The sequence below is a fragment of the Candidatus Zixiibacteriota bacterium genome (assembly GCA_016933955.1).
In the GTDB taxonomy this organism is placed as follows: domain Bacteria; phylum Zixibacteria; class MSB-5A5; order GN15; family PGXB01; genus JAFGTT01.
Window position 1 is genome coordinate 115,343 of sequence record JAFGTT010000019.1, and the last position, 57,671, is coordinate 173,013.

Consider the following 57,671-nt stretch of genomic DNA (forward strand, 5'->3'; position numbering starts at 1 on the left):
ACATGAATCTTAGGATTGTCGAAAAACGCGATGATGGAATTGTGGTACGGGGCGCCAAAGTGATGATTTGTGGAGTAGCCGCCGCCAACGAGATTTTCATTCTGCCCGGTTCGGCGTACCGAGAGGCGGATAAGGATTATGCCATTTCGTTTGTTATCCCTCGGGATATCGAAAATCTGACCATTGTCGAAACCCGTCATCCCAGCGACATGCGGGAATACGAAGAAGGCTTCGATTCACCCGTGAAAGACGGCGGAATTACCCAGGCTTTTCTGCTTTTTGAAGATGTATTTATACCGAAAGATCGGGTATTTATGGCCGGGGAATTCGATTTCACTTTCAGCGCCGTGAAATATTTTATTGCCCCGTACCGAGCCGCTATTGGAGGATGCGTCGCCGGACAGGGAGATATTAAAATCGGCGCGGCTATTCTTACCGCTCGGGCCAACGGTTTGAATTCCAAGGTCTTTAGCGATAAGATCACCCAGATGCATATCAATAATGAGACAACTTTCGGGATGGGAATTGCCGCTGCGGCCATGGGAACGAAACATCCTTCGGGAGCCTGGATTTGTGATCCTCTACTCGCCAATGTCAATAAGGTCCATGTGGCCACACTTCCTTATGATACGTCACGATTGGCACAGGATATTGCCGGAGGTATTGGTGAAACCGGATGCCTGCCGTCGTATAAGGATTTCAATTCAGCCCGGTACGGTGAATTGATTAAAAAATATTTGAAAGCCAAATCGACCGCCGAAACCCGCACCAGGGCGGCCCGATTGGTGGAATGGACCACAATTGGAGCCGGCGTTCCGGGGTGCATGCATGGAGGGGGATCGCCCGATGGGGCTAAATTGTTTATCCGGTCCCTTGGTGATCTCGAGAAAAAAGTCGATCTGGCCCGCCGCCTGGCGGGAATCGACGAGGAATTGCGGGATCCCGAGAAGAAAAAATAGCCACCCGGCAAATAGCTGCTTGACGCTATTATTATTAGGGTGGCACCATGACAGGCGCCGCCCTTTTAATTTAGATTATAATGGTCCATTATAGTCAATATCTATCAAAAAATAATTTATTTATCCTTGACAGGATTAACAATATTCGGTATTTTAAAATAGCTCTGATGGGACGGGAATTTAGATTTTCAAAGTTTGCTGGCTATCTTAATTAGATTTAACAAATAATTCTCTATTGCTATTGCCGACAAGTTTTGTTTTTCGGCACTGAGGAATTAAAGTATAAATATCCGCCTGTTATCTGTTACATATCTGGTACGACTGTATTGATACCTGCCACGTAAGTTTCGGGGTGGGGATGGAGATTTATAGTGGGTCATTCGGTCAGACAGCCATATATCAGACAGCCATATAATGGTATTCGATCAGACAACCACGGGATTAGCAATCAGAAAAGTCATTACGATAAGGCCTTGAACTGCGCAGAGGATTTCGCCTATGCCGGGTTATCAGCGATACTACTTATAATCGCGGGTCTTTTTCAGAGCTGTCAATATATCGAATTCGCGGCCTTAGTTCCGTTTATATATCGGCTTTATCGACTTTCAGGCAAATCTACGTGGCGACTCGGTCTTCTATTCGGAGCAGCCTATTATGGCGTTCTCTCGATTGATTCCTTTTTTATGGCACCTTTGGCGGCTTCAGGCAAATTCGTCGGGGCCGTGGTTTTATTCACGGTTTTCACGGGTAGTTTAGGGTGGTTTCGTAAACGTTTCGGATTCAATCCTGTTTTTATTGCGCTTTTCTGGACCGGGCTTGAATACGGTCTGATCAAGTTGGGTTTATCACAGGGAATCTTCGGTCAGTCTGGTTTATCCCTGCCGTTTTTTGGCGCCCTTTCGACGATATTCGGTTTTATAATTATTTCATTTGTCATTATCCTGATAAATTCACTCCTTGTTCTCGCCATAGATAAGGTCGTAAAACTCGTATCGGCTTCTGACTCAAACATCCCTCTGGGAGAAAAGGGATGGAGCCTTGGGTTTCTGTGTGAGGCGGGGGCTGATAATAATTTCCTTATTCCGGAATCCCGCGGCCCTCCGCTCCTGAACGGAATCTGAATATTTTATCGGACAGAGATCCTTTTAAACCTGTCCTGACATGAAAATCATTTTGTTTGTGAGGGAGAATTAGATGAATTCTTTTAAGTTTATCGTGATGGCGGTTGTCTTACTGCTGGCGCTTCCGGTTTTGTCGCTGGCCGACAGCAAAGATGAATTTACGATGTATTATTCCCCAACTAACCCCGGCGATACTGAATTGACAGATCCACTCTGGACTGAATATACCGGACAATTGATAACGGTCGACGCGGATGATAGCATCTGGATCGGCGTTGATAATATTCATATTGTCAACCAAATCAAACGTCTGGAATTAACGCTAACCGGAACCAATCTGGCCGATTTAACCCAGGAGAAGGTAATGGGTTATCTTACCGGGGGCGATACCACCCGCGCCTGGTTGGTTACCAGTGTTGCCATCGGCGCAAACAGTATAAAATACGTCTTTGGCTTTGATCCTCAGCCGGATTGGGAAGTTATTAAATTTGTAAATGAAGGAACCGGGGAAGTTCAAATAAGTGAGATGGTAATGTATTCGACCTGCCGCCAGGTCCCGACCCTTACTCAATGGGGAATCGCGGTTTTGGTCGTGATGCTGATTCTGGCGACATACATTGTCTACCGTCGCAAGACAGCCATAGTATAAGACAAAGGCGACGATAAAAATCGCCGCCCTTGCCCGTCGGACGCCGGATTATTAATCCGGCGTCTATTTTTTTGCCAGATTATCGGCCAGTTTTTTATCCAGATTATTTTTATTGGTTGCCAGGCTAACCAGCCAGACGGCCAAAAGCGACATAATGAAAGCCGGGGCCAACTCGTAAACCAGGCCTGTCAACTGCGGTGTGAAATGCCAGATTATGACGGTTATGGTGCCTACCAGCATTCCCGCCAGGACTCCCTCGCGGGTGGTTTTCCGCCACCACAGAGTCAACAGCAGGGGCGGTCCGAAAGCCGATCCGAGTCCGGACCAGGCAAAACTGACCATTTTGAATACCAGCTCGGATGAGAAATAGGCAATAAGAAAGGCGGCCACACCGACACAGAAGGTTATTAATCTGGAAACCGTAACAAGTTTTTCTTCGGTTGCTTTTTTATCGATAAAATTGTGATAAATATCCTCGGCCACAGCCGAGGTGGCTACCAGGAGCTGGCTGTCCGCAGTTGACATCATGGCCGCGATGGCGCCGGAAATGAGAAGTCCGGCAACCCACCCGGGAAGAAGCTGGGTGGCCATCATCGGCATAACCTTCTCCTGATCGGCAATGCCGCCGGCGTTGAAATGAACCACCGCAAACAGGCCGATAAACATGGCTCCCCAGAAAGCCAGAACCGCCCAGCTGATTCCGATTACCGCCCCCTGGCGGAGTTTCTCCGGATCTTTGATAGCCATAAAGCGGGCCAGCAGGTGAGGTTGGCCCATATAGCCCAAGCCCCAGGCCAGGCCGGAAATGATCGATAAAGCCGCCCAGAGGCCGGTATTACCGCCCAGCAGGGTTAGATGATCAACATGGGTTGAGGCTATGAAAACGGTGATTTTTTCCCATCCGCCGAGTTCAATAAGAGCGACTACCGGTAGCAAAACCAGGGTGAACAACATCAGTATCGATTGAAAAAAATCGGTCCAGGCAACCGCCCAAAAGCCCCCCATGATAGTGTAAAAAAGAATCATTATAGCCCCGATTATCATCCCCCAGGTATGGGGAATTCCGAAGGTGGCGTTAAGGACTTTGCCGGCCCCGTCGAACTGGGCACAGACATAAAATGTGAAGAAGAAAACGATTATCAGGGTTCCCAGGGTTCTGACCGTCCTGGTGGTATCATTGAATTTATTTTCGAAGTATTCCGGGATGGTCAGTGCGAAATTGGCTTCCGATTCGATTCGCAAACGGCGGGAGATGAACATCCATGAAAAAAGTATCCCCGAGGTACATCCGATGACCACCCATAATTCCGACAATCCGGAGGCGAAAACGACACCCGGGAGACCCAGCAGTAGCCAGGCGGATTCTCCCGAGGCGCGCTCGGAGAAGGTAATCACCCAGACTCCCAGCCGGCGTCCCGCCAGGACATAGTCGGCAATAGACTTGTTGAATCTAAAAGTCAAAAAACCGATAATAAGCAGGGTAACCAGATAGAGAATGAAGCCGATCAGAATGGCATTCATCGATCTATCCTCCTTCGGCCGGTAATAATATAGAAGATAATTCCGATTGCCACCAGTACCACCGGGGGGACAAAGACCCAGAAATATGTCCAGAATTCCATTATTACTCTGACTCCATTAAATCATAAAAACCCGATTAAAAGGTATCGGGGAATAGTCATTTAAAACTCGGATTATTTTATTTTTCAAAAAAATATAATCCCAAACTTTCAAAAAGACCAGAAAAAGTGATCCGGTCAAGCCGATTTTTATTTCATATCGACAAATAGCCTGTTCACCTGCCTTCAGAATCGTGATGTTCGAATTTTATGCAAGATTTTTAAATTTCGGCCGATAAAATCAGCAGGGGGTAGAAATGCGAACGGGAATTATGCTAAGGCCGCAACTTACTGTTGGTAAGTTAAAAGGCAACCTGATCCTAGTTGCTCTGATTATTCTTCTAACCGCCATGGTTACCGCCGGCGGTATTTTTTTTCTCCTGAGATTCTACATATCGGATCCAATCACCGTCATTATTCTCTCCGAGCTGGGCGGACTGGTCCTGGCCCTTTTACCAGCGTATCTTTTTAATCGTCATTTTAATCGTCCCCGGACCGGTCTTTCGGAAAAAATCCGGAAAATCGGGGAGGGGCGGTTCGAAGAGCCGATTGATCTGGATCGGGAGGAAATTTTCAGCGATATTGCCGAATCGGTAAATTTCGCCAATCGTAATTTGATGGACAAATTCCAGTCGATTGTCAAAAATACCAATCGCCTGGCGGCTGTCGAGGAAGAGCTTTCATCAAGATTCAGGCCGCGAAACTCAACCGATGATTACACCAAGAATCTTGTGTATCAGCTGAAAATCTGCACCAGCCGTTTGAGAAACGATTTGAGCGATTTATCTATCGGTAAGAGCAACGGGATTGACATTTAGGTTTAACCTGTAAAGGTATGACTTAATCATCGATATCTTTGTAAAGCAGGGTTCCATTATCTCCGCAGATATAAATCCTGTTATCCGCCCGGCTGATCTTCCGGAGATCGGAAGCGGTTCCGCTGGCTTCCGGTATCCAATTATGACCGCCATCATCGGTGAACAAAATTTCACCCTTGGGGCCGATAGCATAGGCCCTCAACGAATCCAGCATCAATACATCGAATAGTGACATTGCCGTAGGAATAATATTAAGTGCGGTCCATTTTTTGCCGCCATCATCGGTTACAGCCAGAAATCCGCCCATTCCCAGGGCGATTCCGTTATTGCCATAAATGGCGATTCCGCGCGGAGCAGTTCGGGTCGGAATTCTAATTTCGGTCCAGTGCTGACCTCTGTCCGGTGACATGAAAATTCGGTTATTTTCACTAAAAAATATTCTGCCATCGGGAGTGGTGACAATATCGAGAAAATTCAGGCCTTTCAACCCGAGATCATGCCATGTTATCCCGCCATCCTCGGTTTTGAAAGCGATTCCCTGGTTGCCTTTATCGGTAACGGTGTAATTACCGATGGCCAGGCCGATCCGATCATTCAGAAAAGCAATATCATTCAACAGAATGTTGCCGTTCAGGGTATCCTGTGACCAGGTTTGTCCGGAATCGGTGGTTTTATGAAGAATACCCCCGGAGCCGATCGCAAAACCGTCCCGGCCATTATCGAGGAAAAAAACATTTTTAAGCAGACATCCGGTTTCGGTTAAGGTGAAGCGCCACCCCGTGCTGTCGGCCATAGCCGAAACGATCAGGCCGTTTTCCGTTACCAGGTAGCCATCCCGATTGGATCTGAAAAACATCCCGTTGAAGTCTTTGCGAATTTTGTTATTTATGCGATACCAGTCTGAAGAATACAATGGCGGAATCGTAATTATAAATAACAGAAGAAGGATAATAACTGTTCTCATTTATGAAGCCTTAACAAATGGTCGTTATTAGTTATTGAAAAGAGCTATGTTTTATAATATTTTATACTCTTATAAAAGCGATTTTATCGGGAAAAGTCAAATTGAATGACAACAGCAGTATAGTCGAATTGGTTGATGTCTCGCTGGCCAATCCGGGCGGTCGGGAAATCTTCTCCGAGATGAATTTCACTCTGACGGCGGGCGAGACGGCCGTGATTGTCGGTCAAACTGGATCAGGGAAGACTTCGCTGGTGGAAATGCTGATCGGGTATAAGCGGCCGGATTCCGGGATAGTCAGAGTATTCGGGAGGAATATCAATTTATCGAGTGAAGGGCAGATTGGTTTGATCAGGAAAAAGATAGGGGGTGTGGGGGGGATTTTCCGGACTGTGGATCATCTTTCGGTCTATGAGAATTGTCTTTTGCCGCTGCTTCTGAATGGTGAAAAAACCTCGGTTTCCAGGCCAAAAGTCATGCAAATTCTAACCCAGTTCAATCTCCTGAATAAAAAGGGCGAAAATGCGGGAAACCTGTCGCGGGGCGAAAGAGTCCTGCTTATGCTGGGGCGGGCGCTGGCGGCTAATCAGCCACTGTTGCTGATCGATGAACCTCTGGCCGGATTGGTCGAATCGACATCATCAATGGTTCTTAAGCGTATCCAGAGACTGGCCGTTTCGGGGCACAGCCTGATTATTCTGACCACGGGACAAACCGGGCTGGCGATTTCGGGAAGCAGGGAATATCACATAAGTGATGGGAAATTAAAATGAGCCGCCTTTTTTACGTGATAAAGAAAGCTATCACCAATATCGTCAGGCGGCCATTATCGGCGTTCACCTCGCTTCTCTCTCTTCTGTTATTATTTTTGATGCTGGATATGGTCTGGATTTCGGCTCTTTCGGTTAATAATTACCTGGGTCAGCTCGAGGAAAAAATCGATATGGAAATCTTCCTCGATGACGCCTTGCCGGATTCGGCTGCCGTCTATGTGCTGGATGCCATTCGTAATACCGATGGGGTGGCGGCGCTGGAATATGTTACCAAGGAAAACGCGCGGGACAGACTGCTGGCGATGATGGGGACGGATCTACTGGATGGACTCGGCGAAAATCCTTTGCCGCGTTCAGTTAACCTGACGTTTGATCATGCCCATCTCAACAGTAATTATCTGGAACAACTCGAGATCAACTTTAGAAGACTTCAGGGAGTAGCCGAGATTTTTTACCCGAGGGTCTGGCTGGAGAAAATCGAATATACCGCCGGCCTGACATTCAGAGTTTCGATTTTTCTGAGTATCGCCATATCCCTGGCGGTGGTTCTTAATCTGCTTCATTCGATCCGCCTGTCGGTTCGAACGCGTCAGCAGGAACTGCATCAAATGGGTTTTCTCGGTGCCGGGCGGTTTTTTATGTCTTTTCCTTACCTTGCTGAGGGTACTTTTTATGCCCTGGTGGCGGCGGCGGCCGGATGGCTGGCGATTTTTTATGGGAAAGCATACCTGACCTTTCAAAGTTTTGAAATTCTCCTGCCGGCCCGTGATGAAATACTTTTATTTTGCCTGGTAGCGGCATTTATCGGAACAGTGTGCGGTTATCTGGGACTGAGACGGGCTTTATGAAGTATGGTGGGGAAAAAATCATCCTTCTTTTTTTGGCGATTCTGCCGGTAATCATATCTGGTTATGGCCAGCCCGCTCGGGCCGATGACATTCTCAATCAAAAGCAGGAACTGGAAAAAATAAAAGATGAAATAGACAATACCCGCAAAAATCTCGATTCGCTCCGGAATGTCGAAAAAAACGTTCTGAAGGAAATCTCCGAAGCCGAGCAACGAGCCTCGATGAACAAAACGGTCATACAGCGACTGAATAATCAGCTGGCTTCCCTGAGAAAGGATATCGATCATTCCAAAGAGCAACTTCAATCCTCGGAAGAACATTACAGAAACTCACGCGGGCGTTATATTTATAATCTGAAGTACTATTATCTGGGGGTGAGGTTGCCTGAAGGCGGTCCCGGCCATAAGATTGACGATGAGAAAAAGGCCTTCGAAAAAAGGCTGTACCTTCAATCGCTGGCGGCATACGATAAGAATGAAATGACCCGGGCCTCGAAGTATTTGACTGAGGCGGAGAATTCCTATGCCGATCTGGTCGATCGGGAGAAATCGGTGGATAATGTCCGGGCTCAAAAACGCAGTGAGTACACCATCATTACCTCTCAAAAGGACAAAAAAGAGCGAACCCTGACTAATATCCGCCGTAAGAAAGAGGATGAAGCTGATCGGCTGGTTACTCTCTCCGAAGCGGCCCGGCAGATGGAGGAACTGATTGAACATTTGGAGTTGGCCCGGATGGAGCGGGAAAAGTCGAGCCGTCCGATGCAATTTGAATATAAAACCGGCAATTTTGATTCATACAAGGGTTCTCTGATGGCTCCGGTCAAGGGAACGGTGGTCGGGAGTTTCGGCTGGAAAACCGACAAGATTACCAATTTGAAATCATATTCGCCCGGGATCGAAATCAAGGGCAAAAAAGGAGCTCCGGTACTGGCCGCCGCCAGGGGCGTAGTGGCCTATATCGGAAGCCTGAGAGGTTATGGCAATTTCGTGATTGTAGAACATGAGGACGGCTATTACACCACCTATTCCGGACTGGAGCAGTTGACGGTGGTGGCCAATCAGATTGTCGGTCGGGACGAACGGTTGGGGATAGCTTCCGATGGGACAGTGAAATTCGAATTACGGCAGGGGCGAACACCTCTTGATCCCGTGGAGTGGATTAGACTTGACTCCTTTAAATGATCTTTACGGACAGGATGTCTTCAAGAAAATAATCCGGAATTCCTTCAATCGGGACCGGATCGCGTCGACCTATCTTTTTTACGGCGATGAGGGGGTCGGTAAATGGGCCGGAGGAATTGCTCTGGCCGCCCTGCTCAATTGCGAGAAACCAGTTGTGGATGAAACAGGGAACGTTTTTGATGCCTGTGGTGAATGTCGCAATTGCCGCCAGATATCGGGTTATAATTTTGCGGAAATGTATTTCGCGGTTCCACTACCGCCGCATCGCAATGCCGCCGAGGAAGTCGATTTGACCCTGGAATACCTGAAATTGAAAAAAAAAGAACCCTATCATATTGTATCATCCACCCGGCAGTTGACCATACCCATCAGTATGGCCCGCGAAATCAAACGCCGGACTGCGATCATGCCACCCCGGGGCGTGAAACGGGTCATCATTTTCGACCAGATGGAAAAAATGCTGGCGGCCTCGGCCGATTCGCTTTTGAAGCTGATTGAGGAACCTCCTCCGGAAACGGTTATAATTTTGACCGCCCGGGATCCGGAACATTTGCTTCCGACTATCCAGTCGCGGGCTCAGAAAATACGGTTCAAACCAATTGGAGTTGAGGAAATATCGGATTATTTGAAAGCCGGATATGATCTGCCGGATGAAAAAGCCGGCTTTTATGCCCGGCTGGCCAGGGGTTCGATCGGAAGAGCGATAACCTCGATAGAAAATGAAAATGAATCATCTCTTCGGCAAACCGCCTTTCTGGTATTTAAAGGATTGTTTACCCGGGATAATCCATCATCGGCGGCGATTGCCTGTGAATTTATCAACCCCAATGACCGGGGCGAGACCGAACGGGTTCTGACCTGGTGGCAGTCATTTTTAAGCGATATAATCCGTCTTAAGTTTGGCCGGGATTCATCCGCAATTGTGAATAATGATTATGGCCCGGAACTGGGGAAAATGGGCGATCGGGTTACTCAAGGAGATGGTTTCAGCCGTATGTTAAATGATATAAAGGAAACAACGCTTTCGTTAAGGCGGAATGTGCATATCAAGCCGGCGGTGGTAAAGCTGGTTTTTAATTTGCGCCGATATCTTGATCAATCGGCTTGACAGTTTCGCCCGATTGCTTAATTTAGATATTTTGAGGTAACCATATGTCGGATTTATACCTTGTCGAATTCAAAGGGAATCGCAGGGAATTTTATAATAATACCTATTATCATTCACTTCGATTGAACGAACCGGTAATTGTTGAAGCGGAGCGGGGTGAAGACGCCGGGATATTGAGAAAGAAGATCGAGGCCGAGGTCAAATTACCCGATGAGGAAAAACCGCGCTCGATTTTAAGACCGGCCAGCGAGGAAGACAGACGCAAAATTGCGGAGAATCGTACCGATGAACAGGATGCCTGGGATAAGGCCCAGAAACTTATAGAGAAACATAAGCTGGAAATGAAGCTGATCGATATTGAATACCAGTATGACCGTAATAAATTGACCTTTTTCTTTACGGCTGAACACCGGGTGGATTTCCGTGCCCTGGTTCGGGATCTGGCGGCAGTTTATCGGACCAGGATCGAGTTGCGGCAGATCGGTGTCCGCGATGAGGCCAAACGTGTGGGGGGGCTGGGAATTTGCGGCTTGCAACTGTGTTGTTCATCATTTTTACGAAAGTTTGACCCCATTTCAACTCAGGATGCGCGGATTCAGGGTTTATCGCTCAATCCTTCAAAGATATCGGGCAATTGCGGCCGTCTTCTGTGCTGTCTCAAGTATGAGACGGATTTTTATACTTACGTAAGGGAGAATTATCCCGAGATCGGCGATAAGTTTGTAACCGCGCGCGGGGAAGGAGTGGTGGACAGGATTAATGTGTTTGACGATTATATGATAATAAAATTCGAGGATGGTGAGGAAGAGACTGTTCACGGACTGGCGCTGCGAAAACAACGCCGGCTGAAGGAATCGCAATTCAGTCAATGGCTTGAAATTCTGGAAAAGAGCAACAAAAAATAGTCGGAGGAAAACAGTGCCGAAACCGTTTTATATTACAACCCCCATTTACTATGTCAATGATCGTCCGCATATCGGACATTCATATACAACCATCGCCGCCGACCTGCTGACCCGTTTTCAGCGTCTTAAAGGTCGCGAGGCCTTTTTTCTGACAGGTACCGATGAGCATGGTAATAAAGTTGCCGAAGCCGCGGCCGCCAGTGGATTGGCGCCCCAGGAATTCTGTGACCGGGTGGTTCGTCAATATGAAAAAGCCTGGAAAGCTCTTTCGATCGAATATGACGATTTTATCAGAACCACTCAGGATCGGCATATCAGGGCCCTTGAAAAAATCATGATGGTTCTTAAGAATGCCCGAACACCATCGGGAGAAGATGTAATATATTCCGGGACCTATGAAGGCCTTTACTGCATCGGTTGCGAAAAATTCTTGACCGATAAAGAACTGGTCAATGGATTATGTCCCGACCATAAGAAAGCACCGACAACGCTCAAGGAAAAAAACTACTTTTTCCGTCTCAGCGCCTATCTGGATAAACTCTGGGAAATCATTGAAAAGAATGAAATGCTGATTCTCCCCGAGGAACGCCGCCGCGAGGTCCTAGGGCTGTTCAAACAGGGCCTGGCCGATTTTTCCATCTCCCGCGAAAAAGTTACCTGGGGTATTCCGTTACCTTTCGATAAAAGCCAGCATGCCTATGTCTGGATCGATGCCCTTTTCAATTATATCACCGGGATCGGTTACGGAGCCGATGAAAAGAAATTCCGGAAATGGTGGTATGATTCGGAGTCAATTCACCTGATGGCTAAGGATATCCTTAAATTTCACTGCATCTTCTGGCCGGCCATGCTGATGGCGGCCGGATTGCCATTGCCCAAAAAGATTTTTCTGCATGGCTTTTTTACCGTGGACGGTGAAAAAATGTCCAAGTCGCTTGGTAATCAGATCGACCCGATTGAGATGGTGGAGCAGTTCGGAGCGGATGCCACGCGATACCTGTTGTTGACGCAATATCCTTTCGGGGCCGATGGTGATATTCAGCAGTCGCGATTTATCACCAAGTACAACAGCGATCTGGCCAATGATCTGGGGAATCTGGTATCCCGAGTGGCCAAAATGATCCTGGCCAATTTCGACGGCAAGTTACCGGGACCGAGCGATAAACTGGAGGGAGCCCGAGAATTGATCGAACAGGCGGAGTTACTCTCGGAAGCAGTCAATGATCATCTTCATAATTTTCGTATCGGTTCGGCCATCGACAATACCATGAACCTGATTCGCCAGACCAATCGGTTTTTTGATACCAATGCCCCTTGGAAGCTGGTCAAAGATAATAAAATGAAAGAAGCCGGGGGGGTTCTTTATACCTGCAGCGAAATTCTCCGGATTGTCTCGATTCTTATTTATCCGATCATGCCGGGTAAAGCGCTGGAGATTTTGTCGATCTTCGGGCTGGATGAAAAAGAATTGAACATGGATACCGCCAGAACCTTTTTCAATCTGAAACCGGGGGAGCCGGTCATATTCAAAGATGCCATATTCCCCAGGCTGAAAGACAAAAAGCAAGAAAAAGCGGATACCCAGGCGGTTGGCAGTAGTGATGGTCTGATCGATATATCCGAATTCGGGCAATTGCAACTGGTCGTGGCCGAGGTGCTCCGGGCCGAAGCAGTCGAGGGGGCCGATAAGCTTTTAAAACTTCAGATAAATGTCGGATCGGATACCCGGCAGATAGTGGCCGGGATAGCCCAATTTTACAAACCGGAACAGATGGTCGGGAAAAAGATTGTGGTGATCAAAAATTTGAAACCGGCCAAAATCCGTGGTGTGGAATCTTACGGTATGCTGCTGGCGGCCAAAAAGGGTAAAGACCTGTTTCTGGTTATCCCGGAGGGTGATCTCCCGGCCGGAGCGACAATCAGCTGATGATTGATTCTCACTGTCATCTCGATTTCAAGGAATTCAACGGGCGGCAGGAGCAGATTATTAAGGATGCTCTCACTGCAGGAGTCCATACCCTGATCAATATTGGGGCGGATCTTGATACTTCGAGAAATTCGGTCGATCTGGCTAATAAATATGAATGTGTCTATGCCGCGGTTGGAGTACATCCCCATGATGCCCGAAAATATAATGGGCAAACGGATATCGAGTTGATACAGCTGTCGGAGAATAAGAGAGTGGTGGCAATCGGGGAGATAGGTTTGGATTTTTATCGCGATCTTTCGCCCCGAGACCAGCAAAAAAGGATTTTTCGCCGTCAGCTCGATATCGCCATCGACAGAAAACTCCCGGTGGTAATACATTCTCGTGATTCGTTTCGCGAAACGGTGGATATTATAAAGGAGTACACCGGACGATTGATCGGCGCTGTTTTTCATTGTTTTCCTGGTACGGTTCGTGATGCCAGGGAAGTTATTGATCTCGGTTGTAATATCGGGATCGGCGGGGTGGTGACATATCCGGGATCAAAAATGGCCCAGGTGGCGGCCGAAATTCCACTGGAATCAATGCTACTGGAAACCGATTGTCCTTATCTTACGCCGATTCCGTACCGGGGTAAAACCAATCAGCCGGCCTATCTCAGTTACATAAGGGATGAAATCGCGGAGGTTCGTGGAATCAGTCCGCAGGAAGTGGACAAAATCACCGACCGCAACAGCCGGAAGTTTTATCGTCTGGTGGAAGTTTTTGGGGGGTGAAATAATTTGCCCGGGCAGAAACCTCAAAAAAAATTCTCGCAGAATTTTTTGGCCGATAAAAAGATCGCAGACCGGATTGTGGCCCTTCTCGATACCACGCCTGACGATGTCATTTTTGAGATCGGCAGTGGCCGGGGAACTCTGACCAAACTTATCGCTGAATCCGGGGCCAGGGTTTTCTCTTTCGAACTGGATCGCAGGCTGATCGATGATCTGAATAAAAAATTCGACAACTGCGAGAATGTCAGAATTGTCAACGGAGATTTTCTCCGGGTCGAGCCCGGGGATTACTACTCAGGTAAATTTAAACTGATCGGCAATATTCCCTACGATATCACTTCGCCGCTGATAGACTGGATTATCAGGTTTCGAGAAAGAATCGTCCGGGCGGTGATTACTACCCAAAAAGAACTGGGGGATAGAATCAGTTCTCATCCGGGAAGCCGTGATTGGGCGCCGATCGCTGTTTTTTGCCAGTGTTTTTTTGAGATAAAAACAGTGATGACTATTCCTCCTTCAGCCTTTTATCCGCCGCCCAGGGTGATCTCATCGGCTCTGATATTCGAACCCCGGACATCACCGGAGATTTCAGACCGAGAAACATTCGAGCTGATCGTCCGCCGCGCTTTCAAACAGCGCCGTAAATTGCTGGTTAACAACCTGGACGGGTTTGAGGGTTTGGATAGAAAAAGTGTCGAACTTATTCTGGATAGCCTGGGAATCGACCCGAAAAGCCGGGCCGAACAGCTTGGAATCGGGGATTTTATTGCCCTGTCGGAAGCTATCACATCGGCAAAATTATCTTGAAGGAAATTTCTAAAAAGACTACCTTTCGGGTAAAATCGGGAGGATATTATGCCATCAGTTTCAATCAAAGTGGATTATGCCGCCTCTTTGCGAAATATACGGGGATTCAAAGAACCGGATCCTTCTCATGCCGCGGTGATAGCCGAAATTGCGGGAGCCGACGGTATCTGCTGTCATCTGCGGGAGGATCGGCGGCATATTCGCGATCGGGATATCTACATCCTTAAGGAAGTCACTCGAACCAGATTCATTCTTCAGATCGCCCCGATCAGTGAAATGATTGAACGGGCGATAGAAGTGAAACCGGCCCTGGTCACTCTGATGCCTTTTTGTCCTGACGAAGCCTATATCGAAAACGGAATTGATCTGGAGGCTAACCGAGATCAATATGCCGAGACGGCGGAAGGACTTATGGCCGAGGACATACCGGTCGCTTATTTTATTGATCCCGACAGTAGTGCGGTTAAAGATGCCGCGCGGGTCAAGGCGGCCGCGGTGGAACTCAATACTATCCATTATGCCACGGCCAAAACGGTGGAGAACGCCGATACAGAACTGGATCGGCTGGATCAGATGGCCCAGCTGGCGGCCAAACTGGGGATGACAGTTCGTTGCGGTAATGGATTAAATTATAAAAATATCATGCCCCTGATCGAGTTGGGAGTTTTCAATGATTTTGCCCTTGGCCATGCCGTTATCAGCCGGGGATTGATGGTTGGACTGGATCGGGCGGTCAGAGAACTGGTCGAGATGATCCATCGGCCGGTTGTGGAATAAAGGAACCACTCCCCGTAAATCCGATGATTGATAACAACGCTGGATATAAGACAGTATCGCTGGTCATTCCCGATCAGGCCGCCGGTGAACGACTTGATCGCTATCTGGGTCATATGGAAGGAATTGAACTGACCCGGAGTAAAATCCAGAAGCTGGTCGAGGATGGTCTGGTGATGGTTGATAATTACCCCGCCGGACACAACCAGAAGCTCAAAGGCGGTGAAATTATCATTATCAATATACCGCCGACTCCTGTTTCTGATATTCGGGGCGAAGAAATCCCGCTCGATATTGTCTATGAAGATGAATATCTGATAGTTGTCAATAAGCCGGCGGGAATGGTGACTCATCCGGGGGCCGGTAATTTCTCAGGGACGCTGGTTAATGCTGTCTTGCACCATACCGAGCGGATTTCTAATGTCCAGGGGCGGGAACGGGCCGGAATAGTCCACCGCCTTGACAGAAATACTTCCGGCCTAGTGATGATTGCCCGCGATGACAAAACGCATCTTGCGCTTCAAAAGCAACTGAAAGAACGCCGGGTCGAAAAAACGTATTTGGCCATTGTCTGCGGCCATATGAAAGAAGAAACCGGGATTATTGATTTACCGATAGGTCGTTCACTTAAAGACCGCAAGAAAATGGCCGTGACTTATCAGCATTCCCGTCCGGCCCGAACCGAATATCGCCTTCTGGAACGGTTTCGACTGTATGACTTCCTGGAGATAAAGCTTGAAACCGGACGGACGCATCAAATACGCGTGCATTTTTCACATCTTGGTCATCCTCTTCTGGGTGATCCCGAATACGGCGGGCGGACCAAATGGCACCGGGGAATTTATTCGGCCGATAAAATTATTGCCGAAAAAGCCCTTGCCATGATTGACCGGCAGGCTCTTCATGCCGGAACGCTGGGATTTACTCATCCGGTGACAGGTAAAATATTGAAATTTAATTCTCCTCTCCCCGGGGATATGGCGAAACTGCTGGATTATCTGAGAACCGAAGGGGCATAAAAAAACGCCGGGCGAACATCCCGGCGTTTCACGGCAATTCAATAGCCGGCCTATTCAATAACCGGTTCGATCAATTCGATATTGGTGACCTGACCGAAATCATCCAAAGATCTATCATAATCATCGGGATTACCAACCACAACCAGCGTAAGTGAATCCGGTTTCAAGTATTCGATGGCGACTCTTTTTATATCATCCATAGTAACCTGTCGATAATAATCCAGGTATCGTTGGTAGTAGTCTGGCGGGTAGCCATTAAATTCCAGTGAAATCATGTTATTTATTATCTCGCCGGAGTTATCAAAATTGAAAATGAAGCGGTTGATAGTAGCCTCGCGGGCTTCATCGAGTTCAACGTCAGTAACACCCTCGTCGCGAATTTTCCGAATTTCATTCAGCATCAAACCGATAGCCTTATGAGCGGTCGCGCTTTTGGTCTGGCAATAGGCCTCAAAGGTCCCAAAGTCGCGGTTGCCGGTATTGTATCGGGAACCGACCGAATAAGCCAGACCTTCATCGGAACGAACAGTCGATGTCAAACGGGAGGTGAAGGAGCCGGCCCCGAGAATATAGTTCAAAAGGTCGATAGCATAGCGATCGGGGTTATTCCGCTTGATACCCAAGTGGCCGAGAAGAATATAAGCCTGATTGATTTCTTTTTTTATCTGGAACACTCCGGGGTGAGAGGTATATAATACCGGTGGGTAATCCGGTAGAACCTGTCCGGATTTTTTCCAATCCCCGAGGTTTTTTTTCAATTTCTCGAGAACATCTTTTTTATTAAAATCGCCGGCGATCCCAATAATGATATTTTCCGGGACAAAGTACTTCCGATGGTACGAAACCAGGTCATCACGGGTAATATCCCTTACGATAGGCCATTCCTGGATGTGGCCATAAGGATGATCACCGTATATGATGTTGTCGAAATAGCGGCTGGAAATGCCGTGGGGATTGTCGTTTCGTCTTTTAATTTCGGTTTTGATATCTTCTTTGGCCAGGTCGATTTTATCCTGGGGAAAGGCCGGATGCCGCAGAAGATCGGAATATAATTTCAAACCGAATTCTGTATCACCGGAGAGAATACTCAGATTGGCCGTGCCGTTTTCCATCCCGATCCCGGTCTCAAGTGATCCCGCGATAAATTCCAGCAGGATATTCAGGGAATCGCCGCTGATGGTTTCGGTCCCCCCGGTACGCATTACCTGTCCGACCAGCCTCGAGAGCCCCTGTTTTTCGGAGGGGTCAAAGATATCGCCGCATCGGATAATCGTATAAAGGTTAAAAAGCGGAAGGGAATGATCCTCGTACAGGTAAACTACCAGGCCGTTGTCCATGACGATCCGATCGATATCCATGCCGATTTCGGGGATATTTAATTCGATGGGCTCGTATTTAAACGCCTCAATAATGGCCGCTCCACGGGACTTGCCGCTTCCGGCCTGACCATAAACTGCAATCGATATCAGCAGGATTGTTATTATAATTGCCGGTTTTTTTATCATGACCGTCATCTCCTCAGTACATTTTTCCGGCCGCCGCCGATGGTTTTTCGGATTCGGTTTTGACCAGATAGGCGACTGTTCTGTTTCGCCGGGTCAGGTATTTCCCTGCCACCCGCATAATATCCTCAGCTGTCACCTGGTTGATTCGTCGGTATGATTCCAGAAAATAACCCCAGTCGCCGGTCATCCCCTGGCTTCCTGACAGGCGCCAGGCCAGCCCCATATTGGAGTCTAAGGATCTAATCAGTGACGCCCGGGTTTGATTTTTGACCTTTTGCAGTTCCCACCCGGAAACCGGTTCGGTTTTTAGCCGCTCAATCTCCTGGTAAACGGCTTCTTCAAGTTCAGCAATGGTATGGTCTCCCATCGGGGTCAATGAACAGAAAAAAGCATCGGGATAACGAGAGGCCGAGGAGGAAGCGCTGACATTCCCCAGTTTCTTTTCTTTGATGTTCTTATAAAAGCGGCTGGTTCGCCCCATTGAAAGAATATTGGCGGTAACTTCCAGAGCCGCCTGATCGGGATGACCAATTCGGGGAGTCAACCAGCCGATATAGGCAATAGGATTGGCATCATATTCCACCGCGACCCGCCGTTCACCCTCCTGAGGTGCATCGACCGTCATGGTCGGCGGCGGCAGGGGAGGGGAGGGTATTTTCCCGAAATACCGTTTGCACAATTCGTAAACTTCATCGGCCCGGACATCACCCACAATTGCCGCTACGGCGTTGGCAGGTGTATAATGCGAACGGAAGTAATCCTCGACATCTTCCCGAGAAATACGAAGCAAATCCGACATCCATCCCACCACCGGCCACTCGTAAGGAGAAGCCCAGAACATGGTGGCATTGAAGGCTTCGATTAAGCGGCCTCGGGGATTGTTTTCCCCCAGACGGCGTTCTTCCATGACGACATCGCGTTCGGAGTAAAACTCACGAAAAATGTTATTCTGCATCCGGTCCGATTCCATGAAGGCCCAGAGTTCCAATTTATTTTTCGGCAGGGAAACATAGTAATTGGTGGCATCATTGCCGGTGGAAGCGTTCAGCCGGGTGCCGCCGTTCTTAAGGTAGGTTCCCCAAAGTTCGTCCTTGATAACATACTTTTTCTGTTCGGCCTGTACCGATGCAATTTGTTCCCGAAGTTCAAAATAGCGGCCTGAATCCGGCGGGTTGAGTGGATTTTGAAGTTTCACCTGTTCGGCAAACATCAGGGTGGCCAGGGAATCGATTCTGGCCATCAGGGGAATCTCGGCCTCATAGTCGGTTGTCCCCATAATTTTGCTTCCTTTGAACATCATATGTTCCAGAAGATGTGAAATTCCAGTAATTCCCGGCTGTTCATCGACTGATCCGGTGTTGAATCTGATTATCGCCGAAAAAACCGGAGCGGCCGGTTTTTCCAGCACCAAGACGGTCATTCCATTGTCCAGCGTGAATTTCCTGACGTCAAGTTCGATATCATCGGTCTGCGCGACCGCAGTTCCGAGTACCGGAAACAATAGGCTTATAAGAATTATCAGCGCCTTCCTCATGACAGGGCTCCTGTATTTTTAAAGATATTTTTGTTCTTAAGGCAGGTTATTATCATCAATTGAATTTATGGCAAATATAAGAGCAAGTCAATCCCTGTTCGGCTTTTTTCAATCAGGATATCGTGGCAATAATATCCAGTATACGATAAATCGAATAAGGCTGAGCGGCATATTCAACAATCCAATTATCTTGACATTGTTATAGGAGCATGTTAGTTTCCACCTATTATGGAAAAGAAAAAACTGAATTATGCCTCATCCGGGGTGGATATTGCGGCCGCGGACAGGGCCGTGGATAAGATAAAGCTCCTGGCCAGAGCCACCTTCAATCCCTGTGTTCTTTCGGAAATAGGCTCTTTCGGCGGTTTTTTTAAGCCCGACTTGAGCAGATTTGAAAAGCCGGTACTGATATCATCGGCCGACGGGGTTGGAACCAAGCTGAAACTGGCTTTTATGTCGGGAATTCATAATACGGTCGGGGAGGATTTGGTCAACCATTGTGTCGATGACATTCTGGTCCATGGGGCCCGGCCGCTGTTTTTCATGGACTATATTGGGACCGGCAAACTCAATTCTGAAACCATCGCGGAAATTGTCGAGGGATTTTCCCGCGGTTGCCAGAGGGCCGGGATGGCTTTGCTGGGCGGTGAAACGGCCGAAATGCCGGATTTCTACAGCCCCGGAGAATATGACCTGGCTGGTTTTATCGTTGGCATAGTGGACCAGAAACGTATAATCAATGGCACCACCATTTCCGCCGGCGATGTCGTCATTGGTTTGGCATCCAATGGATTACACACTAACGGATACTCTCTGGCCCGTAAGGTTGTCTTCGATGTTGCCGTTCTTGAATTCGACAGCCGGGTCGAAACCCTGGGAATGCCGGTGGGCGAAGCGTTACTTATGACGCACAAGTGCTATCTTGATGCGGTTTATCCGCTTCTGGATAAATTCGATATCAAGGGGATGGCTCATATAACCGGGGGAGGGATTCGAGGTAATTTTATCAGAATAATGCCGGATAATCTGCAAGCCGTGATCGATAAAAATAGCTGGGATATTCCGCCGATATTCGATTTTATTCAGAAAACCGGGGAGATTGAGGCCGATGATATGTTCCAGGCCTTCAATATGGGGATAGGTTTCATTATCGTGGTTTCTCGCGATGAAGTCGATAAAATGCTTGAAAACCTAAAAGATTCCGGAGAAAAGCCGTATTTAATTGGTGATATTAAAGACGGCAACAAAGATATTATTCTTAAAGGTTAAGCATGTTTTTACTTTGTATTCTCGACGGTTTCGGTCTGAGAACCAGCGATTATTATAATGCTGTCATCAGCGCCAATAAACCCAACCTTGTCCGGCTTTTTCAATCATGTCCCAATATTCCGATTCAGGGTTCCGGTCAGGCAGTGGGATTACCGGCCGGCCAGATGGGGAATTCCGAAGTCGGCCATTTGAATTTTGGAGCCGGGCGGATTGTTTATCAGGATGTTACCCGGATCGATAAGGCCATCACCGATGGCGATTTTTTCACTAACCCGGTTTTCCTGGAGGGAATGAATCGAGCGACCAAAAATAAAACCTCGATTCATCTGTTCGGATTAGTGTCCGATGGCTGTGTTCATTCCTCGATGGAACATATGAAAGCTCTGGTTCGGTTGGCCAAAGAAAAAGGCGTTAAAAACTTATATCTTCATGCCTTTATGGACGGTCGCGATACGCCACCTCATTCCGGGTCGGGTTTTATGCAGGAGACGGTCGCTTTTTTCAAGAAGACCGGGTTGGGCAAGGTAGCTACGGTGATGGGCCGTTATTACGGTATGGATCGCGATAAAAGATGGGATCGTAACGAGAAAGCCTATCAGGCGATTGTCAATAAGAAAGGGGACCGGTTCGATAATCCCGTGACGGCCATTAAAGAATCATACGCCGAAGGTGTAACCGATGAATTTATTATACCGGTGGTAGCCAATCTGGGTGATGAAAACGAGGGTTGGTTGCGTGACGGCGATGTAGCCCTGTTCTTTAATTTCCGGGCCGATCGGGTTCGCCAGCTCTGTTATCTTTTCAGCGGGCGGGATCCGGAGAATTATCCCCATCCCGACCGACCGGAAATCCACCTGATTACTATGACCAATTATGATGTCACCCTGACATCGGCTCATGTGGCCTTCCCGCCGGTCCGGCTGATCAATATTTTTGGCGAGATAATTTCCCGGGCCGGATTAAGGCAGTTACGGATTGCCGAAACCGAGAAATATGCTCACGTTACCTATTTCTTCAACGGCGGCGTCGAGAAATCCTTTGAAAATGAAGACCGATGTATGATTCCCTCACCGAAAGTTCAGACTTATGATCTCAAGCCGGAGATGTCTTCGGTTGAAGTGGCCGATGAGACGGTGAAGAGGATCCTTTCAAAGAAATACGATGTCGTCGTTTTAAATTTCGCCAATTGCGATATGGTGGGGCACACCGGGGTGTTCGAAGCGGCTGTCAAGGCAGTGGAAGCGGTGGATACCGGTCTGGGCCGGGTTCTCAAAGCGGTCGAGGAGGTTCATGGACAGGCCATTATTACCGCCGATCACGGTAATGCCGAGCAGATGTATGACGACGATACCAATGGACCATTTACGGCCCATACGACCAATCCAGTGCCATTCATCTTTTTTGATAGTACCGGCAGGAACAACCGGGTTCGTCTCCGTTCGGGCGGATTTCTGGCCGATGTGGCGCCGACCATACTGGAATATTTAAATATTAAACAGCCGGATGAGATGACCGGCCAATCAATATTCGTTTCAGGTGAAGTCCCTGTTTTCAGGCGTTAAAAACCTTTTCTGGCCGCGGGAGGTTGCGATCCGTCTTCGTCGGGCCGAGTTAACCTTCTGGGCCTTCCTGCTGGCAGTTGCCTACCTGCCATTGCCGCTCGGATTTATTGCCTGGTTCGCTCTTGTCCGCCCGTTGGCCATTATTGCCAATCTTAAAGGTAAAGCCGCCTTTCAGGCGGCCTATTTTTATTCCTTCATGGCCAATCTTTTTCAGCTTTACTGGGTGGCAGTGGTAACCCCCCCCGGAATCGTCGCGGCAGTATTTATCCTGTCTCTTTATCCCGCCATAATACTGCTGGTTTTCAACAAACTGTATCATTATAAAAAGGCGATGAGCCTGATTGCCTTACCGGTCCTCTGGGTCGGGATGGAGTATTTCCGCAGTCTCAGCGAGTTTGCTTTTCCCTGGACCGACCTGTCGTACAGCCAGGGATATTATCTGGTATTCATTCAAATTATCTCGGTGTTGGGATGTTACGGGTTGTCATTTATTCTGATAGTTCTGAATGTATTGCTCTGGCAGGCCTTGAGCGGGATGAACTGTCTGGAAACAAGAGTCAGTACGGGGATCGGATTTCTGGGGCTGCTTGGAGTGGTTTGGGTTTATGGCTGGGTGGTTTTCCCGCCACTTGAGGTACCGGGCAATATTAAGGTGGCGCTGTTGCAGGGCAATGTCGATTTAAACACCAAATGGCAGCCGGAGACTCGTGACGATAATTTTGTCCTCTACGATTCAATGGCCGTGACAGCCGCCGAGGATACTGTCGACCTGATTGTATGGCCGGAAACGGCGGCTCCCGCCTATCCCCGGCATGAACCCAAATACCGTAAAATGCTATCGGCCACGGCGGTTAATAGCGGTGTCCCCAATCTGCTGGGAGCACTCGATGTTGAATTTTATGGTGCCAGAGAGGAATCTTACAACGCCGCCTTTCAATACGGGCCGGATGGTTCACTTGAAAAATATTATCATAAAATAAAGCTGGTGCCTTTTTCGGAGCATTCGCCTTATCAGGATCAAATACCATTTCTGTCGCGGAAGTTTATAGAAAAGTATGCCCGATCGGTCAGAACCCATGAGGTGCAATGGTGGTCGGATTTTTATTCGGGTGACTCAATCATCATTTTTGAGATCCCCAAAGCCCGGTATTCCGTTTTGATATGTTTCGAGGCAGCTTTTCCCGATTATGTCAGGCAGGGAGTCTTAAAGGGCGCCGAGTTCATCGTCAATATCACCAATGATACCTGGTTTGGCCGGACCTCCGGCCCCTACCAGCACATGCGTATTGCTGTTTTCCGGGCGGTGGAAAACCGTATTTTTATCGCGCGATGCGCCAATTCGGGGATTTCGGCCATTATCGATCCCTATGGGCGGGAGACGGTCCGGGCCGGATGGTATGTGAGAAAGATTATTACCGGCGATCTTTACCCATTGAACGAATATTCCACCTTTACCCGAATCGGCCCGATTTTGGGCAAATGGTCTTTGGTATTAACGGTTATCTTAATCGCTTATCTTTTGATGGTCTGGTTTCTGGGAAAACTGAAGGGAAGATTCAAGCCTGGTGACCCGGGAGATGAAAGGCCGCCAGTATAAACGGCAGGGAAAAACAGAAATAAGAGATATCGAATTGATCACCTTTCACTGCCGCTGTAAAACCGGTTTTAAATATCGTCAAAACAAAGGTTGCGCCGACCACACCGAAAAGAATCAAGGCTGTGGCATAATAAACCCGGTTCATGGAATTGACTACCCGGCTGCATGCCGCCGCGGTCAGGATGGATATGATTAACAGCCAGGAGGGAAGATAACCCATCTGGATGGTAAAAGGGCCGTATTTGAAAAAATACTCGCTGTTCCAGTAAATAAAAGGAGCCAGAGTCACAATAAAACCAATTAGAACAGAAATAACCGTGGTGGCCGGATTCAGCCGGTCCTGCCGGCTCAAGTATCCGAAGAAAATAATGTAGATCAAACCGACGATTCCCCTGGTCGAAAGAAGCAATCCCCCCAAAAGCCCCATCAGTATGGAAAACCAGAGGCCGCCTTTTTTATTATATCGGTTATAAATATTCAGGTAAATTAGTATAAGAGTCATATTGGTAAATAACTCCGAGCGAACGGCAACTTCGTACATAAAGGCGGGCGCAATCAGGAGAACCAGAAGCAGGCGTAGCCGTCCGGTGACATCATAACGATATCTATGAAAAATGAATCCGGCAAAAAGAATAAAGCCAAGAATCTGCAGGAATCCGATATCGCCGATCAGTTTGAAGGGCAGGGCGATAAAAAATATCATGGGAAAACCGGATGGGTGAGTGGGCGAATAGTACGGATATTGGCCATTCATCAGGTGGTCGAGCCAATCGTTGAGGGCCGGGTAGCGCCCGACCGCGATCTGATCAGGATGAAACTGAAACATGATGACAGTCAGAAAAACAGCCAGAGCCGTAACCAGCAAAACATAGATGGTATCCCAGTGGGGGCCGCGCAGAACCGACCCGGATTTGTGAAAGAGAATAACGGCGGCCGCGGCCGGCAGTAAAACCAGGCCGATCAGCGGCATCCAGATGGGGTAACCCTCAAGGTATTTCCAGGTAAAAAGAGAATTGGTGAAAACGTATAACAGGAAAAGGGTAATATTAACCGCTGAAAAAAAGGTGTTTTCCGATTTTTGTTCGTGATCCATACTGCCGTTTTTTTGTCAAACTATTATATGGGAATAAATGAAGTTGTTTACCCTTTAACAACATTTAAAAGCCGGATATTTGACCGTTATGATAAGCTTCATTGATCGGGGGAAAAAAATTGTGTATATTGCTCTGAATTTTATATTTTAATATAATGAAAAGAATATTGCTTTTTATCTGGTTGTCAATATTGCTGGCCCCGGCCATCCGGGCCGATAAATTCAGCGGCTGGGAATCCTTCACATCGACCGATCAGGTCCGGTATGTCGATTACTTTGAGGATTCTCTTCAGGTGATTACTTCCGGGGGATGGCTCAAGATCGATCCGTTTTCGGGGGGAATGAGAAAAATAACCAACAATGACGGTCTTGGAACCAACAATCTCTATTATATCCTTCGTGACAGCGATGGAATCGTCTGGCTGGCCGGCCAGGGAAGGTTGATCCGCATTATCGACAATCAGTTCAAACCATATCTTTTTTATGACAACGAAAATAATTTAATGACATTGTATTCTATTGCCGATGATGGCGATCAGCTCTGGATTGCCACTTCGATCGGCCTGGTTCTTTTTTCCAAGAATATCGATGATGGACAGATTGAGGATTTCTATTACCGTTTCGGGGACGGCATCAGTGATAAACCTTCGGTTTTTGACATTATGATACTGGGAGATTCTATCTGGCTGGGAACTTCGGATGGAATAGCTTATGCCGATAAAAGCAATCCCGATTTTCTAAAATCGCCCGATAACTGGATGGTTCTGAAGCCCTCGAGTTATATATCATCATCGCTGGATACCGTTACGGCTCTGGCTTTATATAACGATAATATTTATCTGGGGACCACCCACGATGCATTCAAACTTAATCGTCAGCCGGCATTTTCGCTGACTGATCTGCCGACCAGAAGTATCATCACTGTCAAGCACCTTATTGTCACTGGAGATAGCCTGATGATTTATGCCGGGGGCGGTTTTTTCGCCTATTCCGATACGAGGCCGATTATCTGGAACAATACCCCAGCCATTGTATTGAATACTCATGCGGCCGGCCGGGTAGTGGATGGTGTACACTGGGTGGGCAATTACCTGGCCGGGATGTATCACGGTTGGGAAAGCGAATACGAACACTACGATGACGGTGGATTACTCGACAACCAGATATCGGCATTATCGGTCGATTCCTCCGGCAATGTGTTCGCCGCTTTCAACTCCAGCGGCATTTCGGTTTATGATGGGACATCATGGAGTAGCTCTGATTTAGGGGTTGTCGGGAGTGATATCAGGGATATTATGCATGATAACCGGGGCGGGCTCTGGGTTGGCACCTGGGGCGGGGGATTGTATTATATCTCCGATGATACAACCATTATATTCAAGGAAGACAACTCCTCATTACACGGGGTTTTCGATAATTATTCGTATGTGGTTGCCAGTCATCTGGCGGCGACTTCGGATTATTTATTCGCCCTGAATTTCGCGGCCCGCGATAATAATGTGATCCGGGTTGTTGATCTGGGTGATTTTACCCGCTGGGGATCATTCGGTTTCAGCGATGGGATTACCCCCGAGACCGATAATTATTATTCCCTCGATTGCCTTGAAGACCGTTTTGTCGTTGGTACCGCCGATCAGGGCGTTTTTTATTACTATTTCGGAAATGATCCCTTCGATAAAAGCGATGATTCGGTGGTTTATATGAACGAAGACAACAGCCACCTGGGTTCCGACGAGGTCAAAACAATCAAGTTCGACAATCAGGGCGAGTTATGGATCGGTACCAAATTCGGTCTCTCTTTATATGATCCCGGGATTGATCGGTTCGACAATGTTACTTTGCCATCAGGTTTCGGGCCGGAAGTCAAGGAATTGACCTTCGATCGGCGGCGCAATGTTTGGATCGGCGCCCAGAATGGCCTGGGGCGGTACAATATCGGAATAGAATCATTTGATGTATATACCATTAATAATTCAGGTCTGGCGGCTGATGATATTATCGATCTGGTAATCAATCCGGCCACTAATGATCTCTGGATCGGGACCCGGGAGGGAATTTCGAAACTGGAATCTATTATCGGACCGCCGACTGAAGTCGCCGCGGATGTGATTGCTTTCCCCAATCCCTTTGTGATTCGAGGTGATGGCAGTTTCCTGTCCTTTAATTATGATGGTAACGCCACTGTCCGTATTTATACCGTCAACGGGGAACTGGTCCGGGAGATGGATGTCAATGTGTTATGGGATGGAACCAATCAGCAGCAGCAGCCACTTGCCTCGGGCGTATACCTGTTTCTGATGACGGCCGAAAATGGTTCGGTGGGACGGGGCAAAATTCTGTTAGTTAGAAATTGATGCCACTTCAATTATATTCGTCGGATAATCTCCCTGTTGAGGAATGGACGGAATTGACCGGCAATTCTTTTTATTCCTCACCGGGATTCGCCCGGATCTGGAGGGCGCTGGGAGGGCGGGAGATCTTCACCGTATTAAGAGAGGGAAATCGTCTTGTGGCCGGCATGGTCGGAGTGCTGTTCGGCCATTTTCCTTTTCTGCGCTATCAATCAATGCCCGACGGTATCACCGGTTGTCCATATTTTGCGGCAGGATTCGGTGATGAATTTAAACAGGAATTCTATACAGGTTTGGGAGACTGGCTTCGATCCCGACGGGTTATCCGGGCCGATATCCATAATCCGCCGGGGGATTTCCGGATGAAGGGTTTTGCCCTCGGCGAGCGTTATACGCATGTGATAATGTTATCCGATGGTGTTTTCCATCCAACCGATCCGGGGATCGGAAAGCATATCCGAACCGGTCAGCGACGGGGTGCGGAGGTGAGTCTATTTACAGATGCCAGTCGGCTTGATGATTTCTATCGTCTGGTGAAAGTGACCGAGCGGAGGCATAATCTGAAACCACGCTTTCCGCTTGAATTATTCCGTCGACTGCACAGACTATCGCTCGATGATTCGAGAATCCTGTGGTTGATGGTGCAATATGACAATATAATGATTGGATCAAGAATCTGCTTGATCGAAGGAACGGAACTTCTTGCCTGGCAATTCTATTCTGATAAAGATTACACTCATCTCAAACCCGGTTATTTGATGTTTGATTATATCTTTCGTCATGCGAGCGAATACGGACTGAAAGTCATAAATCTGGGCTGGTCGCCGCCGGAGGTAACTTCGTTAATTGATTATAAGGAGCGTTGGGGTGGGGAGAAGCAGACTTTCAAATACCATACATATTTCAGCTGCTTGGGGAAGTTTCTGTACCGCTGGAGGCCGGAATGAAAATCCTGATGCTGGCCGATGGGTGCGCATTTCATGCCGTGCGTTATCAAACCGAAATGAAAAATCAGGGTGTTGAGATAATCCTGGCGTCACTGGAGCGGGGGGAGACGGTCGATATTTTACTCAAAAAAAAATCGGTGAGTAACAGCCTCAATTACTTCTTCATCAACCGGCAGATTAAGGAACTGGTTCGGAAAATCGATCCGGATATTGTTAATCCGCATTTTGCGTCAGGTTACGGTTTTTCGACAGCCGTTTCCCGGGTCTGGAAAAAGAGATCGGTGGTGCTGCATTGCCTGGGATCGGATATTTTGATATCGCCGAAAAAATCCATAGCCCACCGACGCCGGGTGGTTTATGCTCTGACTCGCGCAAATTATGTTTTGGCGGATTCAAATTACCTGGCCGAAAATATCAGAAAACTCGCTTCTGTCCGGAATCTGGAGATTATTCCCTGGGGAGTCGAAAAGGAGATTCTGGAGCTGTTCGAATTGAAAAAGACTTCCGGTTTCAGGTGGCACCATCCACTGCGCATTCTCGTCCCCCGGCCGCATAACAGGGTGTACAATAATGAATTTATTGTCAGGACGCTGGCACCCCGAATCAATCGGAAGGAAATTCAACTGACTTTTCCTGCCTGGGGTGAAGATATCGTTGATTTTGAGATTCTCGTTCGAGATCTCTGCCCCGGAGGCGGAATTGATTTCTATCACATGAAGCCCCGAACGGATTATATTCGATTTCTTGCGGACCATGATATATATCTATCCGCCTCACTGTCGGATTCCTCACCCGCATCGCTGATTGAAGCGATGGGTTGCGGGATGCTGCCGATTGTCGCCGATATCCCAGGGATTAGGGATTGGGCAATTAGCAGTAACAGCATATTGTATGATCCGCACCGGCCGGAAACTCTGGATGAAACCATTGATCGGCTGCCACATTTGGAATTGGAACCGATTTTAATCACCAACCATGCGAAAGTGGCCCGTGAGGCAATCTGGGTGAATAATATCAGAGCCACAATTGAAATCATGGAAAGGGTTGCCGTTGGCCGATCATAAGAAAAATATTCTCCTGATTGCCTATCATTTCCCACCCCTTGGACTTGGGGGAGTAGGACGGCCGCTCGGGCTATTCCGATATCTGCCCGAATTCGGCTATGATGTTACCGTCCTGACAGTCAGGGATATATTATATCCCGAATACGACCATACTCTATTAGATGACAGTAAAACCGAGAAAATTATCCGCACCGGTTCGCTTGATCCATCACGCCTGCTGTACCGACTGGGATTTCAGCGGATGCCGAAAGGGTGGGGTGGATCATCGCGGGCATCTCTGTGTTATTATCCTGATGCCAAACGGGGCTGGCTTCCGTTTGCCTATCGCAAGGCGATGGAAATCATTAAAGCGGGTGAATTCAAAGCCGTTATTACCACCTCGCCGCCGCCCTCGGCGCATCTGATCGGCCTGAAATTGAAAAAGAATCTCGGAATAAAATGGATTGCCGATTTCCGTGATCTCTGGTTTTCCCTGCCGATCGAGATTCTCTACCGGACTTCCTTTCAGAGAAAATATGCTCAATTCCTGAAACGACGATTCGTTGAAAACGCCAATGAGATAGTCGGGGTAAACCGGTGTATTGTTGATTATCTTGAAAGGGGAGAGGTCATTACCAATGGGGCCGATCCGGATTATGTTAAGTGTTGGCATGCTACCGCCACAAAAAAAGAAACGCGCCTGGTGATCGGCGTGCTGGGTACGCTCAGCGATCTCTGTCCGATCGAGCCGTTATTCAAAGCGGTAGCGGGGCTGATCGACCGGGATGGATCGTATCGCGACAGAGTGACCATAATCCATGTCGGCCGATACGACGCCATGGAAATAACTGACTTGATAGATCGGCATGGTTTAAGAGGAATCGTGTGCCTGAAAGGTTACCTGCCGAAAGGCGAAGCAATCAGATCCCTGGCAACTGCGGATATTTTGTATTTCACTGTGCGTGGATTTGACTCCTATACCATTCTGCCGGGGCGTATTTTCGATTATCTCAGTTCGGGAAAACCAATAATCGGGACCGTGCCACCAGAATCCGATGCCGCTTTGTTGATCTCGAGTTATTCTCAGGGGAAAGCTGTATCGCCTGATGATATCGATGGCGTGGCCGATTTCATAGAGCTTTATAGCGGTAAAAAGGAAACCGGTTCCCTGATCCCGGATGACAGGGAAACCGGTTGTGATACTTATTCGGTAATGGAGACGGCCCGAAAATATGCGGCCCTGCTGGATCGTCTTACCTGATCAACAGCATTTTTTTCGTATCCGTGAATTCTCCCGTAGTCAGGCGGTAGAAATAAATACCACTCGATTGTTCCCGGCCGTTTTTGTCGCGGCCATCCCATTCCCAGGTATATGTTCCAGACGGTTGGCTGTATGAATCCGACAGCAGGACCTCCTGTCCCAGGATGTTATAAATCGTGAAGGTGACATCTGCCTGTTTGGGCAGGCTGTACCTGATAGTGGTAACAGGATTAAAAGGATTAGGGAAATTCTGGCCCAGTTCGAATTCCCGTGGCAGAAGCGTTTCAATATCATCATCGGTATCTAGGGTGATGGAGGGGACATAAATATCCTGTAAAACGGTATATCCGGGTTTAGCCGCTGTTAGAGTATAGGCCGATTGCTCATCAAGTGCAGTGCTGAAGTGATACTGACCGTCGTCATCGGTTATACCCTGTTCCAGAACCGTACCATCAAGGGCAATAGTCACAGTTACGCCTGAAACCGGATTTTCGTCGCTGAGGATAGTTACGGTCTGTTCCGGGGCCGATTTCGGGACATCGGCAACAAGTCGTCCGGGCTGTTCGGTGTAAATCCTGATTGTCGGATCGCCAAGGAAATTTTGGCCGTAGATAAGGTCGCGATAATAGGGATAATCAAGCCATGAATAATGCATGGCCAGAACCGGATTACCCTCAGCCAGGGCGTATAAATTCCTGGTGAAAGAGGCTTGGAGAAAATAACTCGAATAAACCCAGCCCCAGCGGGCATTGGCCACGTAGGCCACCGCCCCGCAGGCCTCAGCGGCCATCAGCCTTTCGGCAAAAGACCATTCGGAACTACTCCCGTTGGAGGAGTCAAGATCGAAAGCGCCGCCGTCACATGAAAGCGAGTAGTACAACCCGGTCTTATTATTTTTTTCCAGCTGACCCAGGTCGCCGTTGTCATTGCTCTGGGGGCGGGCCAGGAGAAGTGAGGCGGGCCAGTCACCGTAATTCACCGAGCGCACCACAAAACCGTCGATACGGCCATGAGCCAGGATATGAACAAAGCCGTAACCGTCGGAAAGAGATTCAATGCATGATTCGCCACTGGGAAAAGTCGGGTCGGGATCGTTCCCCGAAGGTGCTTCGATACCACTGACGGTATCTATTACGATATAGGAGGGCAATTCTTTACCGATAAAGGCGTGCTGTCCTCCGGCGGGATAATCGCGCATCTGATCCGAAGAAAAGAAATAGGCCCGGGTGAGGTAATCGAAATCGCCGTTGCCGGGATTGAGAGAGTAGTTGATCAGCTTATCGAGATAGCGAGTAATCGCCCAGCCGGCATTAACCGGCAAACGGCCGACCAGCAGTTCGGGGATAAGATCGGGAGAATCATCGGTAGGCTCGCCCCAAACACCGTCGCCGTCGACTTCCCATTCCCCATCCAGATCGCCGAAATAAAGATCGGAAGGCCGCAGGTAACTCGGGTCCAACGGCTGGACATCGGTATTATAATAATAAACGTAACGCACCGGCACGGTGACATCATCGCCGCCAAGAAGAACATAACGTCCGCCGGACTGATAAAAATCTTTCAGATAATTACGGATTTTTTCGGCTTCATCGATTCCCGAATAATGGGCGTAAATGGAATCGAGGGTAATTATCCCGGTAGTAATTCCGGTGGCATTTTTAAACTCGACCAGGGATTCGAAATACTCCGCGAGAGAAGAGGAGGTGATGATAATATAATCGATTCCGAGCCCCGGGGTTTCCGAGGAACCTGTCTTAAAGGCCAATGAGACGTTATTCGAAATCGGGTAGAAAGCTTTCAGAGCCACTTCCGCTGGAGGCAAAAAATCCCCGATTGCAATTTCATTATCGACCATGAAGATCCGGTTGAATGTCAGGTAACCTACCGAATCGAGCGTTACCGGTAAGATGCTGACGGCCGTGTATGTCTGTCCGGCGATAATGACCGGCTGAAGATTTATAACCGGCGAGCCCAGATTAAAAATTGGAGTCTTCGGAAAATACGGAGGAATTTCATTCTCGCCCGTGGGAATTGATTCAAACAACGCCAGTCCCTCGGGTAGAGAGGTTAATCGGACCTGATCGGCCGGATTAACATGGATATCTGTTTTTAACAGAGGAGAGGGCGTCGATATGTACAGGGTGTAAACCGGAAGAGAAAAACTGCCATTGATGATTATCTCCGATAAGTCGCCGTATTTAATGTGGAATCCATTATCCGGGATGATGAGAGAATCAATATCAAATCGACAAAGGACTTCCCCCGCCAAAGCTGATCCGGCCAGAAGCATGATCAGCGTCAAGCCAAATGATATAATAAGGCCCCTTTTTCTCACGTTTATCCTCCTGTTTCAATCTGAACTCAGGAATAGTAACTGCAAGGAGGCTGCCTTTAATGCCGGGACCGGCAGAAAGATGATATCTCCTCTTAAGCTGTTGAAGGACAAGAGAAATTCCATATTGTCCAATAAATAATATTAGTCAGGCCAAGATTTTTTTGAAAGAATCAGGGGATGGAAACCATATAAAAAGGGGAAAAAACCTGAAGTTTAACTTTAAAAGGGGGTAATTAAGTTTGTTTGCAAAGTAAAAGTAGCTTGACAAGTTATAAGTTGATAGTTATTTTTCTGCCGTTATTTATTGAAAATAAATAGCTTACGTCCTCTAAAAAGCCGGATTTTTTCCTTGACAATTTTAACAAAAAATGAATAATTGGGGAAATTATGGTTTGAAATGGAGTAAAGTGGAGGAGCTCCGTGGTCGGCTACTACGGTCAGTATACCGTCTTGATGGATGACAAGGGGCGAATTGCTCTGCCGGCCAAACTGCGTCCGGAAGTCAAAGACAAAAAATCTTCCGAAACATTCATGCTTACCAAAGGTCTGGACGGCTGTCTCGCGCTTTACCCGCAGAAACAATGGGAGCTTATCCAGAAGCGATTGGATACGCTTGATTTCACCAGCCGTAATTTCCGGTTTTTCAGCCGGCTGTTGTACTCGGTTGCCGTTCCCGTTAAACTCGATCGTCAGGGAAGAATGCTGATTCCTCAACACCTGCAGAAAGAGGCCGGTCTGGATCGCGAAATATTGATAATCGGTTCCAATCGCTGGCTGGAGTTATGGAAGCCGGAGACTTATGAGCAATATCTGAAGCAGTATGGTCAAAGTTATGAAGAGGTAGCGGAAAAGCTATTTGATATCGATCACCGTCAGGAGGGATGAGATGTTTCACCGGCCGGTGCTGGTGGAGGAAACGGCGCATTACCTGGTTACGCGCCATGGGGGGATTTATCTTGACATGACCTGCGGCGGGGGCGGCCATCTTAAACATATTTCCGGTATTCTCGCAGGGGGAGCAACCTTGATCGGAATTGATCGTGATCCGGAGGCAATCGTGGCGACCCGGGAAAATCTTCATTCCGTCCCGCAAAGCAAATTTTTTATAAATAGCTCTTTTGCCCGAGTTGAAGAAGTGTTGGTGAACCTGAAAATATCTGCCGTTGACGGCATTCTGTTTGATCTGGGAATATCTTCGTACCAGATCGATGAAGGGCGGCGCGGTTTTGCTTTTATGCAGGACGGACCGCTTGATATGCGGATGGGAGTTGATTCCGATATCACCGCCGAGGACATTGTCAACCGGTATTCCGAATCGGAGTTGACCCGGATTTTTCGAGATTACGGCGAAGAGCGTCGCTCGGCCGCGGTGGCGCGGGCCATCTGCCGGGAACGTCAAATCCAGTCCATTACAACGACCGGAAGACTTCGGAACATCCTCGAGCGGGTTTTTCCCCCACTGCACTTCAATGCCTCGCTGGCGAGGATTTTTCAAGCCATCAGGATCGAAGTCAACCGCGAATTGGAGCAACTCAGGCAGGTTCTGCCATTATCTTTTAATCTTTTGAAAACTGGCGGCCGGCTGGTGGTAATATCGTATCACTCACTCGAGGATCGGATTGTTAAAAGATTTATGACTGAAAAGGCACGTGGCTGTATTTGTCCGCCCCGCGTTCCAGTCTGCACATGCGGCCATCAGCCGGAAGTCAGGTTACTAACGAAAAAAGTTATAAAACCCTCACCCAATGAAATCGCAAATAACAGCCGGGCTCGTTCGGCCCGGTTGCGGGCGATCGAGAAAATTGTTTGAAATGAAAATTTCTGTCCAGAGATACCGCGCCACCGGAAATCTGCGAAATTCCCTGAGAAAAAAGCTGGTTTCTTCCCGGTCGTTGATTCCGACTCTTTTTGTGGGATCGGTAATACTCCTGGCCTGCCTCCATATCTGGCAGCGAGTGTATGTCATGGGTCTGGTGCGGGAGGTCTCCGTTCTGGAAAAAGAAAATAAGACTTTAAGCGATCTGGTCAAGAAGACGGAAATGGATATTGTCGAGCTCTCCCGTCTATCCCGGATAGAAAAAGTAGCGACCGAACAACTGGGTATGTCGCGAGTCAATATGGAAAACACTTTTACCCTTACCCTGAATGGAGCGGAAATCAAGACAGAGGGTTTGGGCGAAGTTGTTGCCTCGCTTAAGAAGATAGCCGATAACCTCCCGGTGTTAAACGAAAGTAAGGCCGAAACCAGCGAGATTTTTGAAGGCAATGAGTAATCGTCAATCAGGCATTTTCAGCAAATCGAGATTGGTCATTCTCTATATCATAATTTCCTTAAGCTGGCTCCTGTTGTTTTTAAGACTGGCGGAAATCCAGGTTGTCCATGGCGGTGAGTACGGCGAAAAAGCCCGGAAACAATCGACCGGCAAAATTTCTGTCAAAGCTGATCGGGGGCTGGTGTTCGATCGCAAAGGCCGCCAGGTAGCTGTCAATGTCATCATGAATTCTCTCTATGCTTATCCTTCGAGCAATCAGGAGATTAAAAACATCTATCGTTATCTGGACAGACTCTATAACCGGACCGCGGGAAGTTCCCGGTGGAAATACTCTCTCAAGACCGAGAAATTCAGCTGGATAGACCGTGATCTTCCCGATGAGCTGGCCGAGAAACTGGTCAATGACAGTATCCCCGGATTGTACATCAAGAAGCAGATGAAAAGGGATTATCCTTTCGGTAATATCGGGCGTCAGTTGTTGGGGGGAACAGATATCGATGACAACGGTATTTCTGGACTGGAGTACAGCTATGATTCGCTTTTGGCGGGGCAACCCGGCCTGATCGATTATCTTCGTGATGCCCATCGCAATACTTACCGGATCAAAGAAATCCCCCTGGTGCAACCGATTCCCGGAAAATCTCTAGTCTTGACCCTGGATTGGTATTTTCAGGAGATTGTTGAGGAAGAACTTCGGGCGGCGGTGGAAAAATACCATGCCCTTGAGGGTACCGCCCTGTTTCTGGATTGTCACACCGGTGAGATACTGGCGGCGGCGGATTATGTAGCCGGTGATGATGACCGGGCAATCAAACTTCGTGCGGTAAGCAACTGCTTTGAGCCGGGTTCTGTTTTCAAGGCCTTCACGGCCGGAGCTCTTCTGGATAACAAACTGGTCGATTTCGAGGAAAAAATATACTGTGAAGAGGGATTATGGAAACTCAAGAGGGGCCGGTTGCATGACGACAAAAAGCATGACAGCCTAACATTCCGGGAAATTATTGAACTTTCCAGCAACATCGGTATCGGTAAACTGGCCCTTCGTCTGGGTCCGGATAAGCTGGTTGAGATGGCCCACCGGTTCGGTTTCGGCCAGAAATATTTTGTTGGTTTGCCGGGCGAACAATCCGGGAATGTGGCGGCCCCCAGAGTCTGGTCGGACTATAATATTGCCGCATTGTCCATTGGGCACTCGGTATCGGTAACGGCCCTTCAACTGACCAGCGCCATGGGGGCAATTGCCAACGGTGAAAAGCTGTACCGTCCAAGTATTATTCGGGGGATTATTGATTGCAATGGCCGGGTAGTTAAAAAAAATGGACCGCAGGTGGTAGGGAAGGCGATCAATCCCAAGAGCGCCGAAATCCTCAGGACCTTTCTGACCGGAGTCGTCGAGCGGGGCACCGCCACTCCCGTTAAATCGGATATTGTCTCTATCGCGGGAAAAACCGGAACCGCGGAAGTTGTCGATTTTAAAAACGGCGGTTATATAAAAAACAAGTTTGTCGCCTCTTTTCTGGGTTACTTCCCGGCCGATGACCCGAAAATCGCCGGGGTAGTGGTTTTAAATCAGCCGGAACCGATCCATTACGGCGGTTATACCTCCGGTCCCGCTTTTAAAAATATGGCCGAAAGATATTCGGTTGCCAACTCCGATTTCCTTCGTCCCGATACCCGGCTGACTGCCGGCGATGAAGAGATGGATATGAAAAAAGTCCCGGATTTTGTCGGACGGGATATCTCGCTGGTCAAACAGATGGCTGAAAAAGATGGTATTCCAATTGCCGCCAATGCCGAACACGGCGTGGTGATCTGGCAGTACCCGCCCGAGGGACGGATCTTACCCGGGAATGAAACGGTGGCGGTGGTGGTCGAAAATGAAGGTGCTGAGGACATGGTCATGATGAATCTTTTAGGCATGAAAATAAGGACCGCGATGGCGGTTCTGAATTACCTTGGCTTGCCCCATGAAATCGAGGGGTATGGTTTTGTCAGGGATCAGTATCCCCGGGCGGGGAAGGCGGTCAACAAAAATATCCGATGTCATCTGGTTTGCCGGAAGGGATAACAACGGCGATATGATATTGAAAGAATTGATATCGACAGGCAGTAACTTGGAATTGACCGGTGACGGTACCATTGAGATAACCGGTTTGGACTATGATTCCCGGAGGATAAGACCGGGAATGCTGTTTGTGGCCATTGCCGGATACCGCCAGGATGGCAATCGATTTATTCCGGATGCAATCCAAAACGGGGCGGCGGCGATCCTTACCGAAAAACCGATCGACCTTGACATTCCGGTTGTGGTGACATCATCGATTCGGAAAACCATGGCCGCGATGGCCGCCTGTTTTTATGATTACCCCGGCCTAAAAATTGCCGCCACGGCTGTCACCGGGACCAATGGGAAAAGCACTTCGGTTGCCCTTATTGCCAATCTTCTCAGGACGGCCGGGAAAAAAGTCGGGATGATGAACTCCCTGGTTTACGATACCGGGACCAGGCAGTACAAGGCTGAGCGGACCACACCGGATTCGATCGATACCCAGAAAATGATGGCCGAGATGGTCGGAGCCGGGTGTACCGAGGGCGTTATCGAGGTTTCATCACATGCCCTGGTCCTGCACCGGGTGGACCATATCGATTTCAAGGTTGGCCTGTTCACTAATTTCAGCCGCGATCATCTTGATTTTCATAACACCATGGAGGAATATCTGGCCGCCAAAAAACTGCTGCTGGATATACTGACCGGACCCGGTCGATGGGCGGTTATCAATGTGGATGTCCCCGAGTACGCCGGATTTATCCCCGATGTCAAAGGGCGCTGTCTGACATGGTCACTGCACGATGCCGGGGCCGATGTTTATGTCGAAAAGGCTGATTTGTATCCCGACCGGACCGTTTTCGACATAAGGACAGCCTCCGGTTGCGACACCATCACCATTCGCCTGCCCGGACGGTACAATCTTGAAAACGCCGCCGGCGCGGCCGCCGCAGGAGTGGCACTGGGACTTGGACAGAATATTATCAAGACTGGTCTGGAATCGGCCCAACCGGTCATGGGACGGTTTCAGCCGGTTGATCTGGGTCAGCCTTTCACGGTTATAATAGATTTTGCGCATACCCCCGATGCCCTTAAACGATTGATTGCTTCCGCCCGGGAAATAAGCAGGGGGCGGATTTTAACGCTTTTCGGATGCGGCGGCGACCGGGACAAAGGCAAACGACCGCTGATGGGCCGGGTGGTGACAGAAAATTCGGACGTAGCGGTGGTGACCTCCGATAATCCACGAAAGGAAGACGCCGGGAAAATAATCGAGGATATTCTTCCTGGCATGAGCGGAAAAAATTATGAAATACGGGTGGATCGTAAAGAAGCAATCGCGAGAATCCTGTCCTTGGCCCGGCCGTATGATATGGTCCTGATTGCCGGTAAGGGAGCCGAGGATTACCAGGAAATCGGGACAAAAAAATATCCCTATCAGGATCAGGTGGAAATTATCCGGGTACTGGAATCGCTGGGATACAGCCAGGGATGCAGAAGTTGATTAAAATGGATTTTAAGACACTGGCAAAGGAATGCCGGGGGGAACTGGTTAACGACCGTTTTGCCGCGGCGGTATTCGAGGGTATCTCGATTGACAGCCGGACCATAAAATCATCGCAGCTGTTTACCGCCATCAAGGGCGAACATAATGATGGTCATGATTATATCGACCAGGTTCTCGGCCGGAACTGCGGCGGTCTTCTGGTAAATAATCATTACAGCGCTATTGCTGAATTGAAAGACCGTATTCCGCTGGTGGCGGTGGCTGACACTCATCGGGCCCTGATGATTCTAGCGGAAAACTATCGTTCCCGAATCGAAGCCGATATTATCGCCGTGACCGGCTCCAACGGTAAGACTACCACCAAGGAATATATTTATGGCATGCTGAAAAGCCGGCGGGAAAAAACTTATCGGTCGCCCGGTAACCTTAACAATCTGTACGGTCTTCCTCTGGCAATCTTCGGAATTCCTTCGGACAGTCGCTACGGTGTTTTTGAACTGGGGATATCCATTCCCGGCGAAATGACGCGACTGGCGCAGATGATTAAACCGGATGTTGCTCTGATCACCAATGTCGGCCCGACTCATCTGGAGACCCTGGGGACTATTGCCGGTGTGGCCGAGGCCAAATGCGGATTGATCGACCGCATGCCGCCCGATAAACCGGCTGTGGTCAATGCCGATGATTCGGTGCTGGTCAATGCGGCCGGTAAGCGGAAACATCGGCTGGTTACTTTCGGAGTAAAAAACCGCGCCGATTTCACCGCCCGGCTGGCCGGAGTATCTTCCGATGGTTTCCCGCTGGTGGTAATTGACGGGCGGGAGATTCGTTTGAATCTTTTCGGGGAGCATCAGGTGTATAATATCCTGGCCGCCTATGCTGTCTGCCGGACCCTTGAAGTGGATCTTACTCCCGAAGACCTGAATAATGTGGAGTATGATTTTGCCCCGTATCGGGGTCAGATTGAAAATACCCACGGTCTGATCACGATAGCCGATTGTTACAATGCCAACCCGGTTTCGCTGGAATCGGGACTTCGGTCATTCAAAAATTATCTCGGCCATGGTTCTCTGGCCGGTCGCCGGAGTGTGGCCGTGGTCGGCGATATGCTGGAACTCGGACCCGAATCGCCGATTTATCACGCCGCTATCGGCAATTTACTGGCCGAACTGGATTTCGAACGGGTGCTGGCGGTTGGGCGGTTGTCGGTTGATATGGTGCAGGCGGCGACGGCGGCCGGATTTGAAAAAAAGAAGATTTCGCATTTTGATAACACCGAACAGGCCGGAGAGGCTTTGATAAGTGATATTAAGAGGGGAGATATTCTGTACTTCAAAGCCTCTCGCGGCATCGGTCTGGAAAAAATATTAACCTTGCTGAAAGGGACAGCACTAAGGCAGAATTAATATGTTTTACCATCTCTTCACCCAGCTCACGCCATACGTCTCGGGATTTAACCTGTTCCGTTATATCACCTTTCGGACGGCTTTTGCGACTATCACGGCCATTTTGATATCGCTTCTCCTGGGCTCTTTCTTTATTCGGCTGCTGCAGAAGTATCAGATCAAAGAGAACATCCGGGTTGAAGGCCCCAAAAGCCATCAGTCCAAGCAGGGAACGCCGACCATGGGCGGGTTGATTGTTCTGGTGGCCATAATAATACCCACCGTTCTCTGGGCCGATCTGACCAATTATTTTATTCTGATGATCCTGCTGGTCACCTTCTGGCTGGGCCTGATCGGATTTATGGATGATTATCTTAAAGCGGTCAAGCGGCAACCGAAAGGCATGGTGGGGCGGAAAAAACTGATCGGGCAGATTTCACTGGGCCTGGTGTTTGGTCTGGTTTTGACATTGTTGCCGCCCAATGCCAGTTTTGATGGCACCACCGAGATTCCCTTTTTCAAAAATTATATCCTCAACCTGGGTATTCTCTATATACCCTTTATCATCATCGTAATCACCAGTTCTTCCAATGCCGTCAATCTTACTGATGGTCTCGACGGTCTGGCGATTGGTCTAACGGGTCTTTGTTTTGTAGCTTTTCTGGGATTGGTTTATGTGGCCGGTCGGGCCGATTTCTCCGGGTATCTCCAGATCGAATATGTTCCCGGGGCGGGCGAGATGGCCATCTATTGCGGGGCGGCGGTCGGAGCGGCACTCGGTTTCCTCTGGTTTAATTCTCATCCGGCCGGAGTTTTCATGGGTGATACCGGTTCTCTGGCACTAGGCGGCGCCCTGGGTGCAATTGCGATTTTAATCAAGAAAGAATTGCTCCTGGTAATTGTCGGCGGGGTTTTCGTGATCGAAACCCTTTCGGTGATTATTCAGGTTTTATCATACAGGTATCGCGGAGGTAAACGAATTTTCAAGATGGCGCCGATTCACCATCATTTCGAGCTTCTCGGATGGCCGGAATCCAAGGTGGTGGTCAGGTTCTGGATTATCGGGGCGCTGTTTGCACTATTAACCATTTCAACTCTGAAGATAAGATGACGATAAAAGAGCGAATTAAAGGTAGACGGGTCGGCATTGTCGGCATGGCCCGCTCGGGGATGGCGGCGGCCCGACTGGTACGCAGGGCCGGTGGCACGCCATTTATCTCCGATATCAAACCGCCGGAGAAGCTGGAAAGCCAGATTCATGAACTGAAGACCTTCAATATTCAGTATGAAACCGGCGGGCATACCGATCACCTATTGCAGGCGGATTTTATTATTCTCTCGCCAGGTATTCCGCAGGAAACCGAAATTGTCGGCAATATCCGTCAGTCCGGTATTCCCATTTTCTCTGAAATTGAACTGGCCTCATGGCTGTGCCGCGGAAGAATAATCGCTATTACCGGATCCAACGGCAAAACCACCACGACCAGCCTGATCGGCGCCATCCTCGATACCGCCGGTCTGGAAAATAAGGTTTGCGGGAATATTGGTTATCCTTTTTCCGACGCCGTTTCTGATATTTCGGAAAACGGTTATGCGGTTCTGGAAGTATCCAACTTCCAGTTGGAATTGATCGAGGAATTTACGCCGCATGTGGCCATGATTCTGAATATCACTCCCGATCATCTTGATCGTTATGAAAATTTCGATGGCTATAAGAAAGCCAAATACCGGATTGCGGAAAATCAAAAACCGGATGATTATCTGATTTTGAATGCCGATGATGCCGTGATCGACAAAGACGGTATCAAGACGCACGCCCAAAGAATTTATTTTGCCGCCTCACGAACCCTGCCGACCGGAGTCTTTAAGAGGGGAGAGTCGCTGGTCGGCATCGTGAGGAATAAAACCCACGATATATTAAAGATCGATGAAATCCGAATCCCCGGCCCGCACAACCTTCAGAATGCCGCGGCGGCGGCTCTGGCGACCCTGTTGATCGGAGTATCTCCGATCGCCATCGCCGAAGCGCTGAGACGATTCCCCGGTGTGGAACACCGGCTGGAGGATGTCGCCACGGTGGCCGGAATCAGGTTTGTCAATGATTCCAAGGCCACCAATGTCGATTCCGTAACCTACGCTATACGCTCCTTTGATACCCCGATTTACCTGATTGCCGGGGGGCGTGATAAAAACGGGGATTTCGCTCCGATCATCGATTTCGGTCGCGAAAAGATTAAAGGAATAATCCTGATCGGTGAGGCGCGGGATAAAATGTTCGAGGCGCTGGGCAAGGCCTTCCCCATCCAGTTCGCGGACAGCATGAACGAGGCGGTCAAAAAGGCTTTCGAGGCGGCTTCGCCCGGTGAGGTGGTCCTGCTGTCACCGGCCTGCGCCAGTTTCGATATGTTCGATAATTTCGAGCATCGCGGCCGAGAGTTTAAAAGCGCCGTGCAGGGCTTGAAAAGTAATGATCGTATTTCACAGGAAGTGGATCGCAGGTAAAAATATGGATCGGAAACTGCTTTACAGTACTGTCGCCTTGATTGCCATCGGCATGGTGATGATCTATTCATCATCATCGGTTATGGCGGAAAGCCGATTCGGCTCGCATTTCTTCTTTCTCAAGAAGCAGTTGATATACCTGGTCATGGCCGGTCTGATTGGATGGGGAATCACCCGGATCGATCTGAAAAAATATGCTCCCTATGCCATACCGGCTCTGTTTTTATCTCTGGTCATGCTGGCTATGGTGTTTATTATGCCGGCCCGGAATGGTTCACATCGCTGGCTGTTTCTGGGTCCGCTCACTGTCCAGCCCTCGGAAATTTTCAAACTGGTGGCGATCGTGTACCTGGCTTTTTCCCTTTCCCAGAAGAGCCGCGATATCACCGATCTGAAGCAATTTCTATTACCCTATGCACCTTTGCTGGGTGCAGGATTGATTCTGATTATCCTGGAACCCGGGCTTGGTTCGGCTATCACCATTACCCTGACGGTTCTGATCATATTTTTCCTGGCCGGGGTAAGGTTGTTCCATCTGGCAGTCCTTATTCTGCCCCTGACGGCCTTTGTCTCTTTCATGGTTTTTATTCTTGGCTACAAAAAGGCCCGGGTGATCGATTATATGTCGGCTGTCACCGATCCCCTGAATGGTTCCTACCAGGTCAAACAGGCGGTGCTGGCCCTTGGGGCCGGGGGAATTTTTGGATCCGGGCTGGGAGACGGCAAACAGAAATTATTTTTCCTGCCCTATCCTCATACGGATTTCATATTTGCTTCTATCGGTGAGGAACTCGGTTTTATCGGTCTGGTTGGCATTCTGATTCTTTTTTATATAGTCATACGGCGGGGAATTCAGATCGCCCTCAACCAGCCGGATAAGTTCGGCTTTCTGCTGGCGATCGGTATCACCGCCTCGCTTTTTATTGCCGTCCTGATCAATATCGGCGTTGTCACCTCGCTTCTCCCGACCACGGGGATACCTCTGCCGTTTTTATCCTATGGCGGATCGGCCCTGATGGTTTCGGTGGTCTCGGTGGCTATCCTGTTGAATCTTTCACGCCGGAAGGGGATAGTGGTGCGATGAAACAATTGCGGCTTATATTTGCCGGGGGCGGCACTGGCGGTCATCTTTTTCCGGCTCTGGCCATTGCCAATCATCTGAAAAAAAGAATTGAGCCTGAAAACCGCGCCGAGTTCAGATTTATCGGCACCAGACGGGGAATCGAATTTCGTCTGAAAGACAGTCTCGGTTATTCCCTCACTTTAATATCGGTACGTGGTCTGTACCGCAAAGGTGTTCTGCGTAATCTTCTCTTTCCGCTTCTGTTAATCGGAGCCACGATCAAATCGATGTTTATCTGCTGGCGGTTTAAACCCGATGCCGTTATTGGAACCGGTGGTTATGTCATGGGTCCCGTTATGATGGGAGCGGTTTTTATGAGGAAGGGTTGCTTTATTCAGGAGCAAAATTCGTATCCCGGTCTGACCACCCGCCAGTTGGCTCATCGGGTCGATTGCGTTTTTCTCGGTTTCGGCGAGGCCCGCAAGCATCTGGACGGCCGGGCGGTAACAATTGAAACCGGGAATCCAGTCAAAGATATAATCGGGAAAATTGACCGGAATGAGGCGCGCAGGCATTTCGGTTTCAATGATAATGACCACGTGATTTTGATCCTGGGGGGAAGCCAGGGGGCGACCAGTGTCAACCAGAATATCTTAGATCACCTGCATGAACTTCCGAATGATTTCAAATTGATCTGGCAAACCGGCGAAAGGGACTATAAGGAAATAGCCGCGGCCGCGGGCGGCAGAGTTGGAAGCCGCGCCCTGTTCGCTTTTACAGATCAAATCGAGCAGGCCTATGCTGCCGCCGATCTGGCCATTGCCCGGTCCGGTGCCCTGACCCTGGCCGAACTCGAAGCGGCCGGACTTCCGGCAGTTCTGATTCCGTATCCCCACGCTACAGCCGATCATCAGCGCAAAAACGCCGAAACCTTTGAGTCCAAAGGTGCCGCCGTGGTGATATTCGACCATGAACTGCCCGAGGTCAGCCTGATAAAAGGTGCCGTGGAAATTATCCGTGATGGCAGCTGGCGGAAGATGAAGGAGGCCATCGATCGAATTCGCACGAGTCGAAAGAAACCGGCCGTCGAGGCCATTGCCGACGAAATATTATCAATGATCGGATGGGAAGGGAGTCGCACTTGAAAACCATCGTGGCATGGAAACCCGGGTCCAAGGAGCGGATGATGATATTTGGAAAATTCAAGGAGTTATTCTTTGTCGGGATCGGTGGTTCGGGAATGTCCGGTATCGCCGAAATCCTCCATAACCTGGGATATAAAATCAGCGGATCCGATATTTATCCCAGCGAAGTGACCGAGCATCTTCAAAAACTCGGGATCACCGTTTATGATCGACACCAGGCCGCCAATATCGGAACTGCCAATGTAGTGGTTATATCATCGGCTGTCAAAGAGACCAATCCCGAGGTTGTCGAGGCCCGGGAAAAAGGCGTTCCGGTTATTAAGCGGGCAGAGATGCTGGGAGAATTGATGCGCCTGAAATATTCGATCGGTATTTCCGGAACTCATGGTAAAACCACGACCACTTCAATGGTGGGGAAAATCATGGCCGATGCCGAGTTCGATCCGACTGTTATTGTCGGGGGAATTGTGGCCGGCAAAGGTTCCGGGGCATCGCTCGGGGCGGGTGATTATCTCGTGGCCGAGGCCGATGAATTCGACCGCTCGTTTTTATCCATGTTTCCTACCATGGCGGTGATTACTAATATTGAGCCCGATCATCTCGATTGTTACGATGGAATGGATGATCTGGAGCAGGCTTTTTTGACCTATATGAATCGTGTCCCGTTTTACGGACAGGTACTTTATAATGCCGATGATCCGATTTTGCTTAAACTCCGTAATCGCATCACCCGGGCCTCAGTCAGTTTCGGTCTGTTGCCGGGCGCCGATTACCAGGCCGCCGCTATAACGCATCGCGAGGGCGGTGTGACATTCGAAGTCATCAGAAAAGGAGATCGACTGGGCCGTATTATTCTGGGTGTTCCGGGCGAGCATAACGTCCGCAATGCTTTGACGGCGACCGCGGTGGCGATGGAACTTGAAGTTCCCTTCAATACCATCGCGGCCTCATTACAGGAATTCCGCGGGGTCGGGCGACGTTTCGATATTAAAAAGACCGTGCAGAATATCATGGTGGTCGATGATTATGCGCATCATCCCACTGAAATTAAAGCTACCATCAGGACTGCCCGGACTTCATATAATCGACGGATAATTGCCATCTTTCAGCCCCACCTGTTCAGCCGTACCCAGCTGTTTTACCGGGAATTCGCGGAAGCCCTGGCCGAGGCGGATATCTGTTTGCTGACGGATATATATCCAGCCCGCGAAGAACCAATTGAGGGAGTGACCTCGGAAATGATATCGCGCTACGCCTCGACCAACGGGGTCGAGAATATCTGGTATATCGGTCCTCTGGAAAATGCCGTGGAGCAGGTTTTGCAGGTGGTTCGACCCGGTGATATGGTCATCACCATCGGGGCCGGCAGTATTACCCGGATAAACGGGCAGATTGTGAAGGAACTGGAACATGCCTCATTTTAGCCTGAGGAAAAAATATATAATCATGCTGGCTGTCAGTTTGGTTTTGGGGACTACCATAATTGTGGCACGTTATACCGGTGTTTTCCGGTTAAAATCAATCGCAATTGAACCGCAGAGCCTGATGGCCAAATGCCCCTCGATCAAGCAATCGATGGGACAGAATTTGTTTGGTGCGGCGCTTGATAAAGTGGCCGATGATTTGCTTAATTATGGTAATGTTCTCCGGGTCGATATCGATTTTGATTTTCCCGACGCCCTGAGTATCAGGGTCAATGATATCCGGCCGCTGGCCCTGGTGCTGGACGGCGACGGGCGCTATGTATATCGGATGGATGAACGGGGATGCCTGCTTCCCGGCGACAGCACTATCGAACGATATGAATTCCCTATTATAACCGGTCTTCAAAGATGCAAATTGTATTCCCGGCCGGCTGATGATCGGATGCACCTTGTAGTTGAGCAACTCAATCGCCTTAAAAAAGACTGCTTTAATTTTTACCTGGCCATTTCGAATATCGATATGTCCGATCAGGATATTATTTCAATATATCTCGATGGCCTGGCTTTCCCGGTTGAGACCTATGCCGGATCGCTCTACGGCAGTATTATAAATTTGAAAACGTTTTTACTCGATTTCAATCCCGACCTGAGCGGTATTAAAAGGCTGGATATGAAATCGGAGGGATTGATTATAGCGGCAGGCGGAAAATGTCAGAAAACAGGATACTAACCGGAATCGATATAGGGACTACCAACCTGCGGGCCATGATCACCGAAGTCGGTGAAGACAGTGTCCCATCATTTCTTGGCTATGGTTCAGTCCGTGCCGAGGGACTCCGCCGGGGTGTGGTAGTGAATATGGAAAAAACCGTCCGGGCGATTTCGAAGGCGGTGGAGCAAGCCGAAATCGATGCCGAAGAACATATCGAAACAGCTGTGGCCGGAATCGCCGGGGATCATATTCGATCGATTAACAGCCACGGTGTAATCGCGGTTTCCCGTTCGGACAATGAAATCGGCGAACGGGATGTTAAAAAGGCTATCGAAGCGGCCAGTGCCATTGCCATCCCAGCCGACAGGGAAATAATCCATGTTCTGCCTCAGGAATATACCATCGACGAGCAATCCGGAATTAAAAATCCGGTCGGGATGACCGGTGTCAGAATGGAGGTGGAGGTTCATATCGTGACAGCCGCGGCCACCTCGGCCAAAAATATCTACCGTTCCCTGGAACGTTGTGAAATAAACATCGAGCATCTGGTCCTTCAATCGCTGGCGGCATCATACGCCGGGATTACGGCCAATGAGGAAGATATGGGAGTGGTCCTGGTCGATATCGGCGGTGATTTGACCGATGTGGCGGTGTTTTATGACGGCTCTATAAGGCATACCGGAGTGGTGCCCCTGGGCGGCAGGAATGTCACCAATGATATCGCCATCGGTCTGCGGACCACGGTCGATCAGGCGGAAAAACTCAAAATCAAATACGGTTCGGCGCTGACCTCGCTGGTTGATGCCGACGAAATGATGGAAGTTATGGCGGCCATGGGCCATAAATCACGTTCGATTTCGCGTAATGTCCTGGCTTCGATTATCGAGCCCCGGATGGAGGAAATTCTATCCCTGGTGGCCCGGGAAATCAAAAAAGCCAACCCTCCCGAAGCACTGGCGGCCGGGATTATTCTCAGTGGCGGCGGGGCGATGCTTCCAGGGGTGGTCGAATTGGCCGAACAGATTCTGGATATGCCGGTCAAACCGAGTATTCCTTCCGGAATCAAGGATTTACCGGATGATATGAAAACACCTGAATTCGCCACCATTATCGGCTTGGTCAATTTCGGATATAAACACGGACCTGGTCAAGAAGTCAAAAAGGGCGGCCTGCGGGGATTGTTCAGCAAACTCGAGAAATGGATGTCTAATAATTTTTAATATATCATGGAGGAATTGATTATGAACGACGGGAACATGAGGATTGATTTCGCCGATGATCTTGACAATGTTGCCAATATCAAGGTTGTCGGGGTCGGCGGGGCCGGCGGTAATGCTGTCAATCGGATGATCGATGCCGGTCTTCGGGGGGTGGAATTTATAGCCATCAATACTGATGCTCAGGTTCTGGAAACCAATCGGGCCGGGAAAAAGGTTCAGATCGGGAAGAAACTGACCAAAGGCCTTGGGGCCGGTGCGAATCCCGATATCGGCCGCAAGGCGGTCGAGGAAGATATGGATGAAATCGGGGCCCTGATCGAGGGAGCCGATATGGTTTTCATCACGGCCGGAATGGGCGGCGGGACAGGAACCGGAGCGGCCCCGATTGTAGCCGAAATTGCCCGTCAGAAAGGCGCCCTGACAGTCGGGATTGTCACCAAGCCGTTCAATTTCGAGGGTAACAAACGGATGCAGAAGGCCGAAAGCGGTTTAAAAGAGCTTAAGAATAAATCCGATTCCTTGATTATTATTCCCAACGAACGCCTGCTGGCCATCGTGGATAAATCAACCAGACTAACCGACGCTTTCGCCTATGCCGATGAGGTCCTGCACCAGGCCACCAAGGGGATTTCCGATTTAATCGGTACCCCCGGGCTGGTTAACTGCGACTTTGCCGATGTCAAGACGGTGATGATGGAACGGGGCGATGCCCTGATGGGAACCGGGACCGGAAGCGGCGAAGATCGGGCCGAGACGGCCGCCCGGGCGGCTATTTCCTCGCCATTGCTGGAAGATATTTCAATCTCGGGGGCCAAGGGAGTCCTGGTCAATATTACCGGTGGTGAAGATATGTCGTTGCACGATGTCAATGAAGCCACGACAATCATCAACCAAGCGTCCGGGACTGATGCCAATATTATCTTCGGGGCGGTGATCGACCCGGTGCTGAACGATCAAATTCGGGTAACGGTGATTGCGACCGGTTTTGGTTCCCATGCCGATACCGAGCCACATGAGGAAAAGGAAGAGACAATGGTCCGGGCCGAACCGGGCAAGGTTATGTCTCTCTTTCCCGATCAGCCGAATTATGCAGTCAGGAAAGTGGCCGGCGGTAACGGCCGAGGCCGAACACCAGCCTTTCAGAGCGAGAATACCAAGATTCCGGCTTATATTCGAAGAATTGACGATTGAGTATAATTTCTTCACTCGGTTCCTCCACAGCGGATCGCCGACCTGAAAATCAGGTCGGCGGTCTGCATAGCCTTCAGACTATGGGATAAGCACCATATTTTTCAAGTCAACAATCGACCACCATATTCTATCTAATTGTGATATAATCACTTAACATCATAAAATAATGGTATGCCTTTTGCTCGAACTTTCTCGGTATTTTGTGAACAGTTTATCAGGAGGTATCCATGACCCTGACGCTCAATCATAAAGTCCAGGTCAATTCGATAATACGGAATATTGGATTGTCTCAGGCAAATCTTTCAAAAATCATGGAGAAACTGGCTTCAGGCCAGAGAATAAACTCGGCCGCCGATGATCCTGCCGGGCTGGTAATTTCCGAGCAGATGCGTTCGCGAATCGCTTCGCTTAACCAGGAAATCGAAAACACTTCACTGGCCGTCAATAAATATCAAACGGCCTCATCAACCGCTCTTCAACTTCGTGGAATTTTGACAGAATTGAATTCCCTGACTGTGGCGGCCGCCAATACTGCCGTCAACAGCGAAGAGATGACCGCCGTGTATCAGGGGGAGGCCAATCGGTTGGTGGAATCTTACAATCATATTGTCGAGACGGCCTCTTTTGGAAATTCGAAATTGCTTGATGGATCGGAGGGTTCGATTACAGCCGTTGCCGAACTGGGGCAACTTGATCTGTCGGATGCGACCTCGGTCGAGCAGACGCTGGCGACCATCGAGAGTAACGTGTCGCGGCTTGATCTTCAGATTGCGGACATGGGAGCCGCCCAGAAAAACGATCTGGAAAGCCGGCTGGCCAATCTCAGGATTGAGGCTGAGAATCTGACTGCGGCCGAGTCGCAGATAAGGGATACCGATTATACCGCCGAATATTCCAACTTCATCCTTGGCCAGATGCAACTCAAAGCCTCGATTGCCCTTCTGGCGCACAGTCATATTTCATCGCAGATGGTTCTATCTTTAATCAAGAGCGGAGATTAAAATTTTAACTCATCCCGGTAGTGCCATTGCAGAAAATTATAGAATAAAAAAACCGCCTGACCTGAGGCGGTTTTAATAGTCGTGATACTATTCGGCAGATTTTCAAGCCGAGGTTTCTTTGCCCGTTGCGGCCGGACGCGGCCGTTTGAAACTGGTGACCTTCTGTACCTTGCCGGCTTTTAAGCACGAAGTGCATACCCGGATTTTCCTGACGGTTCCATCCATATTGGCCCGGACTGTTTGAAGGTTCGGATTCCAGCGCCGACGGGACAGGTTATGGGCATGGGATATCGAGTTTCCGAATACCGGTTTCTTTCCGCATATTTCACATACTTTCGCCATTTTTCCATCTCCTAAAAAGCAAGAAACCCTATAATAAACAAAATACCCCAAAAAGCAAGCGGATATTTGAGTCCGTTTTGTTTTTTTTCGGCATTTTGGCCTTTTGGGTCCACCGGGATCGCTTTTTTACTTTACTTGACTCCCTCTTTCAAAACAATTATCATTCTAAATTGTATTAACAATATATCCGGAGAGATGATGGCCGGGCCGTCCCGGATGGCATAGATTGAGGTATATATGCTTGATTTGAAAACGATTAGAGAGAATCCCGAGTTGGTCAAGTCGGCTGTCCTTAATAAAAATGAAACGGCTGATATCGATAAAATCCTGGAATTAGACGAAAAAAGAAGGGCTGTCATAAGTGAAGTAGAACGGCTCAAGGCTTTGAGAAACAGGGTTTCGGAAAATATCGCCGAGAAGAAAAAAAATAAGGAAAACGCCGACAATGATATTGCTGAGATGAAAGAAGTCGGACAGAAAATAGCCGAACTTGATACCGATCTTCGCTCGATCATGGACGCCCTCAATTATCACCTGCTCCGGGTACCCAACCTGCCTCATCCCGATGTCCCGGTGGGACCGAACGAGGAGAGTAATGTCACAGTTCGCGAATGGGGCAAGATTCCGCAGTTTGATTTCGAACCATTGCCGCATTGGGAACTGGGTGAAAAATTCGATATTATCGATTTACCCGCGGCCGCTAAGATCAGTGGTTCGGGCTATTTTGTCCTGAAGGGAATCGGTGCCCGCCTGCATCGCGCCCTTATTTCCTTTATGCTGGATACCCATACGGCCGATGGATACACCGAGATATATGCTCCCTACATTGCCAATGAAATGGCCATGACCGGCACAGGTCAGCTTCCCAAGCTGGCCGAGGATATGTATCAGCTCAAGGATGAGAATTTTTATCTGATTCCCACGGGTGAAGTCCCGGTGACCAATCTTCACCGCGAGGAGATTCTCGCCTATGACCGGCTACCGCTTTATTATGTGACTCATACACCCTGTTTTCGGCGTGAAGCCGGGGCCGCCGGGAAAGATACCCGGGGGACACTGCGGGTCCACCAGTTCGATAAGGTCGAGCTGGTAAAAATTGTCCGTCCGGAGACATCCTATGCCGAACACGAGAACCTGGTAGCCCAGGCGGAGAAAATACTTAGGGCTCTTAATCTGCCCTACCGGGTCAGGCTTCTGGCCACCGGGGATCTTTCATTCGCGGCCGCCAAATGTTATGATCTGGAAATCTGGTCAGCCGGGGTGAACAAATACCTGGAGATATCGTCGGTGTCCAATTTCGAAGATTTCCAGGCCCGGCGGATGAATACCCGCTTCCGTGATGAGGATAAAAAAGTCCGTTTTGTCCATACTCTCAACGGTTCGGGAGTGGCCCTGGCCCGGTTGATTCCGGCTATTCTCGAGAACAATCAAACCGATTACGGGACTATTATGATACCCGAAATCATCAGACCTTACATGAGCGGACGGGCAGAAATAACCGGACGTGAATAACCTTATTAACAACCGGCTGTCAATCGGCTGGACCACGGTCTTTAAGCTGTTCCTGCTGATCGGGATCGTTTTGATCTCGGTTGTTTTTATCTGGTATACCCTGGATGTAATCGGCCAGTTGAAAGATGAGGCGGAGCGCAATGCCACCTCCTATGTCAAACTTTGGCAACTGGCGGCCAGTGAGAATTCATCGGGAAGTGAGGTCCAGATCATATTCGAGGAAGTCATCAAAAAGGCCAATTTCCCGGTCATTATCGCCGATACCGAGGGGAATCCCGTATTCTGGCGTAATGTTGATGGTGTGGTCGATAACGACCCATCGCCGGAAGCCCATCGGAAGATCAGGGAACTGGCCCGGCGGATGGGGGAGGACAAAGGCGCCATTCCGCTCAAGTTCGGCGAACAAACCATCTCATATTTTTATTATGGTGATTCGCGGGTTATTCGGCAGTTGCAATGGATGCCGTTCGTGGAAATCGGTTTGGTGGGAGCGTTTATCCTGGTCGGTTTTATCGGATTCCAGAATATCCGCCGATCCGAAGAACGTCATATCTGGGTTGGTATGGCCAAGGAAACGGCGCATCAACTGGGGACCCCGATTTCCTCACTGATGGGATGGCTGGAAATACTTTCTCAGAAAGGGGCATCAGACAAAAAGGATTCCGGAATTTTGCGCGAGGATATGTTACGGCAAATGAAAACCGATATCGATCGCCTGCAACAGATTGCCAATCGTTTCGGCAAGATCGGGGCTCGACCCGAACTGGTCGAAAGTAATCTGGGTGAATTGATCGAAAACACCGTAGCTTATTTCAGACGTCGATTACCTTTCAATGGCCAGGGAGTCGATATTATCTACAATCGCAGCCAGGAGACATTGCCTTCATTGAACGTCAATCAGGAATTGATTGCCTGGGTGATTGAAAATCTGATTAAAAACTCGCTTCAGGTGGTCGATCCCCAAAAAGGAATTATCGAACTAACCGCGTTTCTTTCGAGGGATTCCAGGTTTATTATAATCGAGGTAATCGACAATGGTAAAGGCATTCCGGTCGGAATGGCTCGGAAAATTTTCAGACCCGGTTTCACCACCAAGAAGCGTGGTTGGGGGCTGGGTTTAACCCTGGCCCGACGGATAATCGAGGAATATCACCGGGGACGGATTTCGTTGATTAAATCGCGTCCGGGAGAAACTATTTTTCAGATAATCTTGCCGGTTAAAGGCACTGATCGGGTCAAACGTTTTGGCCAATATATGTAACATATATGGCTCCACGGAGTCAAGTAAGGGAAACTATTGATGAGTACCAAAAATATCCTCTGGGTCGATGATGAAATTGATTCGTTAAAGCCTCATATTCTTTTTCTTCAACAGAAAGGCTTCAGGGTCGATACGGCTCTTTCTGGTGATGATGCTCTTATCAAAGTACGTGAGGAGCATTTCGATCTGGTTCTTCTCGATGAAATGATGCCCGGCAAGGATGGTCTGACGACTCTGGAAGAGATTAAGGATATCCGGCCTCATCTGCCGGTGGTTATGGTGACCAAGTCGGAGGAGGAATCATTGATGGAGGACGCGGTCGGGCAGAAAATCGACGATTACCTGACGAAACCGGTTAACCCGTCCCAGGTTCTGATGGTTGCCAAACGAATTCTGGATACCAAAAAAATAATTTCCGAGAGCCAGATGAAACGGTATGTTACCGACCTGAATAAGATCAATCAGAAACTGTATGGGGCTATGCAACCCGAAGACTGGCTCGAAGCCGCCAAATTTCTGGCCTCATGGGATCTTCAACTCGATGAAAGCGAGGATGAGGGACTCATGCAGACACATCTTGGTACTCGCAAGGAATTGAACACCGAGTTCACCAAATATCTCGAGAAAAATTATATCGGATGGCTGTTTTCCGAAGATCGACCGGTTTTGTCACCGGATCTTCTTGAAAAATATATGATGCCCCTTCTAAAGGGTGGCAACAAAGTCCTATTACTGGTCATCGATTGTATGCGACTTGATCAATGGATGACCGTGGAGCCGCTTGTCTCCGAATTCTACAATATTCATCGCGACACCTATTTCTCGATACTCCCAAGCGCCACGCCGTTTGCCCGAAATGCTCTTTTTGCCGGCCTTTTCCCCGATGAAGTCGATCGGCAGAACCCGGATATTTACAAAGAAGGCGACGAAGGTTCACTCAATCGGCATGAAGATGTCCTGCTGGAAAATCTTATCAGTCGGCATGATCTGAAATTGTCCGGCAATCCCCGTTACGAAAAGGTTTTTAATAATACCGAGGGCGAGAGTTTGGCCAAGAAGGTTGGTAATTTCTATCAGTCGGATTTGGTTGCCTTCGTTTTTAATTTTCTGGATATCCTGGCTCACGGCCGGTCGAATAATGTCATTCTGAAAGAGATAGCCGGAAGCGAGGCCGCTTTCCGTTCTTTGATGAAAAGCTGGTTTATTCACTCGCCTCTGTTTTCCATATTGAAATCCTTTGCCTCGAGAGATTTCACTGTCATTGTCACCTCGGATCATGGTTCTGTCCTCTGTTCCCGCGGAACAATCGCCCACGGCAAACGGGATACCTCGACCAATCTGCGATACAAGTACGGCGATAATCTCAACTGCGAGAAAAAAGAGGCCTGGCTTATTAAAAAGCCCGAGGATTATCGTCTGCCGAAATTTTCTCTGGCCACCACTTATTTGATCGCCAAGGAAGATTTTTATTTTGTTTATCCCAATAATTATAATGAATATATCCGGCAATTCACCAATTCCTTCCAGCATGGTGGTATTTCTCTGGAAGAAATGGTTGTGCCTGTTGCCATCATGACCCCCAAGTGATGATTGAGTCGCGCCACAATCAGATTCTAATTACCGGGTCGGCCGGGGAAACGATAGCGGCCGGAAAAGGGCTGGCGGCTCTGTTGAACAACGGCGATCTGATTTCCTTTACCGGCCCTCTTGGCGCCGGTAAAACCTGTTTTATCAGGGGTATTGCAATCGGTCTGGGAATTAATGAAAGCGATGTTAAATCGCCGTCATACACTCTGGTCAACGAATATCATGGTATAATTCCGCTGTATCACTTCGACCTGTACCGCATGAATAAAACTGATGAATTGTATGAAATCGGCTGGGATGATTATCTGATTCGAGAGGGAGTGGTCGTGGTGGAGTGGGGAGAGAAGGCCGGCCGGAATATGCCGGAAGAGAGAATCCAGATATTCATTGAAATTCTGGATCAAACGAAAAGAAAAATCGAGCTTGAATTTCTAAACCTCTGATTGTAATCGGCTGTTCTGAAAGATGATGCCATGAAAAAGAAACATATCCTGGTAATCAACAGTGCTACCTCAGTTCTGCAGGTGGGGATTACAGCTAATGAGGCCGATCTGGCTGTAAAAGAAAACACTGATCGATTTCGCCATGCCGAATTTATCTTTCCGCTGATAGATGGACTCTGTCGCGAGGCCGGTTTGCCACGTCCGGTTATAGAAGCCATTATCGTTTCGATCGGGCCGGGTTCCTTCACCGGATTACGGGTGGGTCTGGCCTCCGCCAAAGGGCTGGCCCTTTCTCTGGGAATTCCACTGGTGGGCGTGTCTCTTTTTGAATCAATCGCAAGTCGGCTATTTCAAGCCTTTGGAAAGACCCGGGTCTATATCCCGTCACGGAGGAATGAATATTATACCGCCTTAATTGATTCGTCGGATTTTGACAACCGAACGATAACGGTTGTAACCGGTAAAAATCCGGCGCCCTTATTGGCAAATACCAAACATCTGGCTATTGACTGCACGCCGGGACCGGAAATGATCGGAAATTTGGACTTTCTTGACTCCAGAGATTTCTCACTTGGACTCGATGATTTCCTTCGGGCCGGTATCAGGAAACTCGACTGCGCCGGTGGCGATGATATCGCGGTTTTAGAGCCACTTTATATCCAGCAATTTCCTGCCCATATAAAGAAATAGGATGATATGCCGGAAAGACTCAAGGGATTTATTATCCGTCCAGTTAAACCATCCGAGATCAATATCGTGGTTATGATGGAACAGTTGATTTTCACCGACGCCTGGCCCAGATCAGCCTTTTTGGATTATCTCGATGATGATCCCGATATGGGTTTACTGGTGGCCGAGAGCGGGAATGCGATTATCGGATATGCTTGCTATATAATATCTTATGGCGAGGCCCAATTGTCCAATGTGGCCGTGGCGCCGGAATATCGGGGAAAATCTGTTGCCAAATTATTAATAAATCGTATCTTAAACATGGCAAAAAACGCCAATTGTGAATATATTTATCTTGATGTTCGACAGAGTAATTTGTCGGCCATTGATTTATATCGCAAACTTGGTTTTCGGGAATTATATTTGCGACCGGGTTATTATCAGACCCCGGTAGAAGATGCAATTGTGATGGTAAAAACGCTCAGGGAAGAAGACTTCGAAAATGGACTGGTTTAAAAAGGCAAAATCCGGCCTGATCAGCAAAGAGAAAAAAGATATCCCCGATGGCTTGTGGTCAAAGTGCCCGGGTTGTGGGGATATTTTTTATACCAAGCAACTGGAAAATAATTATTGGGTTTGCCCCAGCTGTAATTACCATTTTAGAATAACCAGCCGGAAATATATCAATATAATACTTGATGGTGGCATTCTGGAAGAATACGATACCGAGCTGGAATCGAAAGATCCATTGAAATTCAAGGATTCCAAACGATATCCCGATCGTATCCGAGCGGCCCAGGAAAAGTCGGGGATGAGGGATGCAGTGGTGTCGGGAATAGGCAAGATCGATTCCCGTGAGGTGTCTTTCGCCATCATGGATTTTTCTTTTATAGGCGGCTCAATGGGATCGGTGGTGGGGGAGAAAATTGCCCGGACTATCGAACGGGCCATTGATCGAGCCATACCGCTGGTGATCGTCTCATGTTCCGGCGGGGCCAGAATGCAGGAGGGGATTCTCTCCCTTATGCAAATGGCTAAAACATCGGCCCTGTTGGCGGTGTTGCATAAAAGGAAAATCCCGTTTATATCGGTGTTGACCAATCCCACCACGGCGGGTGTCATGGCCAGTTATGCATCGCTTGGAGATGTCATCATTGCCGAACCGAAATCGTTGCTTGGATTCGCCGGACCGCGGGTTATTCAGCAGACAATCGGACAGGATCTTCCGGAGGGTTTCCAATCCTCGGAATTCTTTTTGGAAAAAGGTTTTCTTGACAAAATCGTTGAACGGGGACAACTCCGGGACACCCTGGTTTTGCTTCTCAAATATTTCCAGAGATAATCAATATGTCCAAAGACAGGGGTAGTTATGCCTCGGCGCTTGATTTTATCATGCGTCGGGAGCTTTTCGGAATTAAACTCGGCCTGGAAAACATCGCCGGATTTCTGGATCGAATCGGCAATCCGCAGAATCGTTTCCGCTCGATTCATGTGGCGGGGACCAATGGCAAAGGTTCCACCTGCGCCTACATCGAGGCCATTCTAAGACAGGCCGGATATAAAACCGGGATATTTACATCGCCTCATCTGGTTGATTACCGCGAACGAATTCGGATCGGCGGAAAGCAAATAGATAAAAAGT

51 protein-coding genes (2 of these 51 running past the window's edge) are annotated in these 57,671 nt (G+C 48.8%); 44 read left to right on the forward strand and 7 right to left on the reverse strand.

The features are described from left to right. The 3 genes from JXQ28_07115 to JXQ28_07125 all read left to right on the forward strand — a co-directional run. Positions 1-959, forward strand: the 3' portion of a protein-coding gene (locus JXQ28_07115) for a 4-hydroxyphenylacetate 3-hydroxylase (GenBank protein ID MBN2277499.1). The gene continues 505 nt to the left of window position 1, outside the view; only the last 959 of its 1,464 coding nucleotides appear in the window; its start codon lies beyond the left edge, outside the window; its stop codon occupies positions 957-959. Between the two features lie 371 nt (positions 960-1,330). Continuing rightward, complete coding sequence (locus tag JXQ28_07120) at positions 1,331-2,080, forward strand: hypothetical protein (protein ID MBN2277500.1); 750 nt, start codon at positions 1,331-1,333, stop codon at positions 2,078-2,080. Between the two features lie 73 nt (positions 2,081-2,153). Further along, positions 2,154-2,729: a hypothetical protein gene (locus JXQ28_07125; protein ID MBN2277501.1), complete on the forward strand. Its 576-nt coding sequence runs from the start codon at positions 2,154-2,156 to the stop codon at positions 2,727-2,729. A gap of 63 nt (positions 2,730-2,792) precedes the next feature. On the opposite strand, the gene JXQ28_07130 is transcribed toward JXQ28_07125, so the two are convergent. Further along, the gene (locus tag JXQ28_07130) at positions 2,793-4,250 is read right to left on the reverse strand and encodes a sodium/proline symporter (protein ID MBN2277502.1); all 1,458 of its coding nucleotides are present in this window, start codon (positions 4,248-4,250) and stop codon (positions 2,793-2,795) included. A 355-nt stretch (positions 4,251-4,605) separates the two neighbouring features. On the opposite strand from JXQ28_07130, the gene JXQ28_07135 reads away from it, so the two are divergent. Beyond that, entirely contained in the window at positions 4,606-5,166 is a 561-nt protein-coding gene (locus JXQ28_07135) for a methyl-accepting chemotaxis protein (GenBank protein ID MBN2277503.1), read from the forward strand. A gap of 22 nt (positions 5,167-5,188) precedes the next feature. On the opposite strand, the gene JXQ28_07140 is transcribed toward JXQ28_07135, so the two are convergent. Continuing rightward, a complete protein-coding gene (locus JXQ28_07140) occupies positions 5,189-6,130 on the reverse strand; it encodes a hypothetical protein (protein ID MBN2277504.1) in 942 nt (313 codons plus the stop codon). Positions 6,131-6,231: 101 nt separating this feature from the next. Between JXQ28_07140 and JXQ28_07145 the strand changes: the two genes are divergently transcribed. From JXQ28_07145 to JXQ28_07190, 10 genes are read left to right on the forward strand one after another with little or no spacing between them, the layout of a single operon-like run. Then, the gene (locus tag JXQ28_07145; GenBank protein MBN2277505.1) at positions 6,232-6,900 is read left to right on the forward strand and encodes an ATP-binding cassette domain-containing protein; all 669 of its coding nucleotides are present in this window, start codon (positions 6,232-6,234) and stop codon (positions 6,898-6,900) included. Beyond that, positions 6,897-7,748, forward strand: a complete 852-nt coding sequence (locus JXQ28_07150; protein MBN2277506.1) for a hypothetical protein — start codon at positions 6,897-6,899, stop codon at positions 7,746-7,748. Before JXQ28_07145 ends, JXQ28_07150 begins: the two co-directional genes overlap by 4 nt. Then, positions 7,745-8,932: a peptidoglycan DD-metalloendopeptidase family protein gene (locus JXQ28_07155; GenBank protein MBN2277507.1), complete on the forward strand. Its 1,188-nt coding sequence runs from the start codon at positions 7,745-7,747 to the stop codon at positions 8,930-8,932. The genes JXQ28_07150 and JXQ28_07155 overlap by 4 nt, the downstream gene beginning before the upstream one ends. Then, on the forward strand, positions 8,916-10,040 hold the full coding sequence (locus tag JXQ28_07160; protein ID MBN2277508.1) for a hypothetical protein: 1,125 nt from the start codon (positions 8,916-8,918) through the stop codon (positions 10,038-10,040). The genes JXQ28_07155 and JXQ28_07160 overlap by 17 nt, the downstream gene beginning before the upstream one ends. Positions 10,041-10,084: 44 nt before the next feature. Then, the gene (locus JXQ28_07165; protein MBN2277509.1) at positions 10,085-10,945 is read left to right on the forward strand and encodes a hypothetical protein; all 861 of its coding nucleotides are present in this window, start codon (positions 10,085-10,087) and stop codon (positions 10,943-10,945) included. A gap of 13 nt (positions 10,946-10,958) precedes the next feature. Continuing rightward, complete coding sequence (metG, locus tag JXQ28_07170; GenBank protein ID MBN2277510.1) at positions 10,959-12,872, forward strand: methionine--tRNA ligase; 1,914 nt, start codon at positions 10,959-10,961, stop codon at positions 12,870-12,872. Further along, positions 12,872-13,648 (forward strand): TatD family hydrolase, encoded by a 777-nt coding sequence (locus tag JXQ28_07175; GenBank protein MBN2277511.1) that lies wholly within the window; start codon positions 12,872-12,874, stop codon positions 13,646-13,648. Before metG ends, JXQ28_07175 begins: the two co-directional genes overlap by 1 nt. A 48-nt stretch (positions 13,649-13,696) precedes the next feature. Next, positions 13,697-14,455: a ribosomal RNA small subunit methyltransferase A gene (gene rsmA / locus JXQ28_07180; protein MBN2277512.1), complete on the forward strand. Its 759-nt coding sequence runs from the start codon at positions 13,697-13,699 to the stop codon at positions 14,453-14,455. A gap of 48 nt (positions 14,456-14,503) precedes the next feature. Beyond that, positions 14,504-15,232, forward strand: coding sequence for a pyridoxine 5'-phosphate synthase (locus tag JXQ28_07185; GenBank protein MBN2277513.1), 729 nt, complete (start codon positions 14,504-14,506; stop codon positions 15,230-15,232). Positions 15,233-15,255: 23 nt separating this feature from the next. Then, positions 15,256-16,248: an RluA family pseudouridine synthase gene (locus JXQ28_07190; protein MBN2277514.1), complete on the forward strand. Its 993-nt coding sequence runs from the start codon at positions 15,256-15,258 to the stop codon at positions 16,246-16,248. Between the two features lie 50 nt (positions 16,249-16,298). Here the strand turns inward: JXQ28_07190 and JXQ28_07195 are convergent, their stop codons facing one another. Further along, positions 16,299-17,753: an insulinase family protein gene (locus tag JXQ28_07195; GenBank protein MBN2277515.1), complete on the reverse strand. Its 1,455-nt coding sequence runs from the start codon at positions 17,751-17,753 to the stop codon at positions 16,299-16,301. A gap of 13 nt (positions 17,754-17,766) precedes the next feature. Then, on the reverse strand, positions 17,767-19,287 hold the full coding sequence (locus tag JXQ28_07200; protein ID MBN2277516.1) for an insulinase family protein: 1,521 nt from the start codon (positions 19,285-19,287) through the stop codon (positions 17,767-17,769). 228 nt (positions 19,288-19,515) lie between these two features. On the opposite strand from JXQ28_07200, the gene JXQ28_07205 reads away from it, so the two are divergent. Genes JXQ28_07205 through lnt form a run of 3 tightly spaced genes read left to right on the forward strand, consistent with a single transcriptional unit; the run spans position 19,516 to position 23,715 of the window. Then, positions 19,516-20,556: a phosphoribosylformylglycinamidine cyclo-ligase gene (locus JXQ28_07205; protein MBN2277517.1), complete on the forward strand. Its 1,041-nt coding sequence runs from the start codon at positions 19,516-19,518 to the stop codon at positions 20,554-20,556. A gap of 2 nt (positions 20,557-20,558) precedes the next feature. Beyond that, entirely contained in the window at positions 20,559-22,118 is a 1,560-nt protein-coding gene (locus JXQ28_07210) for a 2,3-bisphosphoglycerate-independent phosphoglycerate mutase (protein ID MBN2277518.1), read from the forward strand. Continuing rightward, positions 22,093-23,715 (forward strand): apolipoprotein N-acyltransferase, encoded by a 1,623-nt coding sequence (lnt, locus tag JXQ28_07215; protein ID MBN2277519.1) that lies wholly within the window; start codon positions 22,093-22,095, stop codon positions 23,713-23,715. Before JXQ28_07210 ends, lnt begins: the two co-directional genes overlap by 26 nt. Here lnt and JXQ28_07220 read toward each other — a convergent pair. Continuing rightward, positions 23,675-24,808, reverse strand: a complete 1,134-nt coding sequence (locus JXQ28_07220) for a hypothetical protein (GenBank protein ID MBN2277520.1) — start codon at positions 24,806-24,808, stop codon at positions 23,675-23,677. The genes lnt and JXQ28_07220 overlap by 41 nt on opposite strands. A gap of 155 nt (positions 24,809-24,963) precedes the next feature. On the opposite strand from JXQ28_07220, the gene JXQ28_07225 reads away from it, so the two are divergent. The 4 genes from JXQ28_07225 to JXQ28_07240 are packed head-to-tail and all read left to right on the forward strand — an operon-like array spanning position 24,964 to position 30,410. Further along, complete coding sequence (locus JXQ28_07225; GenBank protein ID MBN2277521.1) at positions 24,964-27,162, forward strand: T9SS type A sorting domain-containing protein; 2,199 nt, start codon at positions 24,964-24,966, stop codon at positions 27,160-27,162. Then, the gene (locus JXQ28_07230) at positions 27,162-28,106 is read left to right on the forward strand and encodes a GNAT family N-acetyltransferase (GenBank protein MBN2277522.1); all 945 of its coding nucleotides are present in this window, start codon (positions 27,162-27,164) and stop codon (positions 28,104-28,106) included. Before JXQ28_07225 ends, JXQ28_07230 begins: the two co-directional genes overlap by 1 nt. Further along, entirely contained in the window at positions 28,103-29,170 is a 1,068-nt protein-coding gene (locus JXQ28_07235) for a glycosyltransferase (protein MBN2277523.1), read from the forward strand. The genes JXQ28_07230 and JXQ28_07235 overlap by 4 nt, the downstream gene beginning before the upstream one ends. Next, positions 29,133-30,410 carry a glycosyltransferase family 4 protein gene (locus tag JXQ28_07240; GenBank protein MBN2277524.1) on the forward strand — a complete coding sequence of 426 codons (1,278 nt, stop codon included), beginning with the start codon at positions 29,133-29,135 and terminating at the stop codon, positions 30,408-30,410. The genes JXQ28_07235 and JXQ28_07240 overlap by 38 nt, the downstream gene beginning before the upstream one ends. On the opposite strand, the gene JXQ28_07245 is transcribed toward JXQ28_07240, so the two are convergent. Next, entirely contained in the window at positions 30,403-32,745 is a 2,343-nt protein-coding gene (locus tag JXQ28_07245; GenBank protein ID MBN2277525.1) for a T9SS type A sorting domain-containing protein, read from the reverse strand. The genes JXQ28_07240 and JXQ28_07245 overlap by 8 nt on opposite strands. A gap of 420 nt (positions 32,746-33,165) precedes the next feature. Here JXQ28_07245 and mraZ point away from each other — a divergent pair, with 420 nt between their 5' ends. The 15 genes from mraZ to JXQ28_07320 all read left to right on the forward strand — a co-directional run bounded on the left by mraZ (position 33,166) and on the right by JXQ28_07320 (position 50,215). Next, positions 33,166-33,630: a division/cell wall cluster transcriptional repressor MraZ gene (gene mraZ / locus JXQ28_07250; protein MBN2277526.1), complete on the forward strand. Its 465-nt coding sequence runs from the start codon at positions 33,166-33,168 to the stop codon at positions 33,628-33,630. A 1-nt stretch (position 33,631) separates the two neighbouring features. Further along, positions 33,632-34,555 (forward strand): 16S rRNA (cytosine(1402)-N(4))-methyltransferase RsmH, encoded by a 924-nt coding sequence (rsmH, locus tag JXQ28_07255; protein ID MBN2277527.1) that lies wholly within the window; start codon positions 33,632-33,634, stop codon positions 34,553-34,555. Then, positions 34,548-35,018, forward strand: coding sequence for a cell division protein FtsL (locus tag JXQ28_07260; GenBank protein MBN2277528.1), 471 nt, complete (start codon positions 34,548-34,550; stop codon positions 35,016-35,018). Before rsmH ends, JXQ28_07260 begins: the two co-directional genes overlap by 8 nt. Further along, complete coding sequence (locus JXQ28_07265) at positions 35,011-37,086, forward strand: PASTA domain-containing protein (protein ID MBN2277529.1); 2,076 nt, start codon at positions 35,011-35,013, stop codon at positions 37,084-37,086. Before JXQ28_07260 ends, JXQ28_07265 begins: the two co-directional genes overlap by 8 nt. Positions 37,087-37,096: 10 nt before the next feature. Next, positions 37,097-38,569, forward strand: coding sequence for a UDP-N-acetylmuramoyl-L-alanyl-D-glutamate--2,6-diaminopimelate ligase (locus JXQ28_07270; GenBank protein MBN2277530.1), 1,473 nt, complete (start codon positions 37,097-37,099; stop codon positions 38,567-38,569). Positions 38,570-38,574: 5 nt separating this feature from the next. Then, positions 38,575-39,978 carry a UDP-N-acetylmuramoyl-tripeptide--D-alanyl-D-alanine ligase gene (locus JXQ28_07275; protein MBN2277531.1) on the forward strand — a complete coding sequence of 468 codons (1,404 nt, stop codon included), beginning with the start codon at positions 38,575-38,577 and terminating at the stop codon, positions 39,976-39,978. A gap of 1 nt (position 39,979) precedes the next feature. After that, positions 39,980-41,068, forward strand: a complete 1,089-nt coding sequence (locus JXQ28_07280; GenBank protein MBN2277532.1) for a phospho-N-acetylmuramoyl-pentapeptide-transferase — start codon at positions 39,980-39,982, stop codon at positions 41,066-41,068. Next, positions 41,065-42,459 (forward strand): UDP-N-acetylmuramoyl-L-alanine--D-glutamate ligase, encoded by a 1,395-nt coding sequence (gene murD, locus JXQ28_07285; GenBank protein ID MBN2277533.1) that lies wholly within the window; start codon positions 41,065-41,067, stop codon positions 42,457-42,459. The genes JXQ28_07280 and murD overlap by 4 nt, the downstream gene beginning before the upstream one ends. A gap of 4 nt (positions 42,460-42,463) precedes the next feature. After that, positions 42,464-43,543: a putative lipid II flippase FtsW gene (gene ftsW / locus JXQ28_07290; GenBank protein MBN2277534.1), complete on the forward strand. Its 1,080-nt coding sequence runs from the start codon at positions 42,464-42,466 to the stop codon at positions 43,541-43,543. Next, positions 43,540-44,667 (forward strand): undecaprenyldiphospho-muramoylpentapeptide beta-N-acetylglucosaminyltransferase, encoded by a 1,128-nt coding sequence (murG, locus tag JXQ28_07295; GenBank protein MBN2277535.1) that lies wholly within the window; start codon positions 43,540-43,542, stop codon positions 44,665-44,667. The genes ftsW and murG overlap by 4 nt, the downstream gene beginning before the upstream one ends. 41 nt (positions 44,668-44,708) lie before the next feature. Next, on the forward strand, positions 44,709-46,091 hold the full coding sequence (locus JXQ28_07300) for a UDP-N-acetylmuramate--L-alanine ligase (GenBank protein ID MBN2277536.1): 1,383 nt from the start codon (positions 44,709-44,711) through the stop codon (positions 46,089-46,091). Beyond that, complete coding sequence (locus JXQ28_07305) at positions 46,078-46,821, forward strand: hypothetical protein (GenBank protein MBN2277537.1); 744 nt, start codon at positions 46,078-46,080, stop codon at positions 46,819-46,821. The genes JXQ28_07300 and JXQ28_07305 overlap by 14 nt, the downstream gene beginning before the upstream one ends. Further along, positions 46,800-48,023 carry a cell division protein FtsA gene (gene ftsA / locus JXQ28_07310; protein MBN2277538.1) on the forward strand — a complete coding sequence of 408 codons (1,224 nt, stop codon included), beginning with the start codon at positions 46,800-46,802 and terminating at the stop codon, positions 48,021-48,023. Before JXQ28_07305 ends, ftsA begins: the two co-directional genes overlap by 22 nt. Positions 48,024-48,059: 36 nt before the next feature. Further along, on the forward strand, positions 48,060-49,214 hold the full coding sequence (gene ftsZ / locus JXQ28_07315; GenBank protein MBN2277539.1) for a cell division protein FtsZ: 1,155 nt from the start codon (positions 48,060-48,062) through the stop codon (positions 49,212-49,214). A gap of 227 nt (positions 49,215-49,441) precedes the next feature. Beyond that, positions 49,442-50,215 carry a hypothetical protein gene (locus tag JXQ28_07320; GenBank protein MBN2277540.1) on the forward strand — a complete coding sequence of 258 codons (774 nt, stop codon included), beginning with the start codon at positions 49,442-49,444 and terminating at the stop codon, positions 50,213-50,215. A 102-nt stretch (positions 50,216-50,317) separates the two neighbouring features. Here the strand turns inward: JXQ28_07320 and JXQ28_07325 are convergent, their stop codons facing one another. Continuing rightward, entirely contained in the window at positions 50,318-50,557 is a 240-nt protein-coding gene (locus JXQ28_07325) for a 50S ribosomal protein L28 (GenBank protein MBN2277541.1), read from the reverse strand. Between the two features lie 237 nt (positions 50,558-50,794). On the opposite strand from JXQ28_07325, the gene serS reads away from it, so the two are divergent. The 8 genes in view from serS to JXQ28_07365 are tightly spaced (at most 39 nt apart) and all read left to right on the forward strand, a layout consistent with a single transcriptional unit that may run on beyond the window. Then, entirely contained in the window at positions 50,795-52,069 is a 1,275-nt protein-coding gene (gene serS / locus JXQ28_07330) for a serine--tRNA ligase (GenBank protein ID MBN2277542.1), read from the forward strand. Beyond that, entirely contained in the window at positions 52,062-53,330 is a 1,269-nt protein-coding gene (locus JXQ28_07335) for a HAMP domain-containing histidine kinase (GenBank protein ID MBN2277543.1), read from the forward strand. Before serS ends, JXQ28_07335 begins: the two co-directional genes overlap by 8 nt. Positions 53,331-53,369: 39 nt before the next feature. Further along, entirely contained in the window at positions 53,370-54,917 is a 1,548-nt protein-coding gene (locus tag JXQ28_07340; protein MBN2277544.1) for a response regulator, read from the forward strand. After that, positions 54,917-55,360, forward strand: coding sequence for a tRNA (adenosine(37)-N6)-threonylcarbamoyltransferase complex ATPase subunit type 1 TsaE (gene tsaE, locus JXQ28_07345; GenBank protein MBN2277545.1), 444 nt, complete (start codon positions 54,917-54,919; stop codon positions 55,358-55,360). Before JXQ28_07340 ends, tsaE begins: the two co-directional genes overlap by 1 nt. A gap of 30 nt (positions 55,361-55,390) precedes the next feature. Beyond that, positions 55,391-56,050 (forward strand): tRNA (adenosine(37)-N6)-threonylcarbamoyltransferase complex dimerization subunit type 1 TsaB, encoded by a 660-nt coding sequence (gene tsaB / locus JXQ28_07350; protein MBN2277546.1) that lies wholly within the window; start codon positions 55,391-55,393, stop codon positions 56,048-56,050. Between the two features lie 6 nt (positions 56,051-56,056). Next, complete coding sequence (gene rimI / locus JXQ28_07355) at positions 56,057-56,545, forward strand: ribosomal protein S18-alanine N-acetyltransferase (protein MBN2277547.1); 489 nt, start codon at positions 56,057-56,059, stop codon at positions 56,543-56,545. Next, a complete protein-coding gene (locus JXQ28_07360; protein MBN2277548.1) occupies positions 56,532-57,371 on the forward strand; it encodes an acetyl-CoA carboxylase carboxyltransferase subunit beta in 840 nt (279 codons plus the stop codon). Before rimI ends, JXQ28_07360 begins: the two co-directional genes overlap by 14 nt. 5 nt (positions 57,372-57,376) lie before the next feature. Beyond that, positions 57,377-57,671, forward strand: the 5' portion of a protein-coding gene (locus tag JXQ28_07365; protein MBN2277549.1) for a bifunctional folylpolyglutamate synthase/dihydrofolate synthase. Its footprint extends 989 nt past the window's final position; 295 of the gene's 1,284 nt are visible here — the first part of the coding sequence; its start codon is at positions 57,377-57,379; its stop codon lies off the right edge, out of view.

Bases quoted from the DNA above. Each gene is read 5' to 3' on its own strand.
- JXQ28_07125 (MBN2277501.1), top strand. From the start codon at position 2,154: ATGAATTCTTTTAAGTTTATCGTGATGGCGGTTGTCTTACTGCTGGCG.
- JXQ28_07130 (MBN2277502.1), bottom strand. From the start codon at position 4,250: ATGAATGCCATTCTGATCGGCTTCATTCTCTATCTGGTTACCCTGCTT.
- JXQ28_07135 (MBN2277503.1), top strand. From the start codon at position 4,606: ATGCGAACGGGAATTATGCTAAGGCCGCAACTTACTGTTGGTAAGTTA.
- JXQ28_07140 (MBN2277504.1), bottom strand. From the start codon at position 6,130: ATGAGAACAGTTATTATCCTTCTTCTGTTATTTATAATTACGATTCCG.
- JXQ28_07150 (MBN2277506.1), top strand. From the start codon at position 6,897: ATGAGCCGCCTTTTTTACGTGATAAAGAAAGCTATCACCAATATCGTC.
- JXQ28_07155 (MBN2277507.1), top strand. From the start codon at position 7,745: ATGAAGTATGGTGGGGAAAAAATCATCCTTCTTTTTTTGGCGATTCTG.
- JXQ28_07165 (MBN2277509.1), top strand. From the start codon at position 10,085: ATGTCGGATTTATACCTTGTCGAATTCAAAGGGAATCGCAGGGAATTT.
- JXQ28_07175 (MBN2277511.1), top strand. From the start codon at position 12,872: ATGATTGATTCTCACTGTCATCTCGATTTCAAGGAATTCAACGGGCGG.
- JXQ28_07185 (MBN2277513.1), top strand. From the start codon at position 14,504: ATGCCATCAGTTTCAATCAAAGTGGATTATGCCGCCTCTTTGCGAAAT.
- JXQ28_07190 (MBN2277514.1), top strand. From the start codon at position 15,256: ATGATTGATAACAACGCTGGATATAAGACAGTATCGCTGGTCATTCCC.
- JXQ28_07195 (MBN2277515.1), bottom strand. From the start codon at position 17,753: ATGATAAAAAAACCGGCAATTATAATAACAATCCTGCTGATATCGATT.
- JXQ28_07200 (MBN2277516.1), bottom strand. From the start codon at position 19,287: ATGAGGAAGGCGCTGATAATTCTTATAAGCCTATTGTTTCCGGTACTC.
- JXQ28_07205 (MBN2277517.1), top strand. From the start codon at position 19,516: ATGGAAAAGAAAAAACTGAATTATGCCTCATCCGGGGTGGATATTGCG.
- JXQ28_07210 (MBN2277518.1), top strand. From the start codon at position 20,559: ATGTTTTTACTTTGTATTCTCGACGGTTTCGGTCTGAGAACCAGCGAT.
- JXQ28_07220 (MBN2277520.1), bottom strand. From the start codon at position 24,808: ATGGATCACGAACAAAAATCGGAAAACACCTTTTTTTCAGCGGTTAAT.
- JXQ28_07225 (MBN2277521.1), top strand. From the start codon at position 24,964: ATGAAAAGAATATTGCTTTTTATCTGGTTGTCAATATTGCTGGCCCCG.
- JXQ28_07230 (MBN2277522.1), top strand. From the start codon at position 27,162: ATGCCACTTCAATTATATTCGTCGGATAATCTCCCTGTTGAGGAATGG.
- JXQ28_07235 (MBN2277523.1), top strand. From the start codon at position 28,103: ATGAAAATCCTGATGCTGGCCGATGGGTGCGCATTTCATGCCGTGCGT.
- rsmH (MBN2277527.1), top strand. From the start codon at position 33,632: ATGTTTCACCGGCCGGTGCTGGTGGAGGAAACGGCGCATTACCTGGTT.
- JXQ28_07265 (MBN2277529.1), top strand. From the start codon at position 35,011: ATGAGTAATCGTCAATCAGGCATTTTCAGCAAATCGAGATTGGTCATT.
- JXQ28_07270 (MBN2277530.1), top strand. From the start codon at position 37,097: ATGATATTGAAAGAATTGATATCGACAGGCAGTAACTTGGAATTGACC.
- JXQ28_07275 (MBN2277531.1), top strand. From the start codon at position 38,575: ATGGATTTTAAGACACTGGCAAAGGAATGCCGGGGGGAACTGGTTAAC.
- JXQ28_07280 (MBN2277532.1), top strand. From the start codon at position 39,980: ATGTTTTACCATCTCTTCACCCAGCTCACGCCATACGTCTCGGGATTT.
- murD (MBN2277533.1), top strand. From the start codon at position 41,065: ATGACGATAAAAGAGCGAATTAAAGGTAGACGGGTCGGCATTGTCGGC.
- ftsW (MBN2277534.1), top strand. From the start codon at position 42,464: ATGGATCGGAAACTGCTTTACAGTACTGTCGCCTTGATTGCCATCGGC.
- murG (MBN2277535.1), top strand. From the start codon at position 43,540: ATGAAACAATTGCGGCTTATATTTGCCGGGGGCGGCACTGGCGGTCAT.
- JXQ28_07300 (MBN2277536.1), top strand. From the start codon at position 44,709: ATGATATTTGGAAAATTCAAGGAGTTATTCTTTGTCGGGATCGGTGGT.
- JXQ28_07305 (MBN2277537.1), top strand. From the start codon at position 46,078: ATGCCTCATTTTAGCCTGAGGAAAAAATATATAATCATGCTGGCTGTC.
- ftsA (MBN2277538.1), top strand. From the start codon at position 46,800: ATGTCAGAAAACAGGATACTAACCGGAATCGATATAGGGACTACCAAC.
- ftsZ (MBN2277539.1), top strand. From the start codon at position 48,060: ATGAGGATTGATTTCGCCGATGATCTTGACAATGTTGCCAATATCAAG.
- JXQ28_07320 (MBN2277540.1), top strand. From the start codon at position 49,442: ATGACCCTGACGCTCAATCATAAAGTCCAGGTCAATTCGATAATACGG.
- JXQ28_07325 (MBN2277541.1), bottom strand. From the start codon at position 50,557: ATGGCGAAAGTATGTGAAATATGCGGAAAGAAACCGGTATTCGGAAAC.
- serS (MBN2277542.1), top strand. From the start codon at position 50,795: ATGCTTGATTTGAAAACGATTAGAGAGAATCCCGAGTTGGTCAAGTCG.
- JXQ28_07340 (MBN2277544.1), top strand. From the start codon at position 53,370: ATGAGTACCAAAAATATCCTCTGGGTCGATGATGAAATTGATTCGTTA.
- tsaE (MBN2277545.1), top strand. From the start codon at position 54,917: ATGATTGAGTCGCGCCACAATCAGATTCTAATTACCGGGTCGGCCGGG.
- tsaB (MBN2277546.1), top strand. From the start codon at position 55,391: ATGAAAAAGAAACATATCCTGGTAATCAACAGTGCTACCTCAGTTCTG.
- rimI (MBN2277547.1), top strand. From the start codon at position 56,057: ATGCCGGAAAGACTCAAGGGATTTATTATCCGTCCAGTTAAACCATCC.
- JXQ28_07360 (MBN2277548.1), top strand. From the start codon at position 56,532: ATGGACTGGTTTAAAAAGGCAAAATCCGGCCTGATCAGCAAAGAGAAA.